Origin of the sequence: Bradyrhizobium sp. WSM1743, from assembly GCF_000473065.1 — a bacterium.
GTDB lineage: Bacteria > Pseudomonadota > Alphaproteobacteria > Rhizobiales > Xanthobacteraceae > Bradyrhizobium.
On record NZ_AXAZ01000004.1, the window covers coordinates 57,429 to 115,099 of the forward strand.

Below are 57,671 nucleotides of genomic sequence, written 5' to 3' on the forward strand. Positions count from 1 at the left end.
TCGACGAGATGCAGCAAGAGATGCGCAAGGCGCTGCGTGATCGAGCGTGTCCCCAGCATCTGCGCCAGGGCGGAATAGCATTTGCCCTTGAAGGTGAGGCCTTCGATCAGGCCGATGGCGAGATTCGGGATCTCGGCGGCAAGGGACCGTAGTTCTTTTCCGGGCAGGTGCACGACGCTGCAATTGCTGGAGGCAACGCCGGACCACTGGTGCACGGTGCCCTCGAACACTTCGGGGCCGCCGACGAAATTCCCGACATGCCAATAGGCGAGCGTGATCTCGCGCCCCTGCGGCGAGGTGTAGAACACGCGGATGCGGCCGCTCTCGATCAGCCAGATGCCGTCATGCTTGCCGCCCTGGCTGAACAGCGTCTGGCCTCGGTTGAGCACCTTGCGGCGGCCCTGCTTCAGCACCAAGTCCCGCTCGCGCGGCGAGAGCTTGTCCATCAACGGTGGTGGACCGCCGATCCATTGCTGGTTCTCGGTGAGCAGCAGCGAGGAACTGACCGCAGGCCGCATCGCTGCGGGAACAGCCCCGCGAACCGCATTCGCCGCCTGCAACATCGCCGCCTCCGGAACGTTCAAATCGTTCTAAAGAGGAGCAATGTCCGTGCCAGATGTGGGAGCGCTCGTGGTACGCCACCGCAATTTACTCATCGCCCGCGAAAGCGGGCGATCCAGTATTCCAGAGACGTCAATGGGATACGGAGGGGCCGCGGCGTACCTGGATGCCCCCGGTCAAGCCGGGGCATGACAGCGGAATTTGCGGTTCTACGCTCGCGTACCTCGCGTGGCGTCACCTACTGCTCGGCCAAGCTCAGCAGATATGGCTTCGGGTAAATCCCCCGGTTATGCCCGTCCGAAAAAGAGATGTTCAGCCCGTAGCCGAGATCGCCGATCTCGGTGATCGCAATCCCCGGAAATGCTTCCGGGAAGCGGCCATCGAAGCGGGCGCGGGTGCAGTGGGCGCATTTGCAGGAGAGCCGGAGCTTTTCGGCAGGGACGCTGAGCGCGTCGTCCTCCGCGGTGCGGACGAGGAGCGAGGCGAGATCGGTGCTTGCCTCGTAGTCGGCCACGGTCGGTGCCACCAGGGTCATGGTCATGACGAAACCTCCGGCTCTCTTCTAGGTCGGCGCGTGGCAGCATGAATAGCAACTAATTGCCGGCGCGCATGCGTGATGATGGCGGTTCGTGCCTTCGCTTCGGTCATCGCTCGCGAAATGTGAAACTAATCGACCGGGAATTTCACTTCCGAATTGCCGGACTCTCCTCTCTGCGAAACCTTGTGCGTCATCGATGGCGAAGGAGAGATCATGAGCGCATTTCAGAAAGAAACAGTTCTGTCGGTCAAGCATTGGACCGAGTCCCTGTTCAGCTTCACCGCGACGCGCGATCCCGGCTTTCGTTTCCAGAACGGCCAGTTCGCGATGATCGGGCTGGAGGTCGAGGGCAAGCCGTTGATGCGGGCCTACAGCATGGCCAGTGCCAATCACGAGGAGGCGCTCGAATTCTTCTCGATCAAGGTGCAGGACGGTCCGCTGACCTCGCGCCTGCAGGAGATCCGGGAGGGCGACATCATCCTGGTCGGCCGCAAAGCGACGGGCACGCTGATCACCGGCAATCTCATTCCCGGCAAGCGCCTGTTACTGCTCTCGACCGGAACGGGCCTTGCGCCGTTCGCCAGCCTGATCAAGGACCCGGATGTTTACGAGAGCTACGAGACCATCGTGCTCGCCCATGGCTGCCGACAGGTCTCCGAGCTCGCTTATGGCGAGCACCTCGTCGAAGGTCTTCGCAATCACGAGTTCTTCGGCCCCTTGATCCGCGACAAGCTCGTTTACTACCCGACCGTCACCCGCGAGCCGTTCCGGAACCGCGGCCGCATCACCGACCTGATCGCCTCCAACCAGCTCTTCGACGATATCGGCCAATCCGGCCTCGACATCGAGACCGACCGCATCATGCTGTGCGGCAGCCCCGCGATGCTCGAAGAGCTGCACGCGATGTTCTCCGCGCGTGGTTTTGTCGAGGGCAATCACAGCCAGCCCGGCCATTTCGTCATCGAAAAGGCCTTCGTCGAGCGCTGAGGCGCAAATCGCATCCCGGCGACAACTAATTGCTATCGCCGGGACGCCGACTGAACAAATCTGACGCAAAGGCGCCGGGATCGGCGAACCAGGAGCAAGTGATGGCACTAGATCAGATCGTCGACGGACTTTCGGAAGTTTCCTGCGATGTGCTGGTGATCGGCGGCGGCACGGCCGGCCCGATGGCGGCGCTGAAGGCGAAACTGAAGAACCCGAAAGCCAATGTCGTCCTGCTCGAAAAGGCCAACGTCAAGCGTTCCGGCGCGATCTCGATGGGCATGGACGGGCTGAACAATGCCGTCATTCCCGGCTACGCGACGCCCGAGCAGTACACCAAGGAAATCACCATCGCCAATGACGGCATCGTCGACCAGAAGGCGGTCTACAAATACGCGCAGAACTGCTTTGGCATCATCGAGGAGCTCGACGGCTTCGGCATCCGCTTCCTGAAGAACGAGAACGGCGACTACGCCGTCAAGAAGGTGCATCACATCGGCACTTATGTGCTGCCGATGCCGAACGGCGAGACGGTGAAGAAGGCGCTCTACCGCCAGCTCCGCCGCGCCCGCATCCTGATTTCCAACCGCTACATGGCGACGAGGCTGCTGAAATCCGCCGAAGGCCGCATCGCCGGCGCAGTGTCGGTCAATACCCGCACGGCCGAGATGCTGGTGATCAAGGCCAAGGCCGTGATCCTCTGCATGGGCGCCGCTGGCCGCCTCGGCCTGCCGACTTCCGGCTACCTGTTCGGCACCTATGAGAACGCCGCCAATTCCGGCGACGGCTATGCCATGGCCTATCATGCCGGCGCAGCGCTCGCGAACCTCGAATGCTTCCAGATCAACCCGCTGATCAAGGACTATAACGGACCGGCCTGCGCCTATGTCGCCGGTCCCTTCGGTGCGTACACGGCGAACAATGAAGGCTCGCGCTTCATCGAATGCGACTACTGGTCCGGCCAGATGATGCTGGAATTCTACAACGAACTCCTCTCGGGCAAAGGCCCGGTGTTCCTCCAGCTCAAGCATCTCCACCCGGATACGATCTCGGAAATCGAATCCACGCTGCACAAGGTGGAGCGTCCGACGCGCGGCCTGTTTCAGCAGGGGCGCGGGGTCGATTACCGCAGTGAGTCGATCGAGATGCACATCTCCGAGATCGGCTTCTGCTCCGGCCACAGCGCCTCCGGCGTGTTCGTCGACGACAATGCCCGCACCACCGTGCCTGGCCTCTATGCCGCAGGCGACATGGCGAGCGTGCCGCACAATTACATGCTGGGTGCCTTCACCAACGGCTCGGTCGCCGGCATAGATGCGATGGAGTTCGCCGACAGCCACGATTTTGCGGAGTTCGACGCCGCCGACGTCGCCATGGAGCGCGACCGCGTGATGGCGCCGACCAAGTGCGAGGACGGCATTCCGCCGAACCAGATCGAGTACAAGACCCGGCGCCTCGTCAACGATTATCTCCAGCCGCCGAAGGTCACGCGCAAATACGAGCTCGGCATGCGCCGTCTCGCCGAGGTGCGGGAGGACATGCAGGAGCGCATGATCGCGCGCAACGCGCACGAGCTGCTCCGCGCCCTCGAAGTGCAGTCGATCATGGATTGCGCCGACATGGCCGCGCATGCCTCGCTCTATCGCGAGGAGAGCCGCTGGGGCCTCTATCACTGGCGCACGGATTTCCCGGAGAAGGACAACGAGAACTGGTTCTGCCACACGCTGCTGAGCAAGCGCGACGGCAAGATGACCAGCGAGAAGCGCGCAGTCGAACCGTACGTCGTGCCGGTCGCGGACGACGAGAAGGATCTTTACGACAAGCAGCGCATCCGCGCCTCGGCTTGATCCACCAGAACACAGCAACAGGAGACATCAAATGCCTCTCGCGTCCTATCAGACATCGGTTCCGGTGGTCGTCGACGACGCCAAGTGCATCGCGGACAAGGGCTGCACCGTCTGCGTCGACGTCTGCCCGCTCGACGTGCTGCGCATCAGCGAGATGACCAACAAGGCTTACATGGCCTATGACGAGTGCTGGTACTGCATGCCTTGCGAAGCCGATTGCCCGACCGGTGCGGTCACCGTCAACATTCCCTATCTGTTGAGGTGATCATGTCGAGCCCGTTCGAGTCCTATGACGACCTCGAAGACGCCGACGAGCGGCTTCAGGCTGCCGATCCCGCCGAGCGCCGCGTCGCCATCATCGCGCTCGGCCATTCCGGCGATCCTGCCGCGGTCGCACATCTCGCCAACATGGTCGCCGATCCCGATGCGGGCGTGCGCCAGCAGGTCGCGATGGCGCTCGGCGAGTTCGATGGGCCGGAGGCCGCGAGCGCGCTGGTCAAGCTGCTTGTCGATCCCGAAAGGATCGTTGCGGCAGCCGCGGCCGACAGCATGGCCGAGTTCAAGGATCCCGCCTGCGCCGTCATCATCCTGCCGTTGGTCAAGCACGCCCACGCCTTCGTCCGCATGGGCGCGCTGCGCGCGCTCAAGGAATTGCGCTGCAAGGACACGCTGAAGCCGGCGCTGGAAGCGCTCCACGACGCTGACGCCGCCGTGCGCGTGCAGGCGATTGGGGTGATCGGCTTCCTCAAGCTGGAAGAATCCATTCCCGCGCTGACCGCGCTGATCAACGATCCGGACGCCCATGTACGCCGTGCCGCCGTGAGCGCGTTGGCCTTCTCGCAGATGAAGCCTGCGGCGGAGACGATCACGCGCGCACTGAAGGACTCGGACTGGATGGTGCGTGAAATGGCCGCGGAAACGTTGGGTCTTAACGTGAACGGCTCGTTGGCCGCCGACCAGCTCATCGCCTGCCTTACCGACGAGTTCTGGCAGGTCCGGCTGAAGGCGATCCGCAGCCTCGGCAAGATGAAGGTTGAGCGCGCCGTGCGGCCGATCGGCCATTGCGTCAACCACGATCAGGCGAATTTGCGGAAAGAGGCCGCTGCGGCGTTGGGCGAGATCGCCCATCCCGACGGCGAGGCGTTCCTGGCCGTCGTTGCCGACGATCCCGATCCCGACGTGCGCAAGAACGCGCGCTGGGCGCTGCAGCAGATCGCGGCGCGAAAGGCGCGGGCGGGGGCATAGCGGCTGCACTGGACTTCCCGCGCCAGACGTTTATTGGTCTTCGCGAATCGGGCCGGCCGCTGGTTGAATGCGGCTGGTCCTGAAAAACAGCGAGGACGCGGCCATGACGACATTGACGGTGAAAGACCTTCTCCCCGAGGATGGAACGCGGGGAACGCTGGCCGGCCGTGTCTGGCTGCCCCAGGTGAATGGTCCGGCCGTCGTTGCTGTGCGCGGCGATGGCGTGTTCGACGTCACCGCCGATTTTCCGACCATCAGCGCGCTCTGCGAAGAGGACAATCCGGCCAAGGCACTTGCTGCGACCAGGGGCGAGCGCATCGGCGATCTCGAAGCCATTGTCGCCAATACCGCGCCCGATGGTCGTGATCCCAAGAAGCCGTGGCTGCTCGCGCCCGTCGATCTCCAGACCCTAAAAGCCGCCGGCGTCACCTTCGCGATCTCGATGCTGGAACGCGTCATCGAGGAACGCGCCAAGGGCAATCCGGCCTCGGCCGAGGCAATCCGCAAAGAGGTGACGCGGCTGATCGGCGATGATCTGTCAAAGCTCAAGCCGGGCTCGGACCAGGCGATGCACCTGAAGCAGGTGCTGATCGATCAGAACGCGTGGAGCCAGTATCTCGAAGTCGGCATCGGCCCGGATGCCGAGGTCTTCACCAAGGCGCCGACCCTATCCTCGGTCGGCACCGGCATGGATGCCGGGCTGCATCCGAAATCGACCTGGAATAATCCGGAGCCCGAGCTCGTGCTGTTTGTCTCCAGCCGCGGCAAGATCGTCGGCGGCGCGCTGGGCAACGACGTCAACTTGCGCGACTTCGAAGGACGTTCGGCGCTGCTGCTGTCGAAGGCCAAGGACAACAACGCCTCGTGCTCGATCGGCCCGCTGCTGCGCCTGTTCGACGACACCTTCACGCTCGACGACGCGCGCAAGCTGGACATCAGCCTGAACGTCACGGGCACGGACGGCTTCGTTCTCGACGGCCATTCCTCGATCAGCAAGATCAGCCGCGATCCGACCGATCTCGTTGCGCAGACCATCGGCAAGATTCATCAGTACCCTGACGGCTTCGTGCTGTTCCTCGGCACTATGTTTGCTCCCGTGAAGGATCGCGATGCGCCGGGGCAGGGGTTCACCCACAAGCGCGACGACATCGTCACGATCTCGGCGCCCCAGCTCGGCAAGCTCGTCAACCGCATGCGCACCAGCGACGAGTGCGAGCCCTGGACCTTCGGCATCGGCGCGCTGATGAAGAACTTGGCGCAGCGCAAGCTGATTTAGCGGCGGGCTTCACCTCGCCCCGCTTGCGGGGAGAGGTCGAATTCGATCGAAGATCGAATCGGGTGAGGGGGCTCTCCGCGAGTCTCTCTGTCACCATCTTTGCGGAAGCGGCCCCTCACCCCAACCCTCTCCCCGTAAGAACGGGGCGAGGGAGCGCACCTTTGCTGCGACGGCCGCTAACGCCGCCCGCATCGGCGCAAAACTTCCTTCATCTCCGCATTGCATCTCCGGAACAAAATCGCGCTGAGCGTGTCATAGTAGGGCGCGCCGCCGCTCTGCGTATTTTCCCCTAAATAGTCAAATAATATGACTAGTCGGAACCCATCTTCCGTGAAATAGTGCCTTCCGTCGGGTCAAAGGCCGGCCAGCGGGTGCCATGCTACCAATCGACGCCCCGGATAAACATGTTGGGAGACACGCCTGATGACCCCTAAAGTCCTCTTTGCGGCCAGCGCCATGGCCGCCTTGCTGCTCGCACTGCCGGCCAGTGCCGGCCAGCTCACCATCGGTTTCTCGCAGATCGGATCGGAATCCGGCTGGCGGGCGGCTGAGACGTCGGTCTCCAAGCAGGAAGCCGCCAAGCGCCAGGTCAATCTCAAGATCGCCGACGCGCAGCAGAAGCAGGAGAACCAGATCAAGGCGATCCGCTCCTTCATCGCGCAGAACGTCGATGCGATCTTCCTTGCGCCTGTCGTCTCGACGGGCTGGGAGTCGGTGCTGAAGGAAGCCAAGGAGGCCAAGATCCCGGTCGTGCTGCTCGACCGCGATATCGATCCTTCCGGCAAGGACCTCTATCTCACCGCCGTCACCTCCGACAGCGTGCATGAAGGCGAGGTCGCCGGCGACTGGCTGGCGAAGACTGTCGGAACCAAGGCCTGCAACATCGTCGAACTGCAGGGCACGGTCGGCGCCAGCGTCGCCGCCAATCGCAAGAAGGGCTTTGACACTGCGATTGCCAAGCATGCGAACCTGAAGGTGGTGCGCAGCCAGACCGGCGACTTCACCCGCGCCAAGGGCAAGGAGGTGATGGAGAGCTTCATCAAGGCCGAAGGCGGCGGCAAGTCGATCTGCGCGGTCTATGCCCACAACGACGATATGATGGTCGGCGCGATCCAGGCGATGAAGGAAGCCGGCCTCAAGCCCGGCAAGGAGATCCTCACCGTCTCGATCGACGCGGTCCCCGACATCTTCAAGGCGATGGCCGCCGGCGAAGCCAATGCCACGGTCGAGCTGACGCCGAACATGGCCGGGCCCGCGCTCGATGCCATCGCGGCCTTCAAGGACAAGGGCACGGTTCCGCCGAAATGGATCCAGACCGAGTCCAAGCTCTATACCGCGGCCGACGATCCGCAGAAGATCTACGACAGCAAGAAGGGCCTCGGTTACTGAGGCGGGCATACGCCGGACTGCTTCCAGCGGTCCGGGGCCCCCTTCGAAACCGCTGCGCGAACGAATAGGCTGGGCGTCCGCATCATGTGCGGGCGCCGGTGGGAGTGACGTCGCGATGGAAAACAGCCTTGATCCTGCTCTGCCGCTGCTGGAGGTGCGCGGGATCAGCAAGAGCTTTGGTGCGGTGCGCGCGTTGCAGGAGGTCGATTTCACGCTGCGCGCCGGCGAGATTCATGCGCTGCTCGGGGAGAACGGCGCCGGCAAGTCGACGCTGATCAAGGTCGTCACCGGCGTATTTCCGCGCGATGCCGGCACTGTCAGGCTCGGTGGTGAAGAGGTTGCGCCGCGTTCGGCCAAGGCTGCGCTGCAGGCCGGCATTGCCACCGTCTACCAGGAGGTCAATCTGCTGCCGAACCTCTCGGTGGCGCAGAACCTGTTCCTCGACCGCCAGCCCATGCGTTTCGCGATCGTGCGCGAAGGCGAGATGCGCCGCCGCGCAAAGGCGTTGCTCGCGGATTTCGGCCTCGACATCGACGTCGCCGCGCCGCTCGGCAATTATTCGGTGGCCGTCCAGCATGTCACCGCGATTGCTCGCGCGGTGGATCTCTCCGCGCGCGTGCTGATCCTGGACGAGCCGACGGCGAGCCTCGACCGTCACGAGGTCGAGATTCTCTTCGGCATCATGCGCAAGCTCGCCGGGCGAGGCATCGGCATTGTTTTCGTCAGCCACTTCCTCGACCAGGTCTACGAAATATCGGACCGCATCACCGTGCTGCGCAATGGCCGCCTCGTCGGCGAGCGCGAGACCGTCTCGCTGCCGCGCCTTGAGCTGATCCGCATGATGCTCGGCCGCGAGCTTGCGGAAACCACCAGCGCGCGGGCGGCAACGCGCGAGCATCAGGCCCGCGAGGTCTGTGCGAGCTTCGAGAGTTACGGCAAGGCCGGCTATGTCGCGCCCTTCAATCTCGAGCTGCGCCACGGCGAGGTCGTTGGTCTCGCCGGCCTGCTCGGCTCGGGCCGGACCGAGACGGCGCGGCTGGTGTTCGGCGCCGAGCGCGCGGACCGTGGGCAGGCGAGGGTGGGGGGCGCGCCGGTGCGGCTGCAGTCGCCGCGCGACGGCGTGCGCCACGGCTTTGGCTATTGTCCGGAGGAGCGCAAGACCGATGGCATCGTCGCCGAGCTCAGCGTGCGTGAGAACATCGTGCTCGCGCTCCAGGCCAAGCGCGGCCTGCATCGGCCATTGTCGCGCCGCGAGCAGGACGAGATCGCGCGCCGCTATGTCAAGATGCTCGACATCCGACCGCCCGATCCCGAGCGTCCCGTCGGCCTGCTCTCCGGCGGCAACCAGCAAAAAGTGCTGCTGGCGCGCTGGCTCGCGACCTCGCCGCGGCTTCTCGTGCTGGACGAGCCGACCCGCGGCATCGACGTTGGCGCGCATGCCGAAATCATCCGCCTGATCCGCGAGCTCTGCGATAACGGGCTTTCGCTGCTCGTGATCTCCTCTGAACTCGACGAGATCGTGACCTATTCCGACCGCGTCGTGGTGCTACGCGACCGGGCCCATATCGAGGAGCTCGCGGGCGAGGCGATCGACGTCGGCAACATTCTCGTGGCCATTGCAGCCGACGGTGCTGCCCCAGCACATGGGGCTCACGCATGACAGCGCTGCTGCCGCGCCGCGGCATTGCCCAGATCCTGGCGCTGATCGTCATCCTCGCGGTCGACCGCGTGGTGTCGCCGCAATTCTTCGACCTGCGCCTCCAGGACGGCCGGCTGTTCGGTAGCCTGATCGACGTGCTCAACCGCGGCACGCCGGTCGCGCTGCTCTCGCTCGGCATGGTGCTGGTGATCGCGACGCGTGGCATTGATCTCTCGGTCGGCGCGGTCATGGCGATCTGCGGCGCGATCGCGGCGAGCCTTGCCGACAGTCACGGCCTGCCGATGGTGCTGGCGGCCGCGCTTGGTGCGGGCCTCGTCTGCGGATTGTGGAACGGCTTTCTCGTCGCCGTGCTCGGCATGCAGCCGATCGTGGCGACGCTGATCCTGATGGTGGCGGGGCGCGGCATCGCCCAGCTCATCACCGAGGGGCGGATCGTGACCTTCTCATCGCCGGATCTGGTCTGGCTCGGCAATGGCTCGGTGCTCAGCCTGCCGGTGCCCGTCGTGATCGCCTTGGGCATGCTGATCCTCACCGGTGCGGTGGTGCGCGGCTCGGCGCTCGGCCTCCTGATCGAGGCGACCGGCGGCAACGCGCGGGCGAGCGAGCTCGCCGGTGTCGGCACGCGCGCCATGATCCTTTCGGTCTATGTCTGGTGCGGCGTCTGCGCAGCGCTCGCCGGCGTGATCGCGGCAGCCGACATCATGGGCGCGGATGCCAACAATGCCGGCCTCTGGCTCGAGCTCGATGCTATTCTCGCCGTGGTGATCGGCGGCACCTCGCTGTTCGGCGGCCGCTTCAGCCTCGTTCTGGCCGTACTTGGCGCGCTGATCATCCAGACCATGAATACCGGCATTCTCCTGTCCGGCTATCCGCCGGAGTTCAACCTGCTGGTCAAGGCGGTGGTGGTGCTCGCGGTGCTGCTGCTGCAATCGCCGAAATTCTCTGGCCTCGCCGCGATCGCCGCGCCGCTGCGGAGGACCAAGGCATGAAAGGCCTGCCGCCCGTCCTGATCACGGCCATCGTGCTCGTCGCGGGCTTTGCGCTATGCGCTATGCAATTCCCCAACATCGCTTCCACCCGCGTGGTCGGCAATCTTCTCACCGACAATGCCTTTCTCGGCATCGTCGCTGTCGGCATGACCTTCGTCATCATCTCCGGCGGGATCGATCTCTCGGTCGGCTCGGTGATCGGTTTCACCACCGTGTTCGTTGCGCTGGCGATCGAGCGCTGGAGCGTGCCGCCGCTGGTCGCCTTCGTCGCCATCCTCGCGCTGTCAGTGGCCTTTGGCGCGGCGATGGGCGCGATCATCCATGTCTTCGACCTGCCGCCCTTCATCGTGACGCTGGCGGGGATGTTCCTCGCTCGCGGCGCGAGCTTCCTGCTGTCGACGGAATCGGTGCCGATCGCCGCGCCGGTGTATTCCACCGTGTCGGACTTCGCGCTGCGGATGCCCGGCGGCGGGCGATTGACGGCGATCGCAATCATCATGATCGCGATCGTGATCGGCGGCGCCATGCTGCTGCATCTCACGCGGTTCGGCGCCAACGTCTATGCGCTCGGCGGCAGTCGCACGACCGCAAGCCTGATGGGCGTTGCCGTCGGCAAAATGACGATCAAGATTTACATGCTGTCGAGCTTGCTCGCAGGGATCGCCGGCATCGTCTTCTCCTTCTACACCAGCGCCGGTTATTCGCTCTCCGCCGTCGGCGTCGAGCTCGACAGCATTGCGGCCGTCGTGATCGGAGGCACGCTGCTCACGGGCGGGCAGGGCTCGGTGATCGGCACCTTCCTCGGCGTGCTGATCCAGGGCTTGATCCAGACCTACATCAATTTCGACGGCACGCTGTCGAGCTGGTGGACCAAGATTGCGACCGGCGTGCTGCTGTTCGCTTTCATCGCCTTGCAGCAGGGGCTGGTTGCGCTTGCACGCCGGCCGGTGAGGAAGAGTGCAGGAGCAACCACATGACCTCGCGCATCGTCGTCATCCCGACGCGGCGGGCCCACTCCAACCATGCGGAAGTGGCTCGCTCGATCGGCGTCGACATCATCGCCGGCCGCTATGCGGAGGGGACGCGGCTGCCAGGTGATGCCGAGATGATCGCGATGTTCGGAGTGTCGCGGCCGGTGCTGCGTGAGAGCGTGAAGACGCTGGTCGCCAAGGGGCTGCTCACCACCAAGGCGCGGGTCGGCACCGTCGTGCGCGAGCGCGGCGCCTGGAACATGTTCGATGCCGACGTGCTGGCCTGGCACCTGGACGCCGGAATCGACAAGCGCTTCCTCAACGATCTTGCCGAGATCCGTCTCGCGGTCGAGCCGCGTGCGGCGATGCTCGCAGCGGCGCAGCGGTCCGAGGAGGACCTGGTCGAGCTCCGCCGCAGCATGGAGCGCATGCGGCATGAGGCGTCCGACTCGGTGGGCTTTGCCGATGCCGATCTCGCGCTTCATGTGGCCGTGGCGCGTGCCTCCGGCAATCTGTTCATGCGCTCGATCGGGCATGTCATCGAGGCCGCGCTGCGCGCCTCGTTCCTGCTCAGTGCCCCGGTCGAGCCGGAGGACCGCGACACTGTGCTGCTCTGGCATCAGAAGATCGTCGATGCCATCGCCGGCGGCGACGCCGACGCCGCTTCCGAGGCGATGATCTTCGTCATTCACAACGGTATGCATCGCCACGAGGACGCCGCGATCGAGACTGCGCCGGGCGAGGCGCTGCCATCCGCGAAATCTGGAGAAAGATCGTGACCGAGCTTCGCATCGCCATCGTCGGGTTCGGCAAGATCGCGCGCGACCAGCATGTCGGCGCCATCGCCGCAGTGCCGGGTGCGACGCTGACCGCGGTTGCCAGCCGCAACGCCTCGCTGCCGGGACTGCCGCATTTCGCTACCATTGAGGAATTGCTGGAAAAAGGGCCGCCGATCGACGCGGTCTCGCTCTGCACGCCGCCGCAGGTGCGCCGCGCCCAGGCGGCAGCCGCGCTCGCTGCCGGCAAACATGTCATGCTGGAGAAGCCGCCGGGCACCGGCGTCGCCGAGCTCGATCCGCTGATCGCGATGGCGGCGGAGGCAAAGCGAACGCTGTTTGCGACCTGGCATTCGCGCCATGCGCCTGCGGTCGAGCCGGCGCGGCAATGGCTCGCCGAGCGCCGCATCAAATCCGTGCACATCAGCTGGAAGGAAGACGTCCGTGTCTGGCATCCCGGCCAGGGCTGGATCTGGGAGCCGGGCGGTCTCGGCGTTTTCGATCCGGGCATCAATGCGCTGTCGATCCTGACCAGGATTCTGCCGAAGCCGGTGTTCGTCACCGCGGCCGAGCTGGCCTTTCCAGCCAACCGCCAAGCGCCGATCGCGGCGAACCTGACACTGACGGATATCAGCGGTCTGCCTGTGACTGCCGAGTTCGATTTCCGCCAGACCGGGCCGCAGAGCTGGGATATCCTTGTCGAAACCGATCAAGGCCGGCTGATTCTGTCCAGCGGTGGCGCGCGCATGGCCGTCGATGGCAAGGTGCTTGCCGAGGCGCCGGATGAGGAATATCGCGGACTCTACCGGCGCTTCGTCGAGCTCGCGGCGACCGGCGCAAGTGACGTCGACCTGACGCCGCTTCGCCTCGTCGCCGACGCCTTCCTGCTGGGCAAGCGCACGATCGTCGAACCGTTCGTGGATTGAGCATGGCCGCATCAAAAATCACAAGAGACGTCTTCGGGACGCTGCCGGATGGCAGCAAGGTCGAGCGCGTCGCGCTGCGCGGCGAGGGCGGCTTCGAGGTGCGCATCATCACCTACGGCGCCGTGCTGCAAGCGCTGATCGCGCCGGACGCGCTAGGCGGCTACGATGACGTCGTGCTCGGCCACGACACATTTGCCGCCTACCTCGCCGAACGAAAATTCTTCGGCGCCACGGTCGGCCGCTACGCCAACCGCATCGCCAAAGGACAGTTTTCGCTCGATGGCGAGACGGTGCAGCTTCCCGTCAACAACGGTCCGAATGCGCTGCATGGCGGGCTCGAGGGTTTTGATCGCAAGCTCTGGGAGATTGTGGACATCGACGAGGGCGCCGAGCCCGCGGTAACGCTCACCTATGTCAGCCCGCATGGCGAAGAGAACTATCCCGGCCAGCTCGACGTCCGCCTGACCTATCGCATGACCGGCCCGACCGAACTGTCGCTCGTCATGGAGGCGCGGACGGACCGGCCAACCATCGTCAACCTGACCAACCACAGCTTCTTCAATCTCGAGGGTGCGACATCGGGTAGGTCCATTCTCGATCACAAGCTGACGGTCGCAGCAGACCATTTCCTTGCCATTGATGCCACGGCCATTCCGCTGCCGGAACCGCCGCGCGCGGTTGCCGGCACGCCGTTCGATTTCCGCGAGTGGCGGCCGGTCGGCGAGCGGATCCGTGAGAGCGATCAGCAATTGCGAAACGGCAGGGGCTACGATCACACCTATTGCCTCGGGCGCGACGGCAAGCTTGCGCTCGCGGCGCACCTCGAGGCGCCACGCTCCGGGCGCATCATGGAGCTGTTCACCGATCAGCCCGGGCTCCAGGTCTATTCCGGCAACTATCTCGACGGCACCGTTTCGGGCAAGGGCGGCAAGCTCATCCGTCAATCGGACGCCATGTGCCTGGAGCCGCACATCTGGCCTGACGCGCCGAACAGGCCGGACTTCCCGAGCCCGCGCCTTGATCCCGGCGGGGTGTATCGCCATCACACGGTTTATCGCTTTTCAGTGAGGTCGCCATGATGGAACAGGTGCCCACGACTGTCCTCTCGGACCATCCTTGCCATCTCGGCGAAGGTCCGACCTATGACGTGACCACCGATACGGCCTGGTGGTTCGACATCCGTGAAGGGCTGCTGTTCGAGGCGCGGCTCGGCAGCGGCGGCATTCGCGTCCACGCACTCGGCCGGATGGCCAGCGCGCTCGGACGCATCGATGCCGAGCGGCAGTTGATCGTGGCGGAAGACGGGCTCTACATCCGCACACTCGCCGACGGCGCGATTACGCTGTTCTGTCCGCTCGAAGCGGACAATCCGGCGACGCGCTCAAACGATTGCCGTGTGCATCAATCCGGAACGTTCTGGATCGGCTCCATGGGCAAGAGGGCCGAGCCGAAGGCGGGCGCGATCTATGCGCTCCATCGCGGCAAGATCTCGACACTGTTTCCCGGCATCAGCATTCCCAATTCGATCTGCTTCTCGCCTGACGGTGCCACTGGCTACTTCACTGACACCTTGCGCGCCGTGCTCTACGCGGTGCCGCTCAATCCTGCGACCGGCCTGCCACGCGGCGAGCCGGAGGTGCTGTTGCGCCACACCGGCATCGGCGGCCTAGATGGGTCAGTATGCGACGCCGACGGAAAGATCTGGAATGCCTGCTGGGGTGCGGGCCGTATCGATGTCTATTCTCCGCAAGGCGAGCGCCTTCGCTCGCTGAGCGTGCCGGCAAAGCAGGCGAGCTGTCCCGCCTTCGTCGGCCCCGATCTGTCGCGCCTCCTCGTCACCTCGGCATGGCAGGACATGGACGCGGCCGCGCGCGCCGCCGATCCGCAAGCCGGTTGCACTTTTTTACTGGAGGCATCCGCGCGCGGACGCGCGGAACCCGACGTCAAGCTCGCATAGGAGACCAGAAGCAGCCCACGACCACGTTCTCGACGCTACGAAGAAGACAGTCTGACACCCAAGGGAGTGAAATATGCTGAAATTGAAGACGACATTTCTCGCGCTGGCGCTGGCCGGTGCTGCCACGATGGCCGCAGGCGTCACCGCCTCCGCCCAGAAGGCGACGGTCGGCATCGCCATGCCGACCAAATCGTCGGCGCGCTGGATCGACGATGGCAACAACATGGTCAAGGTGCTGAAAGAGCGCGGCTACAACACCGACCTGCAATATGCCGAGGATGACATTCCGAACCAGCTCTCGCAGGTCGAGAATATGGTGACCAAAGGCGCCAAGGCGCTGGTGATCGCTGCGATCGACGGCACCACGCTGTCCGACGTGCTCAAGCAGGCGAAAGCAAAAGGCATCACAGTGATCGCCTATGACCGCCTGATCCGCGGCACGCCGAACGTCGACTATTATGCGACCTTCGACAATTTCCAGGTCGGCGTGCTCCAGGCGCAATCGATCGAAAAAGGCCTCGGTCTCAAGGAAGGGAAGGGTCCCTTCAACATCGAGCTGTTCGGCGGCTCGCCCGACGATAACAATGCCTACTTCTTCTACAACGGCGCGATGAGCGTGCTGAAGCCCTATATCGACAGCGGCAAGCTCGTCGTCGTGTCCGGCCAGATGGGCATGGACAAGGTAGCGACCCTGCGCTGGGACGGCGCCACCGCGCAGGCGCGCATGGACAATCTGCTCAGCGCCTACTACGGCAACAAGAAGATCAATGCCGTGCTGTCGCCCTATGACGGCATTTCGATCGGCATCATCTCCTCGCTGAAGGGCGTCGGCTATGGCAGCGCCGACCAGCCCATGCCTGTTATCTCGGGCCAGGACGCCGAGGTGCCCTCGATCAAGGCCATGCTGCGCGGCGACCAGTCTTCGACCATCTTCAAGGACACCCGCGACCTCGCCAAGGTGACTGCCGACATGGTCGACGCCGCGCTCGCCGGCAAGGAGGTCACCGTCAACGACACCAAGACCTATGAGAACGGCGTCAAGACCGTGCCGTCCTATCTGCTCAAGCCGGTGGTGGTCTACAAGGACAATTGGGAGAAGGTGCTGGTCGACAGCGGCTACTACAAGAAGGCGCAGTTCCAGTAAATTTCTTGCTCCGTCATTCCGGGGCGATGCGAAGCATCGAACTATGGTGCGCGATTGCGCACCTGAGAATCTCGAGGTTCCGGGTTCGCCCTACGGGCGCCCCGGAACGACGTTGATTTAGGGACACGAAGCCATGACCGCCATGCTGGAGATGCGCAACGTCAGCAAAAGCTTTGCCGGTGTGCAGGCGCTGCGTGACGTCAACTTCTCGGTTCACGCCGGGCAGATCCACGCCCTCGTTGGCGAGAACGGCGCCGGCAAGTCGACGCTGATGAAGGTGCTGAGCGGGGTCTATCCGCATGGTAGCTACGAGGGCACCATCGTCTTCGAAGGCGAGGAACGGCGCTTCCGCGACATCAACGATTCGGAGGCGCTCGGCATCATCATCATCCATCAAGAGCTGGCACTGATCCCGCTGATGTCGATCGCGGAAAACATCTTCCTGTCGCATCCGCCGTCGAAGCTCGGCGTCATCGATCGTGACGAAGTGTACCGGCGCACGCGCGAGCTGCTGGCGCAGGTCGGCCTAAGGGAATCGCCTGATACGCTGATCACCGATCTCGGAGTCGGCAAGCAGCAGCTCGTCGAGATCGCCAAAGCACTATCCAAGCGGGTGCGGATGCTGATCCTGGACGAGCCGACTGCGAGCCTCAACGAGGCCGATAGCGCTGCGCTGCTCGAACGCCTGATGGCGTTCCGCGAGCAGGGCATCGGCTCGATCCTAATCTCGCACAAGCTGAACGAGGTCGCCAAGGTCGCCGACCACATCACCGTGCTGCGCGATGGCCGCACCGTCGACAGCATCGACTGCCATGCCGAGCCGATCCAGGAAGACCGCATCATCCGCAGCATGGTGAACCGCGATATGGCGCACCGCTTCCCCGAGCGTAGCGTGAAGATCGGCGAGCCCGTGCTCGACGTCGCGAACTGGTCGGTCTATCACCCCATCCATCCCGATCGGCAGGTGATCAAGAACGTCAATTTCGGCGTCAGGCGCGGCGAGGTCGTCGGCATTGCCGGGTTGATGGGCGCCGGCCGCACCGAATTCGCCATGAGCCTGTTCGGCCGCTCCTGGGGCACCAATATCAGCGGCAGCCTCCGCCTCGAGGGCAGGGAGATGGCGCTGCCGAGCGTCGCGGCCGCGATCGACGCCGGCCTCGCCTATGTCACCGAGGACCGCAAGCAGCTCGGCCTGATCCTCGCCGACGACGTCCGCAAGAACATCACGCTGGCGAGCCTCGACCAGGTCGCGCCCGGCCGCGTGATCGATGACATCGCCGAGCTGAAGGTCGCCAGCGACTACCGCAGCAGGATGCGGATCCGCTGCTCCGACGTCTACCAGGAGACCGGCCAGCTTTCCGGCGGAAACCAGCAGAAAGTCGTGCTGTCGAAATGGCTGATGACCGACCCCAAGGTTCTCATCCTGGACGAGCCGACAAGGGGTATCGACGTCGGTGCCAAATACGAGATTTACTGTATCATCAACGAGCTGGCGGAAGCCGGCCGCGGCGTCGTGGTGATCTCCTCGGAGATGCCCGAACTGCTCGGCATCTGCGACCGCATCTGCGTCATGAACGACGGGGCCTTCGTAGGGGAATTCAGGGGATCGGAGGCGACGCAGGAGAAGATCATGCGCGCCATCATGCGCAACGAACGAAGCATTGGGAACGCCGCGCCCGCGGCCGCGGAGATGGGAGGATTGCAGCCATGACCGACAAGACGGTGTCGCTGCCCGAGGAGCGCCGGCACGGCAGCTTCATCAAGAACAACTTGCGCAACTACGGCATGCTGATGTCGCTGGTCGCGATCATGCTGTTCTTCCAGGTCGTCACCGGCGGCACGCTGCTGCAGCCGCTCAACCTCACCAATCTGGTGCTGCAGAACAGCTACATCGTCATCATGGCGCTCGGCATGCTGCTGGTGATCGTCACCGGCCATATCGACCTCTCGGTCGGTTCGGTCGCGGGCTTCATCGGCGCTGTCGCCGCTGTTCTCATGGTGACCTACAAGGTCGATTACACGCTTGCCTTCATCGTCTGCCTCCTGGTCGGTGCCGCCATTGGCGCCGCACAGGGCTATTGGGTGGCCTATTTCAAGATCCCGTCCTTCATCGTCACCCTGGCGGGGATGCTGGTGTTCAAGGGACTGGCGCTGGCGGTGTTGCAGGGCCAGTCGCTCGGCCCGTTCCCGCCGACCTTCCAGAAATTGTCCTCGGGCTTCATTCCGGAGCTGCTGCCCGAGGCCGGCACGCTGCATCCGACGTCCATGCTCATCGGCGCCGTGCTCGCGCTCGGCCTCGTCTACGCCAGCGCCAAGGGCCGGTCGCGCGAGCAGTCGCACGGCATCGAGGTCGAGCCCTACGCGTTCTTTCTCGGCAAGAGCATTTTGCTGGCCTGCGCCGTGCTCTATTTCACCTACCTGATCGCCTCGCATCGCGGTCTGCCCAACGTGCTGGTGATCATGAGTGCGCTGATCGCCCTCTATGGTTTCGTGACCCGTCGCACCGTGATCGGCCGGCAGATCTACGCGGTCGGTGGCAACGCCAAGGCGGCAAGCCTGTCGGGCATCAAGACCGAGCGGCTGACCTTCCTCACCTTCGTCAACATGGGCGTACTGGCCGCGCTCGCCGGCCTCGTCTTCGCCGCGCGCCTCAACACCGCGACCCCGAAGGCCGGTCTCGGCTTCGAGCTCGACGTCATCGCCGCCTGCTTTATCGGCGGCGCCTCGGCCTATGGCGGTGTCGGCCGCGTCGGCGGTGCCGTGGTCGGCGCCATGATCATGGGCGTGATGAACAACGGCATGTCCATCCTCGGCATCGGCATCGACTATCAGCAGGTCATCAAAGGCCTGGTGCTGCTGGGAGCGGTGTGCATCGACGTTTACAACCAGCGGCGATAGTTTCAGTAACTTTGTAGGGTGGGCAGAGGCGCCCTTGCGCCGTGCCCACCTTTTCCATGACTACGACGAAAGCGGCGAGCGCGCCTTCGCCCTTGAGCTGTGGCAAGCGCTTTGGCCAGCTGACTCGATTGCTCGCGCCGCACTCATCCTCAGGATTGCAACACCGGAACCAGCCCGTAGCGCAGCATCGTTTCCTTCATTTTGGCCGGATCAGGCGCGCCGGTGGATAGCAGGGCCGCCATGTCCTTGAAGTATTGTGGGCCGAGTACGCCGGGGCTGAGGATGCACAGGCAGGTCGCCGGTCGGGGCGAACGGTTGATAAAACCGTGCACCACGCCGCGCTTGATGAAGAGGCTTTCGCCCGGCGCCACGTCGATCTCCTTCGCGTCGATACGCCAGGTCGAGATGCCGCTGAGTCCATAGATCGTCTCGTCCCAGCGATCGTGATAATGCGGAATCGGCATGCGCGCGTTCGGCTGTAGCGTCATCTCGAATAGGTCGAGGCCGCCGGCGGTGTCATCCTTGCTCTGTAGGAACGTCAGCTGCAGCGCGCCAAGGTTGATGATCTCAGGCATGGCGAACTCATCCAGTCGTGTGGAGCGCGATATTAGCGCACGACGCCAGGAAGCCAAGACGGAGGAAGCCAAACTACCCGAGACCCACATGGAGCAGGTGCCCTTGCTGTGCAGTGCCGCAACGGCGCCATACAATGCGACCGAGGCAGCGCATTGGTGTCGGAGACGAGCGGCTCGACCAGTCGGGCCGCGACGCCGCGACCTCTTCCTTCCCGGCCGCGTCGCGATCTTTTCCGACCGTGCGCTGAATGCATCGCTCTATCGCTGGCTTGCGGAATGGTTTGCAGCTGGTTTAGGCGATCGTGGGGTGGATCCGCTCGGGCGCGATCTCCTAGTGCTGCGTGGCGCCAGCGAGAGGGCGGTCTGGGTGCTCTGGCCTTGCTCGGGCGCATTGAGGTTCAGGAAGGGCCGCCGAGGGGCTTGCCCGCTTGAGCTATTGCTCAGGTGATGGGTATATGATCGAATGCTCGGATGGACCAGAGCCGCCCAAAGCCCGATCTGATCATTTTCGACTGCGACGGCGTGCTCGTCGACAGCGAGCTCCTGAGCTGTCGCTGCCTGTCCGAGGTGCTGGCTGAATTCGGTCTCGTGCTCAGCGAGGAGCAGGCGCTCGAGCTGTTTCTCGGACGCAGCACCAAGGCGATCGAGCAGCACTACCGCGATCTCGGACAGGTCGTGCCGGATGGCTTTCTGTCGCGATTGAAATCGCGCGTGCTGGAGACGTTTGCCGTCTCGCTCGAGCCGATCCCCGGGGTCGAGGCAGTCATCTCTGGGCTGACCGTGCCGTTCTGTGTCGCCTCGTCCAGCGACATCGACCGCGTGTCGCTCTCGCTGGATGTCACCGGCCTCAAGCCGTATTTCGGCGATCGGCTTTATACCGCGCAGATGGTCAGGCGCGCCAAGCCGGCGCCCGATCTCTTTCTCCATGCAGCCGAGAACATGCACACACTGCCTTCACGCACGCTGGTGATCGAGGACAGCGTCAGCGGCGTGCAGGCGGGCAAGGCGGCCGGCATGACCGTTTGGGGATTCGTCGGCGGCGGCCATTATCGCAGCCGCGACGGCCGCGCTATATTGTCCGCCGCCGGGGCCGATCGGGTCTTCGCGCGCATGAGCGATTTCTGGGAGGTGTGAGCCCGCATGGCCGCCGAGAACGACAAGGCGAGACTCGACGACGCCGCGCGCGCCGGGTGGCTCTATTTCATTGCCGGCCACACCCAGGACGAGATCGCGAAGATGCTCCAGGTCTCGCGCGCCTCGGCGCAGCGGCTGGTCTCGCTGTGCCTCGCCGAGCGGCTCATCACCTTCCGGCTCGAGCATCCCATCGCCGCGTGCATGGAACTGGCGGCGCGGCTGAAGGAGCGGTTCGATCTCGTCCATTGCGAGGTGGTTCCGGCCGATCCCGCCGCGCCGCAGGCGGTGGCTGGAATTGCCGAGCGCTGCGCGAATTTGCTCGACTCCACGCTGCGCTCGGAGACGCCGGTCATCGTCGCGCTCGGCACGGGGCGAGCGGTGCGCGCCGCGGTCGAGCGCGTCACGCCGATCGACCGGCCCAACCACCAGATCGTCTCGCTGGTCGGCAACATCTCGGCCGACGGATCGGCGAGCTTCTACGACACCGTCGGCCGGCTCGCCGACCGCACCGGCGCGCGGCACTATCCGATGCCGCTGCCGTTCCTGATGTCGTCGGAGGACGAGCGCAACAGGATGGTGCGCATCGAGCCGATCGCCAAGGTGAAAGCGGTCGCAGCCAAGGCGGATTTGCGCCTCGTCGGCGTCGGCCAGATGGACCAGAAGGCGCAGGTGCACATCGACGGCTTCGTCACCCGCGACGAATTGTTCGAGATGATGCGCCTGGGTGCCATCGGCGAGATCACCGGCTGGGCCTATGACGCGAAAGGCCGCCTGCTCAAGGCCGGAACCAACAAGCGCCTCACCAGCATTCCGCCGGAAGTGCCGGCGAGGACCACGACGATCGGCGCCGCCGTCGGCGCTGCCAAGGTCCCGGCGATCGCGGCCGCGCTGAGCGGCGGCCTGATCAACGGATTGATCACGGACGAGGCGACGGCAAGGGCCATTCTGGAGCGGTAGGCACGCGCTACGCCGCACCGGGACTGCGCTCCTCTCCCGCTTGCGGGAGAGGGTCGGGGAGAGGGTGTCTCCTCGCTGGGACTCCCCAAGAGGATAAAACCCTCACCCGTATCGCATCTTCGATGCGATACGGCCTCTCCCGCAAGCGGGAGAGGTGGAGCATGCCGCGGCGCTTGTTTCCGACAATTGCCGTCATTGCTGCACCCGCCCGATGCGCAATCGCTCCCGCACCGCAGCACTCATAAGTTGCGCAGATACCCACGCGGCTGCTTGACAACGGCCGTCCCTCCGTTGAACATACGCCCAACGCGTGGGCATATGCTCAAAAGCGCGAGTTCCAAGGGAGGTCACCGTGAAACATGTCCTGGGCGCCGTCTGCGGCGCGTCTTGCCTGCTGCTGGCCGTCCCCGCGATGGCCGAAACGACCCTGACCATTGCCACCGTCAACAATGGCGACATGATCCGCATGCAGGGGCTGACGGGTGAGTTCACCAAGAAGAACCCCGACATCACCGTGAAATGGGTGACGCTGGAGGAGAACGTGCTGCGCCAGCGCGTCACCACCGACATCGCCACCAAGGGCGGCCAGTTCGACGTCCTCACCATCGGCACCTATGAGGTGCCGATCTGGGCCAAGAAGGGTTGGCTGGTGCCGCTGGCCAATCTCGGTGCCGACTACGACGTCGCCGACCTCCTGCCCAAGATCAAGGACGCGGTCTCCGCCGACGGCAAGCTCTATGCCGCGCCGTTCTACGGCGAAAGCTCGATGGTGATGTACCGCACCGATCTGTTCGAGAAGGCCGGCCTGAAGATGCCGGAGAAGCCGACCTGGGACTTCGTGATCAACGCCGCCAAGAAGCTCACTGACAAGAGCGGCGGCACCTACGGCATCTGCCTGCGCGGCAAGGCCGGCTGGGGCGAGAACATGGCGTTCCTCTCGGCGATGGCCAATTCCTACGGCGCACGCTGGTTCGACGAGAAGTGGGAGCCTCAGTTCAACACGCCGGAATGGAAGACGACGCTCACCACCTATGTGAACCTCATGAAGGAAGCCGGCCCGCCCGGCGCGAGCTCCAACGGCTTCAACGAGAATCTGGCGCTGTTCAACGCCGGCAAATGTGCGATGTGGATCGACGCCACGGTGGCGGCGTCCTTCGTCACCAACCCCAAGGACTCCAAGGTCGCCGACAAGGTCGGCTTCGCGCTCGCGCCCAACACCGGGCTCGGCAAGAACGCCAACTGGCTGTGGGCATGGAATCTGGCGATCCCCGCCGGGTCGAAGAAGACGGAAGCGGCCGAGAAGTTCATCGCCTGGGCAACCAGCAAGGACTACACCAAGCTGGTGGCGTCGAAGGAGGGCTGGGCCAATGTGCCGCCGGGCACGCGCACCTCGCTCTACCAGAACCCCGACTATTTGAAGGTCGCGCCGTTCGCCAAGCTGACGCTGGCCTCGATCGACGCCGCTGATCCCAACAAGCCGACGGTGAAGCCCGTTCCTTACGTCGGCGTGCAATACGCCGCGATCCCTGAATTCCAGGGCATCGGCACCCAGGTGGGCCAGCAATTCTCCGCGGCGCTTGCGGGCTCAACCACCGTCGATGCGGCGCTTTCCGCCGCGCAAACCGCAACCGAGCGCGAGATGAAGCGCGCCGGCTACATCAAATGAACCCGAGCTCTTCCTCCTGAGCTCAGACTCGCGGCCATCCGCCTATCCCCGGATGGATGGCCGCCTTCTTCCGCGGCAGAGGAGAAGCCAGTGGCAACCCGGCAGACGCAATTCCTTGCACGGTCGCTCCTGACGCCGGCCGTCGGGCTGCTGTTCATCTGGATGATCGTCCCGCTGGCGCTGACGATCTATTTCTCGACGCTGCATTACAGCCTGCTCGATCCCGGCTCGGAATCGTTCGTCGGCCTGGAAAATTTCCGCTACTTCCTCACCGATCCCGCCTTCCTTGCCTCGCTCCAGAATACGCTGGTGCTCGTTGGCTCCGTGCTGGCGCTGACCATCCTGCTCGGCATTCCGCTGGCGCTGTTGATGGACCAACCCGTGATCGGGCGCAATTTCGTGCGGCTGATGGTGATCGCCCCGTTCTTCGTGATGCCGACGGTGAGCGCACTGGTCTGGAAGAACCTGTTGATGCATCCAGTGTCGGGATTGTTCGCCTGGCTCGCTTCGCTGTTCGGCCTGACGCCGATCGATTGGTTCAACGATGTACCGCTGTTTGCGGTGATCCTGATCGTGACCTGGCAATGGCTGCCGTTCGCGACGCTGATCCTGCTCACCGCGCTGCAATCGCTCGACGAGGAGCAGAAGGAGGCCGCCGAGATGGACGGTGCCAGCGCGGTCTCGACCTTCATCTACATCACTCTGCCGCACCTCGCGCGGCCCATCACGGTGGTGATCCTGATCGAGACCATCTTCCTGCTCACGGTGTTCGCCGAGATCTTCGTCACGACTGGCGGCGGACCGGGCCTGCAGACCACCAACATTGCCTTCCTGATCTATTCGCAGGCGCTGATCCAGTTCGACGTCGGCAGTGCGTCGGCGGGCGGCCTCGTCGCTGTGGTGATCGCCAATATCGTCGCCTTCTTCCTGGTCCGCATCGTCGGCCGCAACCTGGAGGCCTGACATGGCACGGATGGCGACGACGCGGCGGGTGGCGATATCGACGGCGACGGCCTGGCTGTTCGGCTTCCTGATCTTCTTCCCGATCCTGTGGATGGGGCTGGCGAGCTTCAAGACCGAGCTCGAGGCATTCGCGGTCCCGCCATCCTTCCTGTTCTTCCACTGGACCACCGAGAACTATGCCACCGTGCAGGAGCGCAGCGACTATCTGCACCACGCGATAAACTCGATCATCATCGCGGGCGGCTCGACGCTGATTGCGCTGTTGATCGCCATTCCCGCGGCCTGGTCGATGGCGTTCTCGCCGACCAAACGCACCAAGGACATCCTGCTCTGGATGCTCTCGACCAAGATGATGCCGCCGGTCGGCGTGCTGGTGCCGATCTACCTGATCTACAAGTCCTTTGGCCTGCTCGATTCCCGCATCGGCCTCGTCTTCATCCTCTGCCTCGGCAACTTGCCGATCGTGATCTGGATGTTGTTCACCTATTTCAAGGAGATCCCGCGCGACATCCTCGAAGCCGCACGCATGGACGGCGCCACGATCGGCCGCGAGCTTGTCTACGTGCTGACGCCGATGGCGATTCCGGGGCTGGCGTCCACGCTGCTGCTCAATCTCATCCTGGCCTGGAACGAGGCGTTCTGGACGCTGAACCTGTCCACCTCGAGCGCTGCGCCGCTGACCACGTTCATCGCCTCCTATTCGAGCCCGGAAGGGCTGTTCTGGGCAAAACTGTCGGCGGCCTCGACGCTGGCGATCGCGCCCATTCTCGTCCTCGGTTGGTTCAGCCAGAAGCAGCTCGTGCGCGGGCTCACCTTCGGCGCGGTGAAGTAGGGGGCTGCGGGACCATGGGTCAGATCACACTTCAGGGCGTGCAGAAATCCTTCGGCCCGGTGCACATCATCAAGGGCGCCGACCTGGATATCGCCGACGGCTCCTTCGTGGTGTTCGTCGGCCCTTCGGGCTGCGGCAAGACCACACTGTTGCGATTGATCGCGGGGCTCGAGGACGTCTCGGGTGGCAAGATCCTGATTGACGGCAAGAACGTCGTCGACACGCCGCCCGCCAAGCGCGGGCTGTCGATGGTGTTCCAGTCCTACGCGCTCTATCCGCACATGAGCGTGCGCGGCAATATCGGCTTTGGCCTGAAGATGGTGGGGCTGCCGAGGGGCGAGATCAACCGCAAGGTCGAGGCGGCCGCCGCGACGCTGAACCTCACGCCCTATCTTGACCGCAAGCCGCGCGAACTCTCCGGCGGCCAGCGCCAGCGCGTCGCGATTGGCCGCGCCATCGTGCGCGAGCCCAAGGCGTTTCTGTTCGACGAGCCACTCTCCAACCTCGATGCGGCGCTGCGCGTGCAGATGCGCATCGAGGTGACGCGGCTGCAGAAGCAGCTCGGCACCACCGCGATCTACGTTACCCACGACCAGGTCGAGGCCATGACCATGGCAGACAAGATCGTCGTGCTCAACGGCGGCAAGATCGAGCAATACGGCTCGCCGCTGGAGCTTTACGAGAGGCCCGCGAATCTCTTCGTCGCCGGCTTCATCGGCTCGCCCAAGATGAATTTCGTCACCGGCGAGCCGGCCTTTCAGAAGGGAGCCGCGACGATCGGCGTGCGGCCGGAGCACCTGAAGATCGAGCGCGACGGCGCCGACGGCTGGCAGGGCACCATTGCGGTGGCCGAGCATCTCGGCAGCGACACCTTCCTTTACGTCGATGCCGGCCGGCTCGGCATGCTCACGGCGCGCTATATCGGCGAATTGAGCCTGCATGCCGGCGACCGCGTGTCGCTGGTGCCGGACCCTGCGCGCATTCACCGCTTCGACGAGAGCGGCAACGCTCTTCGGGGCTGACAAGAAACGGCAAGAAAACGGAAAGACGATCATGTACCTGGAAAAATTCAAGCTGAACGGCAAGACCGCGTTCATCACCGGCGGCGGGCAGGGCATCGGCCTTGGCTGCGCGGAAGCGCTGGCCGAGGCCGGCGCCCGGGTCATCATCGGCGACCGCGACGGCAAGGTCGCCGACAGCGCGAAAGCCAGCCTGAAGGCGAAGGGCTTTGACGTCGAGACCGCGATCATGGATGTCACCGACACAAAGCGCGTGGCGGAGGTGGCAAACGACCTCGTCGCCCGCCACGGCCAGGTCGACATCCTCGTCAACAATGCCGGCATTGCGCGCAGCGAGACGCCGGCGGAGACCGTCACCGACGAGCACTGGCTCAATGTCATCGACGTCAATCTCAACGGCACCTTCTGGTGCTGCCGCGAATTCGGCAAGCACATGCTGAAGGCCAAGAGTGGGTCCATCGTCAATGTCGGCTCGATGTCCGGCTTCATCGTCAACAAGCCGCAGGAGCAGTGCTTCTACAATGCCTCCAAGGCCGCCGTGCATCACCTCACCAAGTCGCTCGCCGCCGAATGGGGCGCGCGCGGCATCCGTGTCAACGCGGTGGCGCCGACCTATATCGAGACGCCGCTCAACGCCTTCGTGAAGAGCAATCCGAAGATGTACGACGCCTGGATCGGTGGAACTCCGATGGCGCGGATGGGGCAGGTGGAGGAGATCGCCTCCGTCGTGCTGTTCCTCTCATCGGAGGCCGCGAGCCTGATGACCGGCAGCATCGTGCTGGTGGATGGCGGCTACACTTGCTGGTAGGCTTGCGTCAAAACCGACGGAAAGCGACCGGGAGCGACAATGCCGCGAGCGTATATCGGCGTCGACGTGGGGACCACGAGCACGCGGGCAGGGGTATTTGACGAGGCGGGCGCGTTGCTTGCGACCGCGCGACATCCGATCAGGATCTGGCACGAAGCTGGCGACATCGTCGAGCAGTCGTCGGTGGACATCTGGGAAGCCTGCGTCAAATCGGTGCGCACGGCGATGGCGGAAGCTGCGATCGAGCCCGATAGCATCGGCGGCATCGGTTTCGACGCCACCTGTTCCCTTGTGGTGCTTGATCCCCGCGGCCAGCCGCTCACCGTCAGCAGTTCCGGCGAGGCACAGCGCAACATCATCGTCTGGATGGACCATCGCGCCACGGCCGAAGCGCGGCTGATCAACGAGACCGAGGATGCCGTGCTGCGCTATGTCGGCGGCTCGATCTCGCCGGAGATGGAGATGCCGAAGCTGTTATGGCTGAAGCGGCATCTGCGCGCGAGTTTTGATGGCGCAGGTCACTTCTTCGATCTTGCGGACTATCTGACCTGGCGCGCCACGGGCGCGCTGCAGCGTTCGACCTGCACCGTCACCTGCAAGTGGAACTATCTGGCGCATGATGGCGGCGGCTGGAGTGCGCCGTTCTTCAAGCGCATCGGCCTGTCCGACTTCGTCAACGAGGCATACGCCCGCATCGGCACCGAGATCGTTGCACCGGGGACGCGGCTCGGCGCAGGTCTCACGCCGGCTGCCGCGGCCGAGCTCGGCCTGACGCCGGGCACCCCGGTCGGCGCCTCCCTGATCGACGCCCATGCCGGCGGCATCGGCGCGATCGGCGGCCGCGACGGATCGGGCGGCGCGAGCGATGTCAGCGACCGTCTCGCCTACATCATGGGAACCTCGGCCTGCATCATGGCAACGACGAAGGAGCCGTGCTTCGTCCCCGGCGTGTGGGGGCCTTATTATTCCGGCATGGTGCCGGAGTTCTGGCTCAATGAAGGCGGCCAGTCCGCCGCAGGCGCTGCGATCGATCATCTGCTCAAGTCGCATCCCGGCCACACTGATGCGAGCGTGGCGGCGCGCAGCGAGGGCCTCGACCTCATCGATTTTCTCGAGCGCCGCATCATCGCCCGCGCCGGCGATGCCAGCCGCGCCGCGCTGCTCGCGCGTGACGTCCATGTGCTGCCCGAATTCATCGGCAACCGCTCGCCCTACGCCGACCCTGATACGCGCGCGGTGATAGCCGGACTCGATCTCGATACCGACATCGCCTCGATGGAGCGGCTGTTCGTCGCCGGCCTATGCGGTCTCGCCTATGGGCTTGCCGAGGTGATCGAGGCTTTTGCCGCGCATGGGGTTCGTTCCAGCCTCATGATCATGGGGGGCGGTGCCAGCCGCAGCCCGCTGGTGCGGCAGATCATGGCCGACACCACGGGCCTCACCGTCGCCCTGCCGCAGACGAAAGAGCCTGTGCTCTTGGGCGCCGCCATGCTAGGCGCCGTCGCCGGCGGCGCCTACGCCTCGATCGGCGAGACCATGGCCAAGATGTCGGCGCTCGGGCGCAAGAGCGAGCCGACCGCCCCCGACATGGCCGCCTTTCACACGCGCAAACGTGGGGTCTACAAGCTGCTGCGCGAGGTCGATCGCGGCAGCCGTGCCGCGATGGCTGACATCGCCAGAGGTTGAAGGACATGCTGATTGCTTGCGGAGATGCGCTGATCGATTTAGTGCCGACGCGAAACATTGAGGGGCGCGAGGCGGTGATGCCCGCGGTCGGCGGCTCGTGCCTGAACGTCGCGATCGGCATGGCGCGGCTGGGCGCGCCGACCGGTTTCGTCGGCGGCATCTCGACCGACCTGTTCGGGCGGATGATCGCAGACCACGCAATCGCCTCGAACGTCGCGCTCGACCTTGCCACCCGCAGCGACCACCAGACCACGCTCGCTTTTGTCCGCATCATCGCAGGCGAGTCGCACTACGCGTTCTACGATGCCGAGACCGCGACGCGGAGCTGGACTTACCGGCGCGGGTCCATTCCCTTTGATACGGTCGAGGCCGTCCATATCGGCTCGACCACGCTGGTCAACGACCAGGGTGCTGCGGAGACCAAAGCCCTGATCGCAGACGCGCGCGCCTCCTCGACGATCTCCTTCGATCCGAACTGCCGCCCCAACCTCGTCAAGGACAAGCTGGCCTATCTCGCCCGCATGGCGGAGTTCGCTGGACACGCCGATCTCATCAAGATGTCGGACGTCGATTTCGCCTATCTCTTCGGCGAGGAGCCCTATCAGCAGCGCGCGAGCACATTGCTGGGGCAGGGCACGAGCCTCGTCGTCATCACCCGCGGCAACAATGGCGCGATCGCCTGGCATGCGGCCGCAGGGCAGATCGAGATCGCCGCGCCCAAGATCGAGGTCGCCGACTCCATCGGCGCCGGCGACAGCTTTCAGGCCGCGCTGCTGTTCGCTCTGCACAAGCAGGGACGCATCGCTCGGCAGCAACTCGCGGACATCAGCACTGAGGAGCTTCGCCGCGCGCTGTCCTTTGCCGCCAATTGCGCCGGGCTGACCTGCACCCGTCCGGGCGCCGATCCGCCCTGGAGCCACGAGGTCACCTGGAGCTGATAGCCCGCTTTCCTCTTCCTTCTTTCCCTTGTGGGAGAAGGTGGCGCGAAGCGCCGGAGGAGGGGTTTGTCTCCGCGTACCCGGCTAGCAGTGTCACGCGCGGATAGAACACCTCACCCGTCTCGCCGCTTCGCGGCGATCCACCCTGTCCCGCAAGGGGAGAGGGGAAGGCCTCACGTCACATCCGCGCGACGGCCTTCTCGGCGCATTTGATGAAGGTTCCGATCAGCGGGCTCTGGGAATCCCTCCGCCAGCAGACCGCGATGTCGAGGGAGTCGGTGGCATCGCGCAGCGGCCTGAACACGATGCCGCGCGGCGCGCCGAGCTGCGCGCAGGCGGGCAGGATGGCAAAACCTTCACCGGCCAGAACCAGGCTCATCGCCGAATGCACCGTCTCCACCCGGCTCGCGATCGGCATCACCACCTGGTGCCGACGCAGCAGGGGGACCACGGCGGACGATGCGGGACCATGGTCGGGATGCGGCAGAGCGATCAGCGGACGGCCGTGCAACCGGGCCATCGGCACGGAGCCCAGGCGGGCGAGCGGCGAACTGGCCGGCATAGCCAGCATGAAGAGCTGCGCGCCGATCGGTGCCACCTGGATCTCGGGATGATTGATTGCAGGCATGCACAGCGCGACCGTGACGCTGCGGTCAAGCACCCGGGCCTCGCGCGTCGAAGCGCTGAGCTCGGCGAAGCTGAGGTCGACGCCGGGAACCGCGCGGCGCAGTTCGGGGATGAGCTGCGGCAGCATCGCATTCGCCAGCACGAACATGTAACCCACCGACAGGCGGCCGCGCCTTCCCGAAGCAACCGCGCGCGCGGCTTCGGCGCCGTCGGCCGCAAGGGCGAGCGCTTCGCTGGCGCGCGCCAGCAACGCCTGCCCCGCTTCGGTCAGATCCATGCCACGGGTGCCGCGGCGGAACAGCGGCGCGCCGATCTCTGCCTCGAGCTTGCGGATCTGGACCGAGAGCGGGGGCTGCGCCATCCGGAGCCGCTCGGCGGCCTTGCCGATGCTGCGCGCCTCGGCGACGGCGACGAAATAGCGGAGCCGGCGAAGATCCATTGGCATACAGAGAGCGTATGGGTTGGCGATCAAAATCGTATTGGACGGCGAGTTAACAAAACTGTCATTCTCGCTGTCAATGTCTTCGGGCCAATGGCCGCCCGCTTCGGAGCATGATGTGACGATGAACGGCGATCCCTGTCTCTTGTCCGCAACCGAGCTGCGCGGTCTCATCGCCGGAAAGCGAATTTCGCCAGTCGAGCTCACCCGCGCCGTGCTTGCCCGCGCCGAGGCGCTCCAACCCCAATTGAACTGCTTCATCACTCTGTGCGGTGATGAGGCGATCGCAGCGGCGCGCGAAGCCGAGCGCAAGGTGATGGCCGGCGAACCGCTCGGCCTGCTGCATGGCATCCCCATCACCGTCAAGGACATCGTCAATACCAAGGGCGTGAAGACCACTTTCGGCGCCGTTCCCTTCAAGGACAACGTGCCGACCGAGGATGCAGTGGCCGTTGCGCGGCTGCGCGCGGAAGGTGCGATCCTGATCGGCAAGACGACCACGCCCGAGTTCGGCAGCAAGTGCCTCACCGATTCACCTTTGTTCGGTCGTACCCGCAATGCGTGGGACGCCTGCCGCTCCTCCGGCGGCTCCAGCGGCGGCGCGGCGGTGGCGGTGGCAAGCGGCATCGCGCCGCTGGCCATCGCGACCGACGGCGGCGGTTCGACGCGAATTCCGGCGGCCTGCAACGGCGTGGTCGGGCTGAAGCAGAGCAACGGCGTGATCCCGCACAGCCAGGCGCTGGATGTGTTCGGCAATCAGACCTATGTCACGCCGACCACGCGCACGGTGGCCGATACCGCGCTGATGATGCAGGCGATGGCGGGAGAGGATCCTTGCGATCCCTGGTCGATCGGCGTGCCCGTGCCCGACTTCGTTGGCACTGCCGCCCCGCGCGGCGACCTGCGCGGCTTGAGGATCCTGTATTGCCTGACCCCGCCGGGCCGTCCGGTCTCCGCGGAAGTCGCCGCCAATTTCAAGGCGAGTCTCGACCGGCTGGCCGGGCTCGGCGCCGAGCTCGAGGAATTCTCCGGCGATGGTTTCGATATCGAGCCGATCTGGCGCGCCATCAACCACACGGTCTGGCGCACGCGCTTCGCAAAGCTCGCGGCCGAGCACAAGGACGAGCTGAGCGAGGCCTTCCTCAAGCAGCTCGCGCTCGCGACCGAGGTCAGCGGCGTCGACTATCAGGAGGCGATGTTCGCGCGCACCGCGCTGTTCCGCCGCGTGCAATCGCTGCTTGCGCGCGGACACTTTCTGGCGATGCCAACGCTCACGCGCACCGCGCTGCCGATCAAGCAGGACCTCTTCGGCAGCATCGAGATCGATGGTCGGCACTACGACAGCGTCCGGCCACACTGGTTCCCCTGGACCATGCCGTTCAACATGACCGGCCATCCCGCGATCAGCCTTCCCTCAGGCTTCACCCGCGACGGCCTGCCGATCGGGCTTCAGCTCGTCGGCCGCTTCCGGGCGGACGCAGAATTGCTGCGCGTGAGCGCACTGTTCGAGGCGTCAAGCGATCTTCTGTCCCGCTGGCCGGCTTGAGGAGATCGGCGTGCAGAACAGGGCTTGTATGCAAAGGACTTGCCTCCGGCGTCCAGACATGTTGATCGTGCCGCGGGTGAGCCCTGAAGCCGAGCACGCATGAGCGTCTTTGTCCTCCGACGTCTGTTGACCTTGCTGGCGACGCTGGTCGGCGCGTCGCTGATCATCTTCCTGGTGCTCGATGCTCTTCCCGGCAATGCCGCGCAGATGTTGATGGGCGCCGACGCCTCGCCGGACGCGGTCCGCGCGCTCACCGTCAAGCTCGGGCTCGACCAGCCGCTGGCCGTTCGCTACCTGCAATGGATCAAGGGCTTCGCCGTCGGCGATCTCGGCAACTCCTATGTCTACGGCACCCCGGTCGTCAGCCTGATCGCGGAGCGGCTGGTGCTGACCATTCCGCTCGCGATCATGGCGATGACGATCACGGTGACGCTGGCGCTCTCGGCCGGTATCTACACCGCCGCCAATCACAACAAGCTCGGCGATGTCGGTGTGATGTCGCTGACCCAGGTCGGCATTGCGTTGCCGAACTTCTGGTTCGCGATCCTCCTGGTGCTGCTGTTCGCGGTGCGGCTGCAATGGCTCTCGGCAGGCGGCTTTGCCGGCTGGGAGGACGGCATCTGGCCCGGCCTCAAGTCGCTGCTGCTACCGGCGATCTCGCTTGCGGTGGTGCAGGCCGCGATCCTCGCGCGCGTGACACGATCGGCCGTGCTCGAAGTGCTGCGCGAAGACTTCGTCCGCACCGCACGCGCAAAAGGCCTCGGCAAGCGCGAGGTGCTGTGGCGCCACGTGCTGCGCAACGCCATGATTCCCGTGATGACGGTGATGGGGCTGCAATTCGCCAATCTGCTCGCCGGCACCATCGTGATCGAGAACGTGTTCTACCTGCCCGGCCTCGGCCGGCTGATCTTCCAGTCGATCGCCAACCGCGACCTCATCGTGGTGCGCAACTGCGTGATGCTGCTCGCTGCCATGGTCGTCATCGTCAACTTCGTGGTCGATGTCCTCTACGCCTTCATCGATCCCCGTATCAAGGTTCATAACCTGTGAGTGATCCGCTCGCCGCCGCAGTTGGATTGCCGACAGCCGCCGCGCCGGCGCGCCCCGCCACGGGCTTTTGGCGGAGGGCGCTGCGGCATCGCAGCTTCGTGCTCGGTGGCGTGTTGGTGCTTGCGGTGATCGGTTCTGCGCTGCTCTCCCTGGTCTGGACACCCTGGTCGCCCTACGAGATCGACATCGCCGCAAAGCTCAAGCCGCCGTCGGGATCGCACTGGCTCGGCACCGATTCCTTCGGCCGCGACATCGTCTCGCTGCTGCTTGCGGGGGCCCGCGCCACCATCATGGTCGGTGTCATCGCCGTGAGCATCGGTCTCACCTTCGGCGTCACGCTGGGCCTGATCGCCTCGGCCCGGCGCGGCTGGACGGAGGAGATCATCATGCGCTTTTCCGACTTCACCTTCGCCTTTCCGGCGGTGCTCTCCGCGATCATGCTGGCGGCGGCGGTGGGGCCGGGCATGGTGACCTCGATCGTCGCGATCGGCATCTTCCAGATCCCGACGTTGACGCGGTTGACGCGCGGCTCGGCCAACGCGATCTGGGCGCGCGAATTCGTGCTGGCCGCGCGCGCCTCGGGGAAAGGAAAATTCCGCATCACCATCGAGCACGTGCTGCCCAACATCCTGTCGATCCTGATCGTGCAGGTGACCATCCAGTTCGCGCTCGCCATCCTCGCCGAAGCGGCGCTGTCCTATCTCGGCCTTGGCACGCAGCCGCCGCAGCCGTCCTGGGGCCGCATGCTGAACGATGCGCAGACGCTGCTGTTCCAGTCGCCGATGCTCGCGGTCTATCCGGGCGCGGCGATTGCCGTCGCGGTGCTCGGCCTCAATCTCCTCGGCGACGGATTGCGCGACCTGCTCGATCCCAGACTGGCGCGGGAGCGATGATGATGGCCGAGCACTCCAACATGATGCTGATCGAAGTCGAAAATCTCGGCGTCCGCCTCAACACCAGCCGCGGGCCGGCGCAGGCGGTGCGCGGTGTCAGCTTCTCGCTCAAGCGCGGCGAGACGCTCGGGCTCGTCGGCGAATCCGGCTGCGGCAAGTCGGTCACGGCGTTGTCGTTGATGGGGCTGCTGCCGGACAGCGCGGCCGTGACCGGCAGCATCAAGCTGGATGGCGATGAGCTCGTCGGACTTTCGGATGCCGATTATTGCCGTCTGCGCGGCAACCGCGTCAGCATGATCTTCCAGGAGCCGATGACCGCGCTCAATCCGATGCACACGATCGGCAACCAGGTCGCCGAGCCGCTGCGCCGTCACAAGAAATATTCGGCGGCGCGGGCGCGCAAGGAGGCGGTCGCCTTGCTCGACCGCGTCGGGCTGCCCGATGCTATCCGGCGCGTCGACGCCTATCCGCACCAGTTCTCCGGCGGCCAGCGCCAGCGCATCACCATCGCGATGGCGCTCGCCTGCGAACCGGACCTCTTGATCGCGGACGAGCCGACCACCGCGCTCGACGTCACCATCCAGGGCCAGATCCTCGACCTGATCGCTGACCTCGTCGAGGAGCGCAGCATGTCGATGATCCTGATCTCGCACGATCTCGGCGTCATCGCCGAGAACGTGCAGCGCATGATGGTGATGTATGGCGGCACCGTCGTAGAGAGCGGGCCGACCGACGAGGTGTTCCGCCGCATGGGCCATCCCTACACGCAGGGCCTGTTCCGCGCGCGGCCGAAGCTCGGCGCGCGCAAGGGGACGCGGCTGAAGACGATCTCGGGCACGGTGCCGGAGCTTGCCGATCTGCCGTCCGGCTGCACCTTCTCCGATCGATGTCCGCTCGTGATCGATGCCTGCCGCGCCGCGCTGCCGCCGATGGTGGATGTCGGCCCTGGCCACTTCGTGCGCTGCATCCGAACGGATGTCTCTATGGCTGAGCATGTCGGAGCGCTGTCCGCATGAGCACCGCGCCGCTTCTCGATGTGAAGGATCTCGAGCAGCGCTACACGCTGCCGCGCGAGAGCCTGTTTCGGCCGCCCGGCCAGGTGCGCGCGCTCAACGGCGTCAGCGTGCAGGTCCAGGCCGGCAAGAGCCTCGGCATCGTCGGCGAGTCCGGCTCCGGCAAGTCGACCTTCGCGCGCGTCGTGATGGCGCTGGAGCGGCCGACCTCGGGGCAGGTCGCGCTGCTTGGCCGCGATCTCAACCGCCTCCCGGCCGACGAGCTGCGCCGAGCGCGGCGCGATTTCCAGATGGTGTTCCAGGATCCCTACGGCTCGCTCGATCCGCGCCAGACCATCGCGCGGATCGTCGCCGAGCCGCTGACCGTGCTGGAGGGAGCCGATCGCACCACGTTCCGCGAACGCGTCGCCGCGGTGCTGCGGCAGGTGGGTTTGCGCGATGCCGACATGGACAAGTATCCGCACGAATTCTCCGGAGGCCAGCGCCAGCGCATCGCCATTGCGCGTGCGCTGATCACCCAGCCGAAGCTGATCGTCGCCGATGAGCCGGTCTCCGCGCTCGACGTCTCCGTGCAGGCGCAGGTGCTGAACCTGATGCAGGACCTCCAGGAGCAGTTTGGCCTCAGCTACATCCTGATCAGCCACGACCTCGCCGTCGTCGACTATCTCTGCGACGAGGTCGCCGTGATGTATCTCGGCCGCATCGTCGAGCAGGGGCGCCCCGAAGATCTGTTCGAGCATTGCGCCCATCCCTATACGCGGGCGCTCCTGGATGCCGTGCCGCGGGCGCGCGCAGGCGGCGGCCGGCGGCGGCGCGGGGCCCAGGCGATCGCCTCGCAATCGGCGGCGGCGACCGGATGCCCCTATGCCGCGCGCTGCGCCCTTGCCGACCAGCATTGCCGCGAGGTGCCGCCTGAGTTACGCAAGATGGGTGAGGGGCACCTTGCCGCCTGCCACAAGGCGGAAGCCGTGATGGCATTGCCGCAGGCGGCCATGGAAGGTTAGTGTCCGGACCAGGATTGGCGTAGGCTGAAGACAACAGCAGGCTGGGGAGTTGCACATGTTGAGGAAACTATCGATCGTCGCATTTGCCGCTGCGCTCGTCGCGGCGCCTTTGCCGGTGCTGGCGCAGAGCAAGAAGGACAGCGTCGTCATGGCGATGGCGCTGGAGCCGCCGGGCCTCGATCCCACCAATGCCGCCGCCGCCGCGATCGCCGAGGTCACGCTCTACAACATCTATGAGACCCTGACCAAGATCAACGAGGACGGCTCCGTGTCGCCGCTGCTGGCCGAGAGCTGGACCGCTTCGCCCGATTTGAAGACCTATACGTTCAAGCTGCGCAAGGGCGTCAAATTCCAGAACGGCGAGCCGTTCAATTCCGCGGCGGTGAAGTTCTCCTTCGAGCGCAACGCGGCACCGACCAGCACCAACAAGGATAAGAGCCTCTACCAGGCCTTCGAGAAGGTCGACGCACCGGATGCCGACACGATCGTGATCACGGTGAAATATTCCGAGCCGAACCTGCCGTTCCTGCTCGGGCAGGCGGGCGGCTCGATCGTCGAGCCGAAGAGCGCAGCCACCAACGTGACGCAACCGGTCGGCACCGGGCCGTATCAGCTTGGCGCCTGGGCCAAGGGCTCCTCGATCACGCTGACCAAATGGGCCGACTACCGCAACGCCTCCGCGATCAAGCTGTCCAAGGTGACGATCCGCTTCATCTCCGATCCGGCGGCGCAGGTGGCGGCGCTGCTGTCGGGTGACGTCGATGCATTCCCGCGCGTCGCCGCGGCGCGCGCCTTGGCTCAGTTCAAGGCCGATCCGCGCTTCACCGTGCTGGTCGGCGGCTCCAGGGCCAAGACCATCGTCGCGATCAACCACCGCAAGAAGCCGCTGGACGACGTCCGCGTCCGCCGAGCCATCCTTGCCGCGATCGACCGCAAGGCCATGATCGACGGCGCCGTCGACGGCTTCGGTACGCCGATCGGCAGCTTATACGTGCCTGGCGCGCTCGGCTATGTCGACACCACGGGCATCAACCCCTACGACCCTGAAAAGGCCAAGAAGCTGCTCACTGAAGCCGGCATCACCACGCCGCTCGAATTGTCGCTGAAGCTGCCGCCGCCGTCCTACGCGCGGCAGGGCGGCGAGATCGCTGCAGCCCAGCTCGCCAAGGTCGGCATCGTCGCCAAGATCGAGAACGTCGAATGGGCGCAGTGGCTGTCGCAGGTGTTCGCCGGCAACGGTCCGCACAATTTCGATCTGACCATCGTCAGCCATGTTGAGCCGTTCGACCTCGTCAAGATCACCGAGCCCGACTACTATCTCGGTTACAACAACGAGAAGTTCAACGCGCTCTACAAGCAGATCGTCTCGACGCCGGACGAGGCCGCCCGCGCAAAGCTGCTCGGCGACGCCCAGCGCATGCTCGCGACCGATGCCGTCTCCGCCTACCTGTACCAGCCGCAGCTCATCACCATCACCAACAAGAAGCTGAAGGGCGTCTGGAAGGACGTCCCGCAATACGAGAACGATTTCTCGACGTGGCATTGGGAGTAGGGCGGCGTCCGTTGCTGTGCCCTCTCCGCTTGCGGGAGAGGGCACTCCAAACAAAAAAGAAAAAACAACCCCATGCACAGTAGCCGGGCGTAGTCATTTCAATGGCTTGCGGGTTGCGCGTTTGCTGGTCGACGCGATGCGCCGAGCCGTTGACCCGTCGGGCAAAACACTGGCATGATGCCATCGTCGCGGTCTCGTGGTCAGGGACGCGCCGTCAGGCGAGGCAGCCGTGCAGAAGCCATCCCGCCGCGATGCCGGCGCCGCCGCCGCCGCCGCCATCGCCGAGGCGCCGATCTCCCTAGAGCTCGATCATGCGTCGATGAGCGATATCGCTCATGCGTTGGCCAGTGGGCATGTCACTGCCACAGCGCTGGTCAAAGCCTATCTCGCGCGCATTGAGGCCTACGACCGCGATGGGCCCAAGCTCAACTCGGTACGCGCGCTCAATCCCGATGCACTCGCGATCGCGGGCAGGCTCGACGGCATGAAGCCGTCGGCCAGGCGGCCGCTAGCCGGCGTGCCCATTCTGCTCAAGGACAATATCGCGACCGGCGACAAGCAGCCGACGACGGCGGGCTCGCTGGCGCTGGAAGGCGCGCACGCCAGGGACGATGCTACGCTCGTCAAGCTGCTGCGCGAGGCCGGCGCGGTGGTGCTGGGCAAGGCGAACCTGACGGAGTTCGCCAACATCATCGCGATCGACATGCCCTCGGGCTACTCATCGCTGCGCGGCCAGGTCAAGAATCCCTACGTGCCGGCGCTGGCCGACGGTCACGGCATCCCGCTCGTGGACCCCGGCGGCTCAAGCTCGGGTTCGGCTGTCGCCGTGGCGGCTGGCCTGTGCGCGGCCTCCATCGGCACCGAGACCTCGGGCTCGCTGCTGCATCCGGCCAGCCGGAATGGCCTCGTCACCGTGAAGCCCACCGTCGGGCTGATCAGCCGAGCCGGCATCGTGCCGATCTCGCACAGCCAGGACACCGCGGGACCGATGACGCGGACCGTGCGCGACGCGGCGCTGCTGCTCAACGTACTCGCTGCGAAGGATCCGCTCGATCACGCGACGCAGAAGCAGCGGCGGCCGGCCGATTACACCGCCGGCCTCGCCACCGACGCGATGAAGGGTGCGCGCATCGGCGTGCCGAGCGACCCCGCCGATCCGCTGAACGATTGCTTCTACGGCAAGTTGCCACTCGACGGGGCCAGGCTGATGGCCGATGCGATCAAGGTGCTGGAGGATCTCGGCGCCACCATCGTGCGCGCCAGCATGCCGCCAGCCGGCTGGATGAACGGACCCGGCACCACTATGGCCGTGCTCAACCGCAATCCGCTGAGCGCGAATAAGGGCAATCCGACTCCGCAGCGGATCGTCTTCCTCTACGAGCTGAAGCATGACCTCAACCTCTATCTGAAGGATTGGGCTACCGACACCGACATCAGGACCATCGGCGATGTCGTCGCCTTCAACGCCGCCAATGCCGAAAGGGCGCTGCGTTTCGGCCAGGACCTGTTCCTCGCCGCCAACGCGACCAGGGGTGACCTCAGCGAGCGCGAGTACAAGTCGGCGCGCGCGATGGACCTGCTCACCGCCAGGACCCGGGGCATGGACGCCTATATGAACCAGTACAAGCTGGACGCGATCCTGTTCCCCGGCGCCACCGGTGCCGCCATCGCCGCCAGGGCAGGCTATCCCAGCGTCATGGTGCCTGGCGGCTTCGTGTCGGGCGCCGGTGGCAAGGACACACCCGACTATCCGTTCGGCGTCGCCTTCGCAGGCCGCGCCTGGAGCGAGCACAAGCTGCTGCGCCTGGCCTACGCCTATGAGCAGGCCTCCAATATGCGCAAGCCGCCGCCCGGCTTGCCGGCGCTTTAGCCTTCACAGCTCGCGCGTTTGTCTGCGAGCAAGTGCTCGGGCGCGCATATCGCATCAATTCCTCGGAGTTGCCTCCGCGCGCCGGGCAGCTCTATAGCTTGCGCTGGAGCTCCGCGAGCACTTCAGGTGTGATGGGGTTCTCGCCGCGCTCCAGCTGCGCAATCCACGATTTTCTTTGCGCGATGACGTCGTCGATCCCATCTGCCAGCGACGAAAGATCGAGAAAATCGCGAAAATCTGCCAGCGCCCCCTGGAGGTTGCCAACCGACGCTCGCGCGAGGCCGCGACTATCGACACTGCCCAAACGATCGAAGCCGTCGGTCATCTCGACGGCACGCCCGCAAGCGAACATCACCTCGGCTGCGTGACCCCACACGCTGCCGTTCCAGCAAAGCTGGTTCCACTCCTCGCTCGTCATCTCTCGCTTCGGATCGAGCTCCAATGCGCGCTCCAAAGTCGCGAGAGCCCGCTTGATGTCACCACGATAGGACAGGATGATCCCTCTTTTGATGAGGCCACCCGCCGCGTACTGCGCGACCTGTCGCGGATCGAACTCGAGAGTCGCGTCAAGCTCTTTGGCTTGTATGTAGAGCGGCAGTGCTGCTTCGAAATCGCCTTCCCAGGCTCGTCGTTCGCCTTCACGACGAAAATGCTTAGCACTGGCTTTTCGCGCGGTGGCTTCAGCATCGAGTTTCTGCGATCGGTCGAACGCGACCGCTTTGCGGAGCAAGGCGAGTCCGCCGTTGACATCGCCGTTCGTCGCCGCCGCCGTGCCGCGGATGACGAGGCCTTCCGCAGCGAGGCGATTCAGTTCCGCCCGACGGTCACGCGGCTTCTCGCCGGGATAGGTTAGTTCATCGACCCGCCGGTACAAGACACTGGCGCGATCCATTTCGCCGGCACGCGCGAGCTGTTCCACCATGAAGTAATAGTCGGGATGCACCGGGTGCCGGGTGCACGTACGCTCGTATGGAATGTCTGCACCGACGAATTGCTCCCACGCCCGCGCGGGTAGATTCGACGTAACATCCTTGCATATTTCGTCGGCCAGCAAGCCCGTCGGAACGCGCCATGTCTGCAGGCTTACGCGACGGCCGCCGCTCTCGCCGGCGCTGCCGGTCGCGACGAGACGCGAGCCATCGTCGCTGTATGCGATAGACTCCGTGGTGGCGGCCCGCGCAAGAACGATCGGCGGCGCATCGAGATTGGCGAGCTGGCGCAGTTGAACATCCGGGGTGACTGTGCCGATGGCGAGAATACTTCCGTCCTTGCTGAACGCTACGGCCGACGCTGGCTGGACGTGCGCGACGGTTCTGGGCTCAATGACCTGGCCGCTCAGCCGCCAGATCGCGACGGTTCGACCGATGGCCGCAGCGAGCTCTTGACCGTCGCGCGTGAACGCAAGCGACGTGACCCAATCCTCCGGACCTACGAGCATTCTCGGCGCTGCGTCGATCGGCGCGGTGCGATCCCACAGCAGAACTCTGCCGGTCGACGTTCCGGCTGCGACTGTTTTCCCGTCCGGGCTGAAGGCCAGCGAATGTATCGATCCGTTCGGGGCACGCATGACCTGCGGTTCCGCGGCGGCGTCAGCGAGGTTCCAGATGCGCACCGTGGCATCGTCGCCGCCCGAGGCCAGGGACTTTCCATCCGGGCTGAAGGCAACGGCAAGAACGGATTGGATATGGCCGCGGAGCACTCGCGACGTGGGCTCGCCTTGCGAGAGGTTCCAGACCCGCACGGTTTGATCCCAACTCCCGGAGGCGAGTGTTGTGCTGTCCGGACTGAACGCGAGAGCGACGACATCGGTCATGTGACCCTTCAGAAGGCGCGGAGGCGCATCTGCCTCCGCAAGACTCCAGAGGTTGATCACGTCATTTGTGCCCGATGCGAGAAGCGTTCCCTGCCGGTTCACTGCGGTCACGTGGGTTGGCTTGTCGGCGCGCAACTCCACCGTCGTCGTTGCCGGGGTTTTGGTGTTGATGCGGAGAGCCGCGTCCACGTCCGCGAGCGCTTCGCCGTTCACGCGCTCATTGAAGAGGAAGGCCTGTCGGGCGAGCAGCTTGCCCCACATCGTGGTGCCGTGCTCCGCCTGCTCGATTGCACGGCCTGCCACCAGCTTGACCAGCGCGACGATACGTCTGTGCTCGGCCTGGTCACGCTGTCTCACGGCTTCACGTTGTGCGAAAAGTGTGACGACGAAAGCAATCGACAGCACCGCCATGACGCCGAAGACGGTCCCGATCGCAACGGCCCGCCGCCTCGCCGCGCGCTTGCGGTCGCGCTGTTCGATTTCGCTGCGGCGGAGGTCAAGCAGGTTTGCGAGCAGCGTATACCAGGAGCCCTGGAACGTGCCCTTGTCGAGCTTGTCCCTGCGCGTGTCGAAATTGCGATAGTCGCCGGCCAGCGGCATTTGCATCGCTTCACAGAGCGCCTCGGGGAAGGCTTTCAGTGCCTCTTGATCGGGCGAGGCCTCGTTGTTGGGAAGCCCACCGATGAGAAGCGGAATGATGTTCTCCGCGCCGCGCGCCGCGGCGAACTGCTTGACCTCGTCGTTGACGAACGAGCTCGCGCGCGCGTGGGGTGAACAGAGCAGGATGAGCTTGCGCGAGTCGCGCAGGTGACGCGCGATCGATTGATGATATTCGACGCCGGTCAGGTCACTTTGGTCGCGAAAGACCCGCAGTCGGCGAGCGGGCACGCCCAGACCCTTCGGCGGCGAGTAAGTTGCCAACGCGCGCTCGAGCAGCTGCGCAAATTGCAGATCCTTCCGCGAGTAGCTGATGAACATGTCATGGGCGAACGGCGATTCGTCCGGCGCTGGCGAGCTCATGGAGGCTCCTATTCCGCACCGGGGTTTTCGTGCGCCCGCTGCGTCGACCGATTGTAATCTTGATCTCCAACAACCGTTGCTGTCAATCTTAGCCGTTCAAAGGTACGGACCCGAAACGCCCTACTTGCAGGATGGGGCCTTCACGGTACCAATAAGCCCGAGGCGATCGGCGCGTCAGTTGTTGGGTGTAGAGAGGACGTTGCGAAGAGCGGCTGCGATCGGCAGCTCATGACCCCGAAGCAGACATCACCTTCACTCTTAGCCCTGCCGCTACTCTTGCTCGTTGGGAGGCAGCGCAAGGACCTTCTTGAGCAATGCGGGATGGCCAAGAACGGCGCGCAGCTCCGATTTGTCGAGCCACGCAGCGGCGTCCTCCAGGCTTTCGCATTCCTCGATTTTGACCGTTGCCGTGGCAAGAGGCACGTCGACGGGCCCAAACCTGCGCGGACCGGGAAGGGATAGCGAGCCCAGATGCTCGCCCAGCAGCTCCGAATCCTGGCGGAGCTGGTGTAGCGCGCCGGCCATTTCGGTGGGCTCGGATGCAGCGAGTTCATTTGCACGGAGCAGCACAGCAGGTGGGGTGTTGGTTTCCGGCGTGGCAAAGACTCCGGGGCGCCTCAATCGTGAGGACGTTGCGATGCCCAAGGGAATTGAAAGCAGAAGGCCCAGCACCACCGGCGACATCCAGAGCAGTAGAGGCAAGGAAACAACATAGGCGCTGAGCGACAGGGCCAGCCCGCAGAGCGCGGGGCCGGCGAACTTGCGATACACTTCGCCGAGAGCAAGCTCTCCGTCGCTCCGGCGCTGCACTTGCCAGCCGGCGTCCAGGCCAACGAGAGTCTCCATGACGGCCTTGCTTTGGAAGATCATCATGCAGGGCGCGATCAATGCGGAGATGAGCGTCTCGCAAACGACCCCAGCAAATGCGCGCGAGCTTCCTGCAAAGCCACTCCGCTCTTCGCGGTTGCTGATCATCACAAGATAAGCCAGCAACTTCGGCAGGACGAGAAGCCCCATTGTGGCGGCGAAGACCCAGGCGGCAAGGACGGGGTCCTGTTGCGGCCAGGTCGGAAACAGGCTGAAACCCTTCGGAAAGTATTCCGGTCGGATGAAGTGCGCTTGCAGTGAAATGAGCAGGCCGAGCACCAGGAACAGAAGCCAAAGCGGGGCGGCCAGGTAGGAGCCGATCCCGGTCAGCAGATGCAGCCTCGATATCCAGTGCAGCCCGCGCGCGGGCAGCACCGCGAGATGCTGAAGGTTGCCCTGGCACCAGCGACGGTCTCTTCCCGCAAAATCCAGAATCGAGGGTGGGACTTCTTCAAAGCTGCCGCCAACGGCTGGTGCCATAAAGATCGCCCAGCCTGCACGGCGCATCAACGCGGCCTCGACAAAATCGTGGCTCAGAATGTGCCCGCCGAAAGGTTTGCGACCACGCAGCTCCGGCAGTCCAGCCTCCGCAGCGAAGGCCTGGAGCCGGATGATGGCGTTGTGGCCCCAATAGTTGCTGTCGCCACCGTGCCACCAGGCATTCCCGGCTGCGATGATGGGGCCGTACATGCGTCCCGAGAACTGCTGTAGCCTGCTGAACATGGTGCGCGCGTTGACGATGACCGGCTGTGTCTGGATCAGTGCGGCAGCGGGATGAGCTTCCATCGCGTGGACAAGGCGGACGATCGTGTCTCCTTCCATCAGGCTGTCCGCGTCGAGAACGATCATGAAGTCATAATTTGCGCCGAATCTCCTGACCCAGTCGGCGATGTTGCCGGACTTGCGCGCGGTATTGTCGGAGCGATGCCGGTAATACAGCCGATCTCCGCCGCAGGCGCGGCGCAGGCGAATAAACGCCATCTCTTCACGGATCCAGATGTCCGGATCGGTCGTATCGCTCAGCAAAAACCAGTCGAATTGCTTCCCGGCTCTCGTCGCGTTGACGGATTCATACATCGCGCGCAGCCGCGCCATGATATGGTGCGGATCCTCGTTATAGATCGGCAAGAGCATGGCCGTCCGCGACGTTACACGAGGCAGCGGGCACCTCGTGTCGATCGGAAGACCGGGCCGCCTGCGCGTCAGCAGGACAAGACATCCAGCAAGCGCTGACATGAAGGACAATGCGATCCAGGCGAGCAGCACGAGGAACAGCCCGAGCAGCATCGCCTCGAGAAACGTCACGCCGCCAACCTTCACGACGTCATACATGCCGTAGCCGCCGGCAAGCGTCAGGACCCCGGTTCCGGAAAAAAGGAAGAGGCGGCGAACCATCAAAGTGGCACCCGGATGCACCGGCGATCGTCTCGCTTCACCCGCGTGATCCAGCCGGCACGGCGGCATTTGAAGGGGGCTTTCTGGCGGCAAGAACGGGCAGCCAAGGGCATCGTGCGGCGGCGTGGGCGACAGCTTCAGGGCGTCCATCGATAGACCCATACTTCCGAGACCGGCTCATCGTTCTGAGCCAGGAAGGCGCGCAACTCGATCGCCGCTTGTCTCTTGACCGCGCATTGGAAGCTTAGACGCCACCCACCCGTGATGGGATTGGGTTGCGTGACGATGTTGCTGATCTCGGCCTTTTCGGCGGTCACCACGCCTTTGATGGTCTTGGCATCGATCTCTTTGAGTTGGTCTCCCATAAGTTCCAACACAAACAGTTTGCCGTCACTGCCCCGGCTGCCAATCCCGGTGCGAGTGAATCGTGCCAATGCCTTGGGTTTCGGCGCGTCCGGCCCCCAGTGCAGCCGATAAGTAAAGATATGCTCGCTCTTTGCTGCCAGCGGCTGCTTCGGCTGCCAGAGCGCGGCGATGTTGTCGTGGCCTTCCTCCTTGGTCGGTATCTCGAATAATTTTACCGCTCCCTCTCCCCAATCGCCGATCGGCTCGAACCACAAGCTTGGGCGTCTTTCGAAGCTGGATTCGAGATCCTGATAAGCAAAAAAGTTCCTCTCCCGCTGCATCAGGCCGAAGCCGCCGGGATGGACATCCGAAAAGCTGCTAATCTGCAGATCGTGCGGATTGTTGAGCGGCCGCCAGAGTTGTTCACCTCTGCCGTTGAACATCGCAAGTCCATCCGAGTCGTGAACCGCGGGGCGGAAATCGTCGACATCCTTGCGGTCGGCCGGCCCGAAGAAGAACATGCTGGTCATTGGCGCAAGCCCGGCATGTTCGACGTCGACGCGAGGATAGAGAGCCATCTCGACATCGAAGACCGTGGCTTGGCCCGGCCGAATCGTGAATCGGTAGCTTGCTGCCGCGCTTTTGCTATCCAGCAGCGCGTGCACCACGATGGAAGTGGCATTTGGCGCCGGCTTCTCCAGCCAGAACGTCTTGAAGACCGGGAACTCTTCGCCTTTGGCTTCGCCGGTATCTATCGCGAGTCCGCGTGCGGACAGACCATATGTCTGTCCTTTCGCGACGGCTCGGAAGTAACTGGCGCCCAGGAACACACAAACCTCATCATAGTAATCCGGTTTGTTGATCGGAGCATGAATGCGGAATCCGGCAAAGCCGATGTCGGCATCTTGCCATTGCCCGAGACCTTCTCCGAAGGAGAAGTCGCCGCGTCGATACGGCACCGGCATGACACTCCTGTCCGCCACCTGAAAGATGTCGACCCTGTTCTTGTAGAAAAAGCCGCGGTGGAAGAATTGCACCTCGAACGGCAGCTTATCATCACGCCACAGCGCCTTGTCGGGTACGAAACGAATGGATCGGTATTGGTCGTAGTTGAGGTTCGCCAACGCAGTCGGCAGCTTCTCGTCAGGAGGCTCGAATGGCTTGGCCGCAAGGGAGCGAGCAAGTTGGCGCACGTAGGATGGGCTGAAGGACGCGCCCGCTTGGGCATCCGTTGCACGCGGGAGCATAGCGGCAGCTGAAACAGCAGCCGATGCACGAAGGAATTGGCGCCGGTTCAAACTCACGTCTCCGAATGAAGCCAACGTGGGAAACGGTCGATGTTCCTCGTAGTTCCGCGGAAACGGGTGCGACAATGTCGTTTCGGCAGAACATTCGAAAGTCCGGCCGCCGCTACGAGCCGGCGCCAAGCGCGAAGATGTCTGATAGGCCGTCAGCACACGTGACTGCGGTCGAGCTGGCTCGCGGCTACAAGAGGATCACGAAGAGCCGCGAAGCACGCTCGATGCTTTCGCGTCACGACCGGTGATGGGATATCATCGCGGGCACTGCTTCAGGGTTGCAGCAGTGAGAGGAGACGTTGCCGGTCTTGTTGGAACCAAGCGAATGGCGCTCCAGCATTCCCGCTTGTGGCTTCATTAAGATAAGCCGAACAAGCCCGAGGATGTCTGCCTAGCTAGTCGGACCGGAGGCCCTGGATATAGGGAGCATGTGACCTGCGGGCTCGGATCACGCCGCGGGTCTAGTGTGAGGGACCGCAGTTCAGCTCCTTAATCCTCCCGGCGGCGTCAAACGCAAAAAGCGCAGTCATGACACCAGTACTGGTGATGTAGGAGATGACGGTCCCGTCGTGCGAAGGATTGAGATCGTCCAATTTGCCTGCCGGATAGTCTCGGAGGCGATCGACCCAATGGGCACGAAGTGCCTCGCGGCCGGTAATGGTTTTGACGTCGCCGCAGCCGCAGTGAACCACGGCATCTTCGGCATACATGTCCAAGATCGCTTCGATATCGCCCGCGCGGTAGGCATCCAGCCAGTCAATCGCAACGGCCATCGGGTCAAACGACATATTTTCTCACCCACATACCGTTAAAACCTGCAATTTTAGGTAGGGTTAACCCCGCTAAGCCTCTTTCTCCGATCGATTAATTGTATTTTAATACCCCACCCGGTTCCGGCCATATGCCGAAGCACATAGATGCCGGGCCGAGGCAGAGTCCATGTTAGACGTGACTGCCAAGCAGGGGATATCCGCGCGCATCCGGCTCGTGATCGGAGACCGACAACCGATCGTTCTACAGGGGCTGAAATCGGTACTCGGGGCACAGCAGGACTTCGACGTTGTGGCATCATGCAGCGATGGGACGAGCTGCCTCGAAGCAATCCGGAACTTGGCACCCGACGTCGCGCTTCTTGCTGAGACCCTGCCAGATCTGACGGTGTCCGAGATCCTCGCGATTGCGAAAGCTGAGAATCTTTCCACGCGCCTGGTGTTCTTTACCGAGGCCGAATCCGACCACGATCTAGCTGCAGCGATTGCTGCTGATACCTGCAGCGCCATTTCGAAGGATGCCTCCCCCGACACCATGCTGCGATCACTGCGACTGATGACGAAGCGCAGTGTGTCGCCCGAGGAGTTCGATCTCTTGCCAACCGGCAAGGACACTGATGGCGGCGGCAAGATTGAAAAGATGCTGGAGCTATTGACGCACCGGGAGCGTCAAATCGTACGACTAGTGTCAGAAGGAATGTCGAACAAGGAGATCGCGCGCCAGCTGAACCTTTCCCCAGGGACAGTCAAGGTACACCTGTACAACATATTTCAGAAGCTCGAGATCACCAATCGAACTGTGCTTGCGACCCTCGCGTTGCTGCAACGCCCCTCCGGCTTCGGCACGCTCGCGCTGGCCTTTCTGGCGATCGCCATTGCGGACGAACTCAAGGCCTCGGAAGCGAACGACATGCTTCCGAATGACGACAGCATTGGCCACGCGGGAGAGCACGCCGAATATGAGCCCTGGAAGAAAGCCATTCTCCGGCACCTCATCGTCTGGGAATCCGCCGAGACGCCTCCGCTCACCCAGAGAGACTATTTTGCCAAACTGAACCAAATCGCGGACCCGGCGGCGGCAATCGGAGCGCTGCCCGCGGCTGAGCAATCCCTGGGCTCGAAGCCGTGGAAAGACCACGGGCCTGCTGGATCGAGCGCGCCCAGTCTTGCTGCGCTTTCGCTGCGAGGAATGAACGACACACAGATTGGAGGTGTCCCGCCCCCGGAACATCAAGTCTCGCGGCTTGCTTCCAATCCGATGTCGCTTCACGGAGAGTATGGCGCCTTTGCCACTCTCGCCGGCGCGCTGATCTACGCGCTGCACGATCCCCATCTCGCCGTGCCGTCGCATGAGCCGGGTCAGGCCTCGATCGACAGCTTCCTGGCCGCCACCGGAGAGAATGCAGCTACAAAGCTAGCCGCGATCACCAATGCCGACGCCAATCATGTAGAGAACTCAGCCTCGGGTTTCCTTGCGCACGATTCCCGCCCGCCTTCCGCGTTGGTGACCACTGAAAACGAAAGCGTCGCTGGAGAAGGCGCGCGGGGCCAAATGAACGATGGCGCCGCGGGTGACAACCTCCAAAAACCTCTTGCCTTATTGGACTTTGGTCACGATGCCGATATTGGCGGGTATAGCCGCGGTCAACTGATTGGCGGCAGCGTCGAAGAAAAGGTTGTTCATCGCTCCCCGATTGATTCCAATTCTACCTCGTCCTCCCCTGGCTTCGACTTTGCATCTGGGCCGAGCAGGATCAATCTTGCAGCTTTCGGAGCCCTTGCTTGGCTGCATATGACAGCAGCAAGCAAGTCCATACCGCCACATACCCTCGCCTGGATCTACAACCCCGCAAGCAATGAAACGATCATCTATGTGAACCCGACCGATCATGTTCTTGATATCGGGGATCACGGCCTGCTGGAAATCCATCTGCAGGGGATTGTGTCCATTGCGGATTCGGATGTCGTCCACCACCCGGAAGGCACGGCTGTCGCGATCACCTTGGAAGAGCTCGAAGCAGCGCTGATACCGGTGGCCGCAACCGATGAGAGTGTCCTGAGTGCGGACAATGTCCATGGCATTGTCGGCACGAGCGAGAGCACAATCGGGACGGAGGGAATCTGGACCCGATTGGCCGACGACGGCTTGAGGCTTCAATTCGGGCAGACTCGGGGCGGCTCAGGGGCGTCGTCGAGGTTCAGAACCTTCACGAGCGATTCGGCGGATGCAACGGAAGAGAGCGATGGTGCCTCTCGCGTGTCGGTTCGCGGATCATCAATCGAGCCTGCTCATGGCGCGACGGCTGCGACATTTGAAAACCTCACGTTCAAGAGTGAGCCGATCAAGACGGACATCGGCATTTTGTCGGCTGGGCCGAACGAGGTGGTCGGACCGAGCGTCGTAACGGACGCTAGCGCGGGCCGCGGCAACTCGCAGCACGCTTCGGAGCCAGAGCCTGCAAAGGCGGCAGCCGCGGAGTCGGCGAACGCCGGCTCCAAACCGGGCAACGGCGTCGGCAATGTCGCCGAGCATCACGCTCCGGCTTCGAAGGCTACGCCGGGGTCGACGAAGACGGCAGACCCAGGCGGCGCGGAACACGGCAAATCCGGGCACGCAGCCGCTGCAGCAAGCGCACCGGAAGCAGTCGAGATCGATCAGGACGTGGCAACGGCCGCCAGCGCCGGCCGTGGCAACTCGCAGCATGCTTCGGAGCCAGGACCTGCAAAGGCAGCAGCCGCGGAGTCGGCTGAAGCTGGCGCCAAGCCGGGCAACGGCGTCGGCAACGGCGCCGAGCATCGCGCTCCGGCTTCGGACGCTTCGCGGGGGTCAGCGAAGACGGCAGAACAAGGTGGCGCGGAACACGGCCATTCAGGGCACGATTCACACTCAAGCGCCGCAAGCGCACCGGCAGCAGCCGAGATCGTCGAACTGAGCGTCGCAAGCGCGCACAGCGCTGGCCGCGGTAACTCGCAGCACGCTTTGGAGCCAGGCCCTGCCAAGGCGGCGACCACAGAGAAGGCCGAAGCGAGGTCCACACCGGATCACGGCGTCGGCAATGACAATGAGCATCATTCCTCGGCTTCGGATGGTTCGCGAGGGGCAGCGAAGACGGAAGAACGAAGCGGCGTCGATCACGGCAACTCGGGCCACCACCCAAGCTCTGCAAACGCACCGGCAGCAGCCGAGATCGTCGAATCGAGTATCGCAAGCGCCGACAGCGTGGGCCGCGGTAACTCGCAGCACGCTTTGGAGCCAGGCCCTGCCAAGGCGGCGGCCACAGAGAAGGCCGAAGCGAGGTCCACGTCGGATCACGGCATCGGCAATGGCGCCGAGCATCGCGCTGCGGCCTCGGACGGGGCGGGGGCGCCAGCGGCGGAGAAGACGGCAGAACCGGCCGTCGCGGAACACGGCAGCTCGGGGCACTCAATCTCTGCGAACTCGCCGGAAGCAGGCGGGATTGCAGCCGGCGGTGACGCTGGAGGCGGAAACGCGCAGCAGGCGGCGCAATCTGCTGCAACTGCATCAGAGGCCGCACAGCCGGCTAAAGCTGCGTCCGAGACCGGCGGGGTAGATCAAGACCTAGTGTTCCGCTTCGATAGCGAGGCAGCTCCTTCCACTCCCGTCGCGGCAGTCGAGCCTAAGGAATTTCATGCTCCTCTCGATCCGCGCGTTCCGCTCGGTCACGAAGAGGACCTCGAGATGATCGTCAAAATGGTCCCTCATGCACTGGACGAACACACGGCCAACCACGGCAATAATGGTCCGCATCACGGCATCGTACCTGCGCCTCATGACTTGCTGATCTGAAGCGTGCCATGCACCATCCGGCATGACGATGCGGTCACGGAGTCCTGTCCTTGCTCAAACTCTACAGATGGCCGTCCGACGACTGGCAGGACATCGGCGCGGAAATGCCGTCCGAGATCATCTGGGCTGATCTGCTGAATGCGACCGAAGAAGAAAAGCAATTCGTCGAGCGGTTGCTGAAGATCAGCATTCCCTCGGAAGAGTCGCTCAGCGAGATCGAGGCGTCGAGCCGGCTGATCTTCGACCACGGCACGCTCTATCTCAGCTCGCCGGCGGTCCGGCTCAGCGAGGATGACGAGGCCGAGATCACGCCGGTGGGTTTCGTCATCGGTCCGCACGTGTTGGTGACGGTGCGTTTTGCAGAGCTGCCGATCTTCGACGACATCAGCAAGAGCGTCGGCTCCGACGCCAGCCTGGAGAACGGCATGTGCGTGTTCGCCAGCCTGCTCGAGGCCATGATCGATCGCGGTGCCGATGTGCTGGAGCATCTCGGCGCCAAGGTCGATCAGCTCTCGCGGGGGGTCTTCAAGGGCGGGCTGGTGCGCACCCAACGGCCGGTGCGCTCCAGCCGCAAGATGCGGGAGGCACTGGAGATGATCGGCGAGCTGGCCAATCGGCTCGCCAAGGCGCGCGATGTCCTGCTCGGAGTGGGCCGCATCGCCTCGTTTGCCGGCGATGTCGGCAGCGAGTGGATCACGGCTTCGTCGAAGAAGCGCCTTGAGGCCGTGTCGAAGGACGTCGTCTCGCTCAGCGATTACGAGACGCGATTGTCGGACAAGATCCAGCTTCTGCTCGATGCGGTGCTCGGCTTCGTCAACATCCAGCAGAACGAGCTGTTCAAGATCCTGACGATCGTGTCGGTCGTCGGCGTACCGCCGACCATCCTGGTCGGGATCTGGGGCATGAACTTCAAGCACATGCCCGAGCTGGACTGGACCTTCGGCTACGTGCTGGCCTGGCTCGCAGTCATCGCCAGCGGGGTGCTGCCGCTGATCTGGTTCAAGCGGCGCGGCTGGTTCGATTGATTGATGGCTGCGGCGCACCGTCGGAAACGGCGCGCCGCTGCTTGATCATGCGGCCTTATCACGCGGCCTTGGCGTCGACGTTGCCGATCCAGTCGCGCGCCAGCGTCACGTCGGCTTGCGACAGTTGATGGCCTGCCGGCAGGACCCTGTGGGTCACGCTCGCGCCTGCTTGCGAGAGCAGAGCCGCAAGCCGTGCCGAATTGCTTGCCGGCACGATCGGGTCGCCCTGTCCTGAGAGGAGCAGAACGGGCTTGCCTGCAAGATCGGCGTTCGGCGGATCCGACAGCGGCACCATGGCCCGCAGCAGGATCGCGCCGAACAACGCCTCCGGCTTTAGGAGCAACAGCGCCGCCGCGATGTTGGCACCGTTGGAGAAACCGACCGCGATCGGCGCGGCGATGCCGTATTGCTTCCGCGCCTCCGCGACGAAGTCGCCGAGCTCGATCGCGCGTCGCCGCACGTCCGCCTCGTCGAACACGCCTTCGGTGAGACGGCGGAAGAAGCGCGGCATGCCGTGCTCGAGCACGCGGCCGCGCGGCGAGAGCAGGGCTGAGCCGGGCGAGATCATCTCGCCGAGCCCGAGCAGGTCATTCTCGTCGCCGCCGGTGCCGTGCAGCAGCAGGAGTGGAGGGGGGCCCGCGCTGGTCGCGGGCTCGAAGCGATGGATGAATGCGGTTTCGGTCATGACGCGGTCTCTTCGAGGCTCGGCAAGACGCCCTCGATCTGCTTGCGATGCGGTTCGAGGAAGCTCGGCAGCTTCAGCTCACGCCCCAAGGTCGCGACGGGCTCGTCGACTGCGAAGCCGGGAATGTCGGTCGCGATCTCGAACAGCACGCCGCCGGGCTCGCGGAAGTAGATCGAGCGGAAGTAGTTGCGGTCGCGCTGCTCGGTCGGGTGCAGGCCGTGATTGCCGACGAGCCTCTCGGCCATCTTGCCCTGCTCGGCATCGTCAGCCGCACGGAAGGCGATGTGATGCACCGAGCCGCCGCCCTGATGCCCGCGCAGGAAACCCTTGGCTTCGTAGATGTCGACGATGCTGCCTTCGGCATCGCCCGGTGCCTTGAAGCGGATCACCGAGCCTTCGCGTCCGGTCTCCTTGAAGCCGAACACGTCGGTGAGGACGGCAGCCGTCTTGGCCGCGCTGTCGAGCAGCAGGGTCACGCCATGGAAGCCGCGGATCGCATGCTCGGCCGGCACGTCGCCATTGCTCCAGCCCGGCTCGTCCTCGGCACCGGGAATGCCAACGAGCGCGAGCGCCATGCCATCTGGATCGGTGAACGGCAGCACGGACTCGCCAAAGCGCTTCTCTAGCGCCTCGTAAGCGATGCCCTTCTCGGTGAAGCGCTGCGTCCAGTAACCGAGCGAGCGTTGCGGCACGCGGAACGCGGTCTGATGGGTCTCGCCGACACCGCGGCGCCCGGCCGAGACGCCAGCCCAGGGGAAGAAGGTCAGGATGGTGCCGGGGCGGCCGGTCTCGTCGCCGTAATAGAAGTGATAGGTGCCCGGATCGTCGAAATTGACCGTCTTCTTGACGAAGCGCAGGCCAAGATCCCGGGTGTAGAAGCCGAAATTGCGGATGGGGTCGCCGGCGATCGCGGTGACATGGTGCAGTCCAGACATTGTCGTCCTCCAGATTCGGGGAGCGGTCTTGCTCTGGCCCCAAATATCGTTCCGCTTTGGATTGGAGACAATCCATGCAAATATGACGACTATGTCTACTATTTGGAAACAATCGTCGGAGCGGGCTGTTGGATAAGCTCAGCAGCCTTCGCGCCTTCGTGAAGGTGGTCGAGAGCGGCAGCTTTGCGGAAGCCGGCCGGCAGCTGCGGCTGTCGCGCTCGGCGATCAGCAAGTACATCGCCGATCTCGAGGAGAGCCTCGGCGTCCAACTCCTGAACCGCACCACCCGGCACGCCAGCCCGACCGAGAGCGGCCAGCGCTATTTCGAACGCGCGGTCGTGATCCTCTCGGAAATCGAGGCCGCCGACCAGGCGGTCACGCAAGCCCAGTCGGCGCCGCGGGGCTTGTTGCGTGTCAATGCGCCGATGTCATTCGGCACGATGCGGTTAGGTCCCGTGCTGGCCGATTTCATGGCGCGCTATGGTGAGCTTCAGCTCCAGATCGTGCTCAGCGACGATCTGCTCGATCCGGTCCAGGATGGGTTTGACGTGACGTTGCGGATTGCGGAGCTGGAATCCTCCAGCCTGATTGCGCGAAAAATCATGCCGGTGGCGCGCATGATCTGCGCGTCGCCAGATTATCTGGCGCGCCACGGCACGCCAAAACATCCGCAGGATCTGCGCGAGCATGCCTCGCTGACCTACGGCTTCCTGCTGACAGGCAATCAGTGGAAGCTGACAGGCAGCGACGGCGATCACTGGATCCAGCCGGCCTGGACGCTCTGCGTCAACAATGCCGAGGTGCTGCGCGACGTCGCGATCAAGGGCAGGGGGCTGGCGCTGCTGCCCGAGTTCATCGCCGCCGATGCCCTGCGGAAAGGCGAATTGCGGACGGTGCTGGACGACTATTTCGCGCCGCCGCTCGCGCTCTATGCGGTCTATCCGCCGACGCGGCATCTGTCGGTGAAGGTGCGGCTGTTCATCGATTTTCTGGTCGAGCGGTTTGGCCGGGACGTGGACGAAGCCGTCGCTTCAGATTGAGGTTGGAAACATTCAACTCAAGCCGGAGGCGGGATACTATTATACCGCAGCTGAAACTGAACTTTCTTCCGATCGCTCAGGACTCATCCTTGCGTCCCGACTTTGCGCCTTAGGACCAGAGAGCTTCAGCCGCTGCCGGGGCGTCGCCGAGGGCGCTCTTTCGTGCCACCGCGAAAGGCGGCGGCATGATGTGTAGCTCGCCGGCACTTCTCAACTTGATTTCAACCAAGTGCAGGAGGAGCCTATGCGGAAGTCTCTCACCATTTTCCTTTCTGGCGTGGCATTGACTGTCGCGGCGTCAGCCGCCGTAGCCGGCGAGCGGGTGCTTGAGTTCAAGCTGATCACGAAGCCGATCGACCTCAAGGTCATCGAGGCCGCAAACGTCGAAGGACAGACGGTTGTGTCTGGTAAATTCTTCGGGGTCGCCGTCTTCAACGATGGCCGTATCGGAGTGAAAGAGTTCGTCAATACTTCGGACTTGCTCAAAGGATCGGGCCCCTTCTTCGGCTATAGCACTTACACGTTCGAGGAAGGCTCGATTACGGCGCGCTACACCGGTTCAGCCAAAGACGGCAAATCAACGGGCGAATATACGATCCTATCGGGCACAGGTGCTTATGCGAACGCCACGGGTACGGGAACAATCGAAAGCGCGCCGAACCCATTCAAAGGCGTCAACCTGCTAAACATAAAGCTCGTCGTTAAGACGTCCGGCTCATGACAGCGGAATGTTCACAGGTCCCGCACGAAGCGAGTTGACCCAGGTCTGGCGTGTTGGCCCGGCCGGCGGCACATTGCCGGCCGGGCGACCTGACATCGCGCCAAGCGCGCGCCTGACAGCACAAGAATGTCAGTGCTTGAGCGACGCTGAAAAGGCGACCAGCGCGATCATGTCGTCGATGCTGAGATTCTCGACAACCGGTTTCATGAGTTCGCTATTGGCGCCCTTGCGCGCCCCTGATTTGAAGTCGTAGAGCTGCCGGAACATGTAAGTGGGCGAACGGGACGCAATCCCTGGCGCGATGGCAGTCCCGTTGAGGTCAGCACCGTGACAAACCCCGCACTGGACGCGCGGATCGCTGTTCGCTGCCAGCGTTCGTCCTTTCTGAACGCTGCCTACCGGGACGTAGGCGATGAAACGAGCGCGCGAGTCCCGGCTGACAAAGTGTTCGACGTTTTCCGGTATCTCGATGATGCGCTGACCGATGGGTTCTTTCTCGGTGCCGTCTAGCGGAGCCAAGAACAAGTCTCTCACCTGCGTTTTTGGCACCGCCTCGGTCTCTACGACGGCAATATTCGATCTCGGCTTGATGGAGGCGAAGTAGGCCGCGGCCTCTGCGAGTTCCTGATCGGTCACCGCTTTGGACAACTTGATCATCAGGTCGGTGGCGACGCGAGGGGCCGAGTTCGTGCGCAGGCCAAGCTTGAACTCCGTGGTTTGCTGAATGATGTATTCCGCGGAGAGCCCAAACAGGCTGGCATTCTCAGGACCGCCCGGTCCGTCCGCCCGGTGACAGACGCCGCACGCGAACACCTCTGGCTTTCTCCCCCTTGCCACGATTTCCGGCATTGGTGGATGATCGTTCGGATGCCAGTCGGGCGCGGCGAACAGATCGCGCACTTGCGTGAGCGTAAAACCTGCGGCGCTGTCAGGAACGTGCCTAATGGCACCATCGTCAGGCGTGCGTTGAAAATTGGGTGGGTTTACCGGGTAGGCCCATGCCGGCGGGCCCTCCTGGGTTTGCGCGCGCGCCCCTGCCGCGGTGAGCAATGCCATCGAGAATGCCCATAGAGCAATCGGAAATCTCATGGCTCTCGACCTCTCAGCGCGTCGGTGAAGCCAGACTGTATTTTCCGAAGGCAAGGATCAGGAGCGGCTAACCGACCGCTTGTCGGGGACGGGACGCCTCAGCTGCTCCGCCAGATCGAAAACGCCATTCAACGCCCGGGACTCGCAGTCGTCAATGTGCAATTCAGCTGTCGGGGTCAGCGGACGCGGTCACCCCATTGGTCCCGATCGTAGGCCTGCAGGATGCGGACAAAATCAGCCATGCTGGATTGATCTCGGTGTTCGGCCACCGCCGCAACCTGGGTATCGGATGCAGGCTGGCTCCCTTGCCAAAACCGCACGAGGAGATCGGCGATGTTTTTCATGGCGTTCTCTCAACAGCCAACTTTGACGGTCGACACCAGGTCTTGAAGCGGCATCCTGCCGCTCGATCAGGAGAAAGGCCGGCGGGCGCTACGCCGCCGGACTTGTCCTGCAACTGCCGGCTCGCGGGGCCGGTTCCGTTGCCTTTCACTCTGTGCTGGTAGATAGCAAGAGCACTTGGTCGTCGCCATTGTGCGGGGGTATGACGTGACCATACTGAGGTAGGGTCAAATTGTTGCTCGGCCGCGCCCAAGAGGGGCGGCTAGTCGAGCGAGCGCTGCTCGGCTGGCTGAAGCAGATCGTCAAGCGCGCTCATCGACGCTTCCCGCAGCGCGGCGAGTTCGCGAGCGGCACTCGGGCATTCCTGCAGTGGCATCGCGGCCGCCGTCAGCTCGATCTCGCGGCAGCGTTCGAACAGGCGGACGAGACCGAGCGCACTCGCCGCGCTGCCGAGCTGATGCGCGGATCGCGCGAGCTGCGCGTGATCGCCATTCGCCGCAGCCTTGGTGATGTCCTCGATCAGCTTTTCGCCGGTCTCGTCCAGCAGATGGTGGAGCTTGTCGATTTGCGCGGCGCCGAGCAGCTCCCGCTGGTCTTCGAGAAAGTGTCGGTCGATCAATGCGCCGGCCGCAAGCTGTGTTGCGGTCGTCCCCTGCGCAGGATCGTCCTCGATCGCTTCACGCAGCGCGTTGATCAGGATCGGCTTGCTGACGACCTTGGCGATGCCGGCGCCTGCGAGCCGTTCTCGGGCGCCGCGCGATACGTCCGCGGTCACGGCGATGATG

General features: G+C 64.1%; 48 protein-coding genes and 1 pseudogene (2 of these 49 cut by a window edge). 36 read left to right on the plus strand and 13 right to left on the minus strand.

Annotation, left to right across the window (positions count from 1 at the left end; all coding sequences use genetic code 11):
* Nucleotides 1-563: the 5' portion of a Crp/Fnr family transcriptional regulator gene (locus YU9_RS0105320; RefSeq protein ID WP_027571840.1), read on the minus strand. 211 nt of this gene lie to the left of the window's left edge; 563 of the gene's 774 nt are visible here — the first part of the coding sequence; its start codon is at nucleotides 561-563; its stop codon lies beyond the left edge, outside the window.
* A gap of 236 nt (nucleotides 564-799) precedes the next feature.
* The gene (locus YU9_RS0105325; protein ID WP_027571841.1) at nucleotides 800-1,096 is read right to left on the minus strand and encodes a gamma-butyrobetaine hydroxylase-like domain-containing protein; all 297 of its coding nucleotides are present in this window, start codon (nucleotides 1,094-1,096) and stop codon (nucleotides 800-802) included.
* Between the two features lie 216 nt (nucleotides 1,097-1,312).
* Here YU9_RS0105325 and YU9_RS0105330 point away from each other — a divergent pair, with 216 nt between their 5' ends.
* The 16 genes from YU9_RS0105330 to mmsB all read left to right on the plus strand — a co-directional run bounded on the left by YU9_RS0105330 (nucleotide 1,313) and on the right by mmsB (nucleotide 19,161).
* Nucleotides 1,313-2,086, plus strand: a complete 774-nt coding sequence (locus YU9_RS0105330) for a ferredoxin--NADP reductase (RefSeq protein WP_027571842.1) — start codon at nucleotides 1,313-1,315, stop codon at nucleotides 2,084-2,086.
* Nucleotides 2,087-2,187: 101 nt separating this feature from the next.
* Nucleotides 2,188-3,930: a fumarate reductase/succinate dehydrogenase flavoprotein subunit gene (locus YU9_RS0105335; protein WP_027571843.1), complete on the plus strand. Its 1,743-nt coding sequence runs from the start codon at nucleotides 2,188-2,190 to the stop codon at nucleotides 3,928-3,930.
* A 31-nt stretch (nucleotides 3,931-3,961) separates the two neighbouring features.
* Nucleotides 3,962-4,195 carry a ferredoxin family protein gene (locus YU9_RS0105340; protein WP_011085981.1) on the plus strand — a complete coding sequence of 78 codons (234 nt, stop codon included), beginning with the start codon at nucleotides 3,962-3,964 and terminating at the stop codon, nucleotides 4,193-4,195.
* 2 nt (nucleotides 4,196-4,197) lie between these two features.
* Nucleotides 4,198-5,175, plus strand: a complete 978-nt coding sequence (locus tag YU9_RS0105345; RefSeq protein ID WP_027571844.1) for a HEAT repeat domain-containing protein — start codon at nucleotides 4,198-4,200, stop codon at nucleotides 5,173-5,175.
* A 103-nt stretch (nucleotides 5,176-5,278) separates the two neighbouring features.
* Nucleotides 5,279-6,451, plus strand: coding sequence for a fumarylacetoacetate hydrolase family protein (locus YU9_RS0105350; protein WP_027571845.1), 1,173 nt, complete (start codon nucleotides 5,279-5,281; stop codon nucleotides 6,449-6,451).
* A gap of 423 nt (nucleotides 6,452-6,874) precedes the next feature.
* The gene (gene ytfQ / locus YU9_RS0105355) at nucleotides 6,875-7,840 is read left to right on the plus strand and encodes a galactofuranose ABC transporter, galactofuranose-binding protein YtfQ (RefSeq protein WP_027571846.1); all 966 of its coding nucleotides are present in this window, start codon (nucleotides 6,875-6,877) and stop codon (nucleotides 7,838-7,840) included.
* 115 nt (nucleotides 7,841-7,955) lie between these two features.
* On the plus strand, nucleotides 7,956-9,500 hold the full coding sequence (locus YU9_RS0105360; protein ID WP_027571847.1) for a sugar ABC transporter ATP-binding protein: 1,545 nt from the start codon (nucleotides 7,956-7,958) through the stop codon (nucleotides 9,498-9,500).
* Nucleotides 9,497-10,489: an ABC transporter permease gene (locus YU9_RS0105365; protein ID WP_027571848.1), complete on the plus strand. Its 993-nt coding sequence runs from the start codon at nucleotides 9,497-9,499 to the stop codon at nucleotides 10,487-10,489. The genes YU9_RS0105360 and YU9_RS0105365 overlap by 4 nt, the downstream gene beginning before the upstream one ends.
* The gene (gene yjfF, locus YU9_RS0105370; protein ID WP_027571849.1) at nucleotides 10,486-11,466 is read left to right on the plus strand and encodes a galactofuranose ABC transporter, permease protein YjfF; all 981 of its coding nucleotides are present in this window, start codon (nucleotides 10,486-10,488) and stop codon (nucleotides 11,464-11,466) included. The genes YU9_RS0105365 and yjfF overlap by 4 nt, the downstream gene beginning before the upstream one ends.
* Nucleotides 11,463-12,239: a FadR/GntR family transcriptional regulator gene (locus tag YU9_RS0105375; protein WP_027571850.1), complete on the plus strand. Its 777-nt coding sequence runs from the start codon at nucleotides 11,463-11,465 to the stop codon at nucleotides 12,237-12,239. The genes yjfF and YU9_RS0105375 overlap by 4 nt, the downstream gene beginning before the upstream one ends.
* Nucleotides 12,236-13,162: a Gfo/Idh/MocA family protein gene (locus YU9_RS0105380; RefSeq protein ID WP_027571851.1), complete on the plus strand. Its 927-nt coding sequence runs from the start codon at nucleotides 12,236-12,238 to the stop codon at nucleotides 13,160-13,162. The genes YU9_RS0105375 and YU9_RS0105380 overlap by 4 nt, the downstream gene beginning before the upstream one ends.
* Nucleotides 13,163-13,164: 2 nt before the next feature.
* On the plus strand, nucleotides 13,165-14,241 hold the full coding sequence (locus YU9_RS0105385) for an aldose epimerase family protein (protein ID WP_027571852.1): 1,077 nt from the start codon (nucleotides 13,165-13,167) through the stop codon (nucleotides 14,239-14,241).
* A complete protein-coding gene (locus YU9_RS0105390; RefSeq protein WP_027571853.1) occupies nucleotides 14,241-15,119 on the plus strand; it encodes an SMP-30/gluconolactonase/LRE family protein in 879 nt (292 codons plus the stop codon). Before YU9_RS0105385 ends, YU9_RS0105390 begins: the two co-directional genes overlap by 1 nt.
* A gap of 73 nt (nucleotides 15,120-15,192) precedes the next feature.
* The gene (chvE, locus tag YU9_RS0105395; RefSeq protein WP_027571854.1) at nucleotides 15,193-16,263 is read left to right on the plus strand and encodes a multiple monosaccharide ABC transporter substrate-binding protein; all 1,071 of its coding nucleotides are present in this window, start codon (nucleotides 15,193-15,195) and stop codon (nucleotides 16,261-16,263) included.
* Nucleotides 16,264-16,396: 133 nt separating this feature from the next.
* Nucleotides 16,397-17,974: a multiple monosaccharide ABC transporter ATP-binding protein gene (gene mmsA, locus YU9_RS0105400; RefSeq protein WP_027571855.1), complete on the plus strand. Its 1,578-nt coding sequence runs from the start codon at nucleotides 16,397-16,399 to the stop codon at nucleotides 17,972-17,974.
* Entirely contained in the window at nucleotides 17,971-19,161 is a 1,191-nt protein-coding gene (gene mmsB / locus YU9_RS0105405) for a multiple monosaccharide ABC transporter permease (protein WP_027571856.1), read from the plus strand. Before mmsA ends, mmsB begins: the two co-directional genes overlap by 4 nt.
* Before the next feature lie 149 nt (nucleotides 19,162-19,310).
* Here mmsB and YU9_RS0105410 read toward each other — a convergent pair whose 3' ends face one another.
* Nucleotides 19,311-19,736, minus strand: a complete 426-nt coding sequence (locus YU9_RS0105410) for a cupin domain-containing protein (RefSeq protein ID WP_027571857.1) — start codon at nucleotides 19,734-19,736, stop codon at nucleotides 19,311-19,313.
* 471 nt (nucleotides 19,737-20,207) lie between these two features.
* Between YU9_RS0105410 and YU9_RS0105415 the strand changes: the two genes are divergently transcribed.
* The 9 genes from YU9_RS0105415 to YU9_RS0105455 all read left to right on the plus strand — a co-directional run bounded on the left by YU9_RS0105415 (nucleotide 20,208) and on the right by YU9_RS0105455 (nucleotide 29,739).
* On the plus strand, nucleotides 20,208-20,870 hold the full coding sequence (locus YU9_RS0105415; RefSeq protein WP_027571858.1) for an HAD family hydrolase: 663 nt from the start codon (nucleotides 20,208-20,210) through the stop codon (nucleotides 20,868-20,870).
* Nucleotides 20,871-20,876: 6 nt separating this feature from the next.
* Nucleotides 20,877-21,827 (plus strand): sugar-binding transcriptional regulator, encoded by a 951-nt coding sequence (locus YU9_RS0105420; protein WP_027571859.1) that lies wholly within the window; start codon nucleotides 20,877-20,879, stop codon nucleotides 21,825-21,827.
* A gap of 352 nt (nucleotides 21,828-22,179) precedes the next feature.
* Entirely contained in the window at nucleotides 22,180-23,493 is a 1,314-nt protein-coding gene (locus YU9_RS0105425) for a sugar ABC transporter substrate-binding protein (protein ID WP_027571860.1), read from the plus strand.
* Nucleotides 23,494-23,583: 90 nt separating this feature from the next.
* Complete coding sequence (locus tag YU9_RS0105430) at nucleotides 23,584-24,456, plus strand: carbohydrate ABC transporter permease (RefSeq protein ID WP_027571861.1); 873 nt, start codon at nucleotides 23,584-23,586, stop codon at nucleotides 24,454-24,456.
* Nucleotide 24,457: 1 nt separating this feature from the next.
* Nucleotides 24,458-25,288: a carbohydrate ABC transporter permease gene (locus tag YU9_RS0105435; RefSeq protein WP_027571862.1), complete on the plus strand. Its 831-nt coding sequence runs from the start codon at nucleotides 24,458-24,460 to the stop codon at nucleotides 25,286-25,288.
* 14 nt (nucleotides 25,289-25,302) lie between these two features.
* Nucleotides 25,303-26,310 carry an ABC transporter ATP-binding protein gene (locus tag YU9_RS0105440; protein WP_027571863.1) on the plus strand — a complete coding sequence of 336 codons (1,008 nt, stop codon included), beginning with the start codon at nucleotides 25,303-25,305 and terminating at the stop codon, nucleotides 26,308-26,310.
* 31 nt (nucleotides 26,311-26,341) lie between these two features.
* Nucleotides 26,342-27,115, plus strand: coding sequence for an SDR family NAD(P)-dependent oxidoreductase (locus tag YU9_RS0105445; RefSeq protein WP_027571864.1), 774 nt, complete (start codon nucleotides 26,342-26,344; stop codon nucleotides 27,113-27,115).
* A 39-nt stretch (nucleotides 27,116-27,154) separates the two neighbouring features.
* Entirely contained in the window at nucleotides 27,155-28,801 is a 1,647-nt protein-coding gene (locus YU9_RS0105450) for an FGGY-family carbohydrate kinase (protein WP_027571865.1), read from the plus strand.
* A gap of 5 nt (nucleotides 28,802-28,806) precedes the next feature.
* Nucleotides 28,807-29,739 (plus strand): carbohydrate kinase, encoded by a 933-nt coding sequence (locus YU9_RS0105455; protein ID WP_027571866.1) that lies wholly within the window; start codon nucleotides 28,807-28,809, stop codon nucleotides 29,737-29,739.
* 178 nt (nucleotides 29,740-29,917) lie between these two features.
* Here YU9_RS0105455 and YU9_RS0105460 read toward each other — a convergent pair whose 3' ends face one another.
* Complete coding sequence (locus tag YU9_RS0105460; RefSeq protein ID WP_027571867.1) at nucleotides 29,918-30,805, minus strand: LysR family transcriptional regulator; 888 nt, start codon at nucleotides 30,803-30,805, stop codon at nucleotides 29,918-29,920.
* A 124-nt stretch (nucleotides 30,806-30,929) separates the two neighbouring features.
* Between YU9_RS0105460 and YU9_RS0105465 the strand changes: the two genes are divergently transcribed.
* From YU9_RS0105465 to YU9_RS0105495, 7 genes are all read left to right on the plus strand, one after another.
* Nucleotides 30,930-32,351 carry an amidase gene (locus YU9_RS0105465; RefSeq protein ID WP_027571868.1) on the plus strand — a complete coding sequence of 474 codons (1,422 nt, stop codon included), beginning with the start codon at nucleotides 30,930-30,932 and terminating at the stop codon, nucleotides 32,349-32,351.
* 99 nt (nucleotides 32,352-32,450) lie between these two features.
* The gene (locus YU9_RS0105470) at nucleotides 32,451-33,401 is read left to right on the plus strand and encodes an ABC transporter permease (RefSeq protein ID WP_027571869.1); all 951 of its coding nucleotides are present in this window, start codon (nucleotides 32,451-32,453) and stop codon (nucleotides 33,399-33,401) included.
* Nucleotides 33,398-34,294, plus strand: coding sequence for an ABC transporter permease (locus YU9_RS0105475; protein WP_027571870.1), 897 nt, complete (start codon nucleotides 33,398-33,400; stop codon nucleotides 34,292-34,294). Before YU9_RS0105470 ends, YU9_RS0105475 begins: the two co-directional genes overlap by 4 nt.
* Before the next feature lie 2 nt (nucleotides 34,295-34,296).
* Nucleotides 34,297-35,310, plus strand: a complete 1,014-nt coding sequence (locus YU9_RS0105480) for an ABC transporter ATP-binding protein (RefSeq protein ID WP_027571871.1) — start codon at nucleotides 34,297-34,299, stop codon at nucleotides 35,308-35,310.
* A complete protein-coding gene (locus tag YU9_RS0105485) occupies nucleotides 35,307-36,311 on the plus strand; it encodes an ABC transporter ATP-binding protein (protein ID WP_027571872.1) in 1,005 nt (334 codons plus the stop codon). Before YU9_RS0105480 ends, YU9_RS0105485 begins: the two co-directional genes overlap by 4 nt.
* A 55-nt stretch (nucleotides 36,312-36,366) precedes the next feature.
* The gene (locus YU9_RS0105490; RefSeq protein WP_027571873.1) at nucleotides 36,367-37,863 is read left to right on the plus strand and encodes an ABC transporter substrate-binding protein; all 1,497 of its coding nucleotides are present in this window, start codon (nucleotides 36,367-36,369) and stop codon (nucleotides 37,861-37,863) included.
* Between the two features lie 229 nt (nucleotides 37,864-38,092).
* Nucleotides 38,093-39,733 carry an amidase family protein gene (locus YU9_RS0105495; protein WP_027571874.1) on the plus strand — a complete coding sequence of 547 codons (1,641 nt, stop codon included), beginning with the start codon at nucleotides 38,093-38,095 and terminating at the stop codon, nucleotides 39,731-39,733.
* Between the two features lie 91 nt (nucleotides 39,734-39,824).
* Here the strand turns inward: YU9_RS0105495 and YU9_RS44550 are convergent, their stop codons facing one another.
* From YU9_RS44550 to YU9_RS0105515, 4 genes are all read right to left on the minus strand, one after another.
* Nucleotides 39,825-42,566: a TIR domain-containing protein gene (locus tag YU9_RS44550; RefSeq protein WP_027571875.1), complete on the minus strand. Its 2,742-nt coding sequence runs from the start codon at nucleotides 42,564-42,566 to the stop codon at nucleotides 39,825-39,827.
* Nucleotides 42,567-42,836: 270 nt separating this feature from the next.
* Nucleotides 42,837-44,978 carry a glucans biosynthesis glucosyltransferase MdoH gene (gene mdoH / locus YU9_RS0105505; RefSeq protein WP_027571876.1) on the minus strand — a complete coding sequence of 714 codons (2,142 nt, stop codon included), beginning with the start codon at nucleotides 44,976-44,978 and terminating at the stop codon, nucleotides 42,837-42,839.
* A complete protein-coding gene (locus YU9_RS0105510) occupies nucleotides 44,966-46,471 on the minus strand; it encodes a glucan biosynthesis protein G (RefSeq protein ID WP_027571877.1) in 1,506 nt (501 codons plus the stop codon). Before YU9_RS0105510 ends, mdoH begins: the two co-directional genes overlap by 13 nt.
* A 461-nt stretch (nucleotides 46,472-46,932) precedes the next feature.
* Nucleotides 46,933-47,259: a nuclear transport factor 2 family protein gene (locus tag YU9_RS0105515; protein WP_027571878.1), complete on the minus strand. Its 327-nt coding sequence runs from the start codon at nucleotides 47,257-47,259 to the stop codon at nucleotides 46,933-46,935.
* Between the two features lie 151 nt (nucleotides 47,260-47,410).
* Between YU9_RS0105515 and YU9_RS0105520 the strand changes: the two genes are divergently transcribed.
* Together YU9_RS0105520 and YU9_RS0105525 are read left to right on the plus strand one after the other, a co-directional pair.
* Nucleotides 47,411-51,049 carry a response regulator transcription factor gene (locus YU9_RS0105520; protein WP_027571879.1) on the plus strand — a complete coding sequence of 1,213 codons (3,639 nt, stop codon included), beginning with the start codon at nucleotides 47,411-47,413 and terminating at the stop codon, nucleotides 51,047-51,049.
* Nucleotides 51,050-51,099: 50 nt separating this feature from the next.
* On the plus strand, nucleotides 51,100-52,074 hold the full coding sequence (locus YU9_RS0105525; RefSeq protein ID WP_027571880.1) for a magnesium transporter CorA family protein: 975 nt from the start codon (nucleotides 51,100-51,102) through the stop codon (nucleotides 52,072-52,074).
* A 58-nt stretch (nucleotides 52,075-52,132) separates the two neighbouring features.
* Here YU9_RS0105525 and YU9_RS0105530 read toward each other — a convergent pair whose 3' ends face one another.
* A complete protein-coding gene (locus tag YU9_RS0105530; RefSeq protein ID WP_027571881.1) occupies nucleotides 52,133-52,759 on the minus strand; it encodes an alpha/beta hydrolase in 627 nt (208 codons plus the stop codon).
* Complete coding sequence (locus tag YU9_RS0105535; protein WP_027571882.1) at nucleotides 52,756-53,694, minus strand: ring-cleaving dioxygenase; 939 nt, start codon at nucleotides 53,692-53,694, stop codon at nucleotides 52,756-52,758. Before YU9_RS0105535 ends, YU9_RS0105530 begins: the two co-directional genes overlap by 4 nt.
* Nucleotides 53,695-53,822: 128 nt before the next feature.
* Here YU9_RS0105535 and YU9_RS0105540 point away from each other — a divergent pair, with 128 nt between their 5' ends.
* Nucleotides 53,823-54,734, plus strand: coding sequence for a LysR family transcriptional regulator (locus tag YU9_RS0105540; RefSeq protein ID WP_027571883.1), 912 nt, complete (start codon nucleotides 53,823-53,825; stop codon nucleotides 54,732-54,734).
* Between the two features lie 244 nt (nucleotides 54,735-54,978).
* Nucleotides 54,979-55,455 carry a hypothetical protein gene (locus YU9_RS0105545; RefSeq protein ID WP_027571884.1) on the plus strand — a complete coding sequence of 159 codons (477 nt, stop codon included), beginning with the start codon at nucleotides 54,979-54,981 and terminating at the stop codon, nucleotides 55,453-55,455.
* A gap of 129 nt (nucleotides 55,456-55,584) precedes the next feature.
* On the opposite strand, the gene YU9_RS0105550 is transcribed toward YU9_RS0105545, so the two are convergent.
* The 3 genes and pseudogenes from YU9_RS0105550 to YU9_RS51000 all read right to left on the minus strand — a co-directional run.
* Nucleotides 55,585-56,511 (minus strand): c-type cytochrome, encoded by a 927-nt coding sequence (locus YU9_RS0105550; RefSeq protein ID WP_036017069.1) that lies wholly within the window; start codon nucleotides 56,509-56,511, stop codon nucleotides 55,585-55,587.
* Between the two features lie 209 nt (nucleotides 56,512-56,720).
* Nucleotides 56,721-56,888 carry a hypothetical protein gene (locus YU9_RS48875; RefSeq protein WP_198028210.1) on the minus strand — a complete coding sequence of 56 codons (168 nt, stop codon included), beginning with the start codon at nucleotides 56,886-56,888 and terminating at the stop codon, nucleotides 56,721-56,723.
* Nucleotides 56,889-57,148: 260 nt separating this feature from the next.
* Nucleotides 57,149-57,671 (minus strand): annotated as a pseudogene (locus YU9_RS51000) (ATP-binding protein); it runs 2,169 nt beyond the window's last position.

Excerpts from the sequence above, each read along its gene's own strand:
- YU9_RS0105325 (WP_027571841.1), bottom strand. The coding sequence starts at position 1,096 with ATGACCCTGGTGGCACCGACCGTGGCCGACTACGAGGCAAGCACCGAT.
- YU9_RS0105330 (WP_027571842.1), top strand. The coding sequence starts at position 1,313 with ATGAGCGCATTTCAGAAAGAAACAGTTCTGTCGGTCAAGCATTGGACC.
- YU9_RS0105335 (WP_027571843.1), top strand. The coding sequence starts at position 2,188 with ATGGCACTAGATCAGATCGTCGACGGACTTTCGGAAGTTTCCTGCGAT.
- YU9_RS0105340 (WP_011085981.1), top strand. The coding sequence starts at position 3,962 with ATGCCTCTCGCGTCCTATCAGACATCGGTTCCGGTGGTCGTCGACGAC.
- YU9_RS0105345 (WP_027571844.1), top strand. The coding sequence starts at position 4,198 with ATGTCGAGCCCGTTCGAGTCCTATGACGACCTCGAAGACGCCGACGAG.
- YU9_RS0105350 (WP_027571845.1), top strand. The coding sequence starts at position 5,279 with ATGACGACATTGACGGTGAAAGACCTTCTCCCCGAGGATGGAACGCGG.
- ytfQ (WP_027571846.1), top strand. The coding sequence starts at position 6,875 with ATGACCCCTAAAGTCCTCTTTGCGGCCAGCGCCATGGCCGCCTTGCTG.
- YU9_RS0105360 (WP_027571847.1), top strand. The coding sequence starts at position 7,956 with ATGGAAAACAGCCTTGATCCTGCTCTGCCGCTGCTGGAGGTGCGCGGG.
- YU9_RS0105365 (WP_027571848.1), top strand. The coding sequence starts at position 9,497 with ATGACAGCGCTGCTGCCGCGCCGCGGCATTGCCCAGATCCTGGCGCTG.
- yjfF (WP_027571849.1), top strand. The coding sequence starts at position 10,486 with ATGAAAGGCCTGCCGCCCGTCCTGATCACGGCCATCGTGCTCGTCGCG.
- YU9_RS0105375 (WP_027571850.1), top strand. The coding sequence starts at position 11,463 with ATGACCTCGCGCATCGTCGTCATCCCGACGCGGCGGGCCCACTCCAAC.
- YU9_RS0105385 (WP_027571852.1), top strand. The coding sequence starts at position 13,165 with ATGGCCGCATCAAAAATCACAAGAGACGTCTTCGGGACGCTGCCGGAT.
- YU9_RS0105390 (WP_027571853.1), top strand. The coding sequence starts at position 14,241 with ATGGAACAGGTGCCCACGACTGTCCTCTCGGACCATCCTTGCCATCTC.
- chvE (WP_027571854.1), top strand. The coding sequence starts at position 15,193 with ATGCTGAAATTGAAGACGACATTTCTCGCGCTGGCGCTGGCCGGTGCT.
- mmsA (WP_027571855.1), top strand. The coding sequence starts at position 16,397 with ATGACCGCCATGCTGGAGATGCGCAACGTCAGCAAAAGCTTTGCCGGT.
- mmsB (WP_027571856.1), top strand. The coding sequence starts at position 17,971 with ATGACCGACAAGACGGTGTCGCTGCCCGAGGAGCGCCGGCACGGCAGC.
- YU9_RS0105410 (WP_027571857.1), bottom strand. The coding sequence starts at position 19,736 with ATGCCTGAGATCATCAACCTTGGCGCGCTGCAGCTGACGTTCCTACAG.
- YU9_RS0105415 (WP_027571858.1), top strand. The coding sequence starts at position 20,208 with ATGGACCAGAGCCGCCCAAAGCCCGATCTGATCATTTTCGACTGCGAC.
- YU9_RS0105420 (WP_027571859.1), top strand. The coding sequence starts at position 20,877 with ATGGCCGCCGAGAACGACAAGGCGAGACTCGACGACGCCGCGCGCGCC.
- YU9_RS0105435 (WP_027571862.1), top strand. The coding sequence starts at position 24,458 with ATGGCACGGATGGCGACGACGCGGCGGGTGGCGATATCGACGGCGACG.
- YU9_RS0105440 (WP_027571863.1), top strand. The coding sequence starts at position 25,303 with ATGGGTCAGATCACACTTCAGGGCGTGCAGAAATCCTTCGGCCCGGTG.
- YU9_RS0105445 (WP_027571864.1), top strand. The coding sequence starts at position 26,342 with ATGTACCTGGAAAAATTCAAGCTGAACGGCAAGACCGCGTTCATCACC.
- YU9_RS0105450 (WP_027571865.1), top strand. The coding sequence starts at position 27,155 with ATGCCGCGAGCGTATATCGGCGTCGACGTGGGGACCACGAGCACGCGG.
- YU9_RS0105455 (WP_027571866.1), top strand. The coding sequence starts at position 28,807 with ATGCTGATTGCTTGCGGAGATGCGCTGATCGATTTAGTGCCGACGCGA.
- YU9_RS0105460 (WP_027571867.1), bottom strand. The coding sequence starts at position 30,805 with ATGGATCTTCGCCGGCTCCGCTATTTCGTCGCCGTCGCCGAGGCGCGC.
- YU9_RS0105465 (WP_027571868.1), top strand. The coding sequence starts at position 30,930 with ATGAACGGCGATCCCTGTCTCTTGTCCGCAACCGAGCTGCGCGGTCTC.
- YU9_RS0105470 (WP_027571869.1), top strand. The coding sequence starts at position 32,451 with ATGAGCGTCTTTGTCCTCCGACGTCTGTTGACCTTGCTGGCGACGCTG.
- YU9_RS0105480 (WP_027571871.1), top strand. The coding sequence starts at position 34,297 with ATGGCCGAGCACTCCAACATGATGCTGATCGAAGTCGAAAATCTCGGC.
- YU9_RS0105485 (WP_027571872.1), top strand. The coding sequence starts at position 35,307 with ATGAGCACCGCGCCGCTTCTCGATGTGAAGGATCTCGAGCAGCGCTAC.
- YU9_RS0105490 (WP_027571873.1), top strand. The coding sequence starts at position 36,367 with ATGTTGAGGAAACTATCGATCGTCGCATTTGCCGCTGCGCTCGTCGCG.
- YU9_RS44550 (WP_027571875.1), bottom strand. The coding sequence starts at position 42,566 with ATGAGCTCGCCAGCGCCGGACGAATCGCCGTTCGCCCATGACATGTTC.
- mdoH (WP_027571876.1), bottom strand. The coding sequence starts at position 44,978 with ATGGACGCCCTGAAGCTGTCGCCCACGCCGCCGCACGATGCCCTTGGC.
- YU9_RS0105515 (WP_027571878.1), bottom strand. The coding sequence starts at position 47,259 with ATGTCGTTTGACCCGATGGCCGTTGCGATTGACTGGCTGGATGCCTAC.
- YU9_RS0105520 (WP_027571879.1), top strand. The coding sequence starts at position 47,411 with ATGTTAGACGTGACTGCCAAGCAGGGGATATCCGCGCGCATCCGGCTC.
- YU9_RS0105530 (WP_027571881.1), bottom strand. The coding sequence starts at position 52,759 with ATGACCGAAACCGCATTCATCCATCGCTTCGAGCCCGCGACCAGCGCG.
- YU9_RS0105535 (WP_027571882.1), bottom strand. The coding sequence starts at position 53,694 with ATGTCTGGACTGCACCATGTCACCGCGATCGCCGGCGACCCCATCCGC.
- YU9_RS0105545 (WP_027571884.1), top strand. The coding sequence starts at position 54,979 with ATGCGGAAGTCTCTCACCATTTTCCTTTCTGGCGTGGCATTGACTGTC.
- YU9_RS0105550 (WP_036017069.1), bottom strand. The coding sequence starts at position 56,511 with ATGGCATTGCTCACCGCGGCAGGGGCGCGCGCGCAAACCCAGGAGGGC.
- YU9_RS48875 (WP_198028210.1), bottom strand. The coding sequence starts at position 56,888 with ATGAAAAACATCGCCGATCTCCTCGTGCGGTTTTGGCAAGGGAGCCAG.